The sequence below is a fragment of the Pseudomonas sp. HR96 genome (genome assembly GCF_034059295.1).
Taxonomy (GTDB): domain Bacteria; phylum Pseudomonadota; class Gammaproteobacteria; order Pseudomonadales; family Pseudomonadaceae; genus Aquipseudomonas.
On the sequence record NZ_CP139141.1, the window covers coordinates 3,571,878 to 3,627,957 of the forward strand.

At 64.9% G+C, this 56,080-nt stretch carries 53 protein-coding genes and 2 tRNA genes (2 of these 55 only partly in view); 29 read left to right on the forward strand and 26 right to left on the reverse strand.

What is annotated here, in order from left to right; genetic code table 11:
* The 4 genes from SFA35_RS15965 to SFA35_RS15980 all read right to left on the reverse strand — a co-directional run.
* Positions 1–435 carry the 5' end (the start) of a hypothetical protein gene (locus tag SFA35_RS15965; RefSeq protein WP_320571514.1) on the reverse strand. The gene continues 756 nt to the left of window position 1, outside the view, so the window shows 435 of its 1,191 coding nt (coding positions 1–435); the start codon lies at positions 433–435; the stop codon falls past the left edge of the window.
* Between the two features lie 11 nt (positions 436–446).
* Positions 447–1,631: a hypothetical protein gene (locus SFA35_RS15970; protein ID WP_320571515.1), complete on the reverse strand. Its 1,185-nt coding sequence runs from the start codon at positions 1,629–1,631 to the stop codon at positions 447–449.
* A complete protein-coding gene (locus SFA35_RS15975) occupies positions 1,628–4,186 on the reverse strand; it encodes a TcfC E-set like domain-containing protein (protein WP_320571516.1) in 2,559 nt (852 codons plus the stop codon). The genes SFA35_RS15970 and SFA35_RS15975 overlap by 4 nt, the downstream gene beginning before the upstream one ends.
* Before the next feature lie 136 nt (positions 4,187–4,322).
* Entirely contained in the window at positions 4,323–4,805 is a 483-nt protein-coding gene (locus SFA35_RS15980) for a CS1 type fimbrial major subunit (RefSeq protein WP_320571517.1), read from the reverse strand.
* 237 nt (positions 4,806–5,042) lie between these two features.
* Here SFA35_RS15980 and SFA35_RS15985 point away from each other — a divergent pair, with 237 nt between their 5' ends.
* On the forward strand, positions 5,043–6,101 hold the full coding sequence (locus SFA35_RS15985; protein ID WP_320571518.1) for a DNA topoisomerase IB: 1,059 nt from the start codon (positions 5,043–5,045) through the stop codon (positions 6,099–6,101).
* Positions 6,102–6,126: 25 nt separating this feature from the next.
* Here SFA35_RS15985 and SFA35_RS15990 read toward each other — a convergent pair whose 3' ends face one another.
* Positions 6,127–6,771, reverse strand: a complete 645-nt coding sequence (locus tag SFA35_RS15990) for a nucleoside/nucleotide kinase family protein (protein WP_320571519.1) — start codon at positions 6,769–6,771, stop codon at positions 6,127–6,129.
* Between the two features lie 136 nt (positions 6,772–6,907).
* Here SFA35_RS15990 and SFA35_RS15995 point away from each other — a divergent pair, with 136 nt between their 5' ends.
* Both SFA35_RS15995 and SFA35_RS16000 read left to right on the forward strand, forming a co-directional pair.
* On the forward strand, positions 6,908–8,329 hold the full coding sequence (locus SFA35_RS15995) for a sugar porter family MFS transporter (protein WP_320571520.1): 1,422 nt from the start codon (positions 6,908–6,910) through the stop codon (positions 8,327–8,329).
* Between the two features lie 105 nt (positions 8,330–8,434).
* A complete protein-coding gene (locus SFA35_RS16000; RefSeq protein WP_320571521.1) occupies positions 8,435–9,664 on the forward strand; it encodes an MFS transporter in 1,230 nt (409 codons plus the stop codon).
* A gap of 30 nt (positions 9,665–9,694) precedes the next feature.
* Here the strand turns inward: SFA35_RS16000 and SFA35_RS16005 are convergent, their stop codons facing one another.
* On the reverse strand, positions 9,695–9,817 hold the full coding sequence (locus SFA35_RS16005; RefSeq protein WP_320571522.1) for a hypothetical protein: 123 nt from the start codon (positions 9,815–9,817) through the stop codon (positions 9,695–9,697).
* A gap of 179 nt (positions 9,818–9,996) precedes the next feature.
* On the opposite strand from SFA35_RS16005, the gene SFA35_RS16010 reads away from it, so the two are divergent.
* Entirely contained in the window at positions 9,997–10,479 is a 483-nt protein-coding gene (locus SFA35_RS16010; protein ID WP_320571523.1) for a GNAT family N-acetyltransferase, read from the forward strand.
* Here the strand turns inward: SFA35_RS16010 and SFA35_RS16015 are convergent.
* The 7 genes from SFA35_RS16015 to SFA35_RS16045 form a co-directional block, all read right to left on the reverse strand.
* Positions 10,476–11,381 carry a DMT family transporter gene (locus SFA35_RS16015; protein ID WP_320571524.1) on the reverse strand — a complete coding sequence of 302 codons (906 nt, stop codon included), beginning with the start codon at positions 11,379–11,381 and terminating at the stop codon, positions 10,476–10,478. The two genes, SFA35_RS16010 and SFA35_RS16015, sit on opposite strands and share 4 nt — an antisense overlap.
* Positions 11,382–11,569: 188 nt before the next feature.
* Positions 11,570–11,643: transfer RNA gene (locus SFA35_RS16020), tRNA-Cys, on the reverse strand.
* A gap of 42 nt (positions 11,644–11,685) precedes the next feature.
* Positions 11,686–11,761 (reverse strand) — tRNA-Gly (locus SFA35_RS16025).
* 67 nt (positions 11,762–11,828) lie between these two features.
* On the reverse strand, positions 11,829–12,389 hold the full coding sequence (gene pgsA / locus SFA35_RS16030) for a CDP-diacylglycerol--glycerol-3-phosphate 3-phosphatidyltransferase (protein ID WP_320571525.1): 561 nt from the start codon (positions 12,387–12,389) through the stop codon (positions 11,829–11,831).
* A 32-nt stretch (positions 12,390–12,421) separates the two neighbouring features.
* Positions 12,422–14,245: an excinuclease ABC subunit UvrC gene (uvrC, locus tag SFA35_RS16035; protein WP_320571526.1), complete on the reverse strand. Its 1,824-nt coding sequence runs from the start codon at positions 14,243–14,245 to the stop codon at positions 12,422–12,424.
* 1 nt (position 14,246) lies between these two features.
* Positions 14,247–14,891, reverse strand: coding sequence for a UvrY/SirA/GacA family response regulator transcription factor (gene uvrY / locus SFA35_RS16040; protein WP_320571527.1), 645 nt, complete (start codon positions 14,889–14,891; stop codon positions 14,247–14,249).
* Positions 14,892–15,012: 121 nt separating this feature from the next.
* The gene (locus SFA35_RS16045) at positions 15,013–15,390 is read right to left on the reverse strand and encodes a helix-turn-helix domain-containing protein (RefSeq protein WP_320571528.1); all 378 of its coding nucleotides are present in this window, start codon (positions 15,388–15,390) and stop codon (positions 15,013–15,015) included.
* An 81-nt stretch (positions 15,391–15,471) separates the two neighbouring features.
* On the opposite strand from SFA35_RS16045, the gene SFA35_RS16050 reads away from it, so the two are divergent.
* Entirely contained in the window at positions 15,472–15,690 is a 219-nt protein-coding gene (locus SFA35_RS16050) for a DNA-binding protein (protein ID WP_320571529.1), read from the forward strand.
* Between the two features lie 10 nt (positions 15,691–15,700).
* On the opposite strand, the gene SFA35_RS16055 is transcribed toward SFA35_RS16050, so the two are convergent.
* Both SFA35_RS16055 and SFA35_RS16060 read right to left on the reverse strand, forming a co-directional pair.
* Positions 15,701–16,135: a GNAT family N-acetyltransferase gene (locus SFA35_RS16055; RefSeq protein ID WP_320571530.1), complete on the reverse strand. Its 435-nt coding sequence runs from the start codon at positions 16,133–16,135 to the stop codon at positions 15,701–15,703.
* Positions 16,136–16,147: 12 nt separating this feature from the next.
* Positions 16,148–16,915, reverse strand: a complete 768-nt coding sequence (locus SFA35_RS16060; protein ID WP_320571531.1) for a carbon-nitrogen hydrolase family protein — start codon at positions 16,913–16,915, stop codon at positions 16,148–16,150.
* A 582-nt stretch (positions 16,916–17,497) separates the two neighbouring features.
* Here SFA35_RS16060 and SFA35_RS16065 point away from each other — a divergent pair.
* The 7 genes from SFA35_RS16065 to SFA35_RS16095 all read left to right on the forward strand — a co-directional run bounded on the left by SFA35_RS16065 (position 17,498) and on the right by SFA35_RS16095 (position 25,511).
* Positions 17,498–18,583 (forward strand): 3-deoxy-7-phosphoheptulonate synthase, encoded by a 1,086-nt coding sequence (locus SFA35_RS16065; protein ID WP_320571532.1) that lies wholly within the window; start codon positions 17,498–17,500, stop codon positions 18,581–18,583.
* A 120-nt stretch (positions 18,584–18,703) separates the two neighbouring features.
* Positions 18,704–18,985 carry a peptidylprolyl isomerase gene (locus SFA35_RS16070; RefSeq protein ID WP_320571533.1) on the forward strand — a complete coding sequence of 94 codons (282 nt, stop codon included), beginning with the start codon at positions 18,704–18,706 and terminating at the stop codon, positions 18,983–18,985.
* 140 nt (positions 18,986–19,125) lie between these two features.
* Entirely contained in the window at positions 19,126–21,009 is a 1,884-nt protein-coding gene (locus SFA35_RS16075) for an extracellular solute-binding protein (RefSeq protein ID WP_320571534.1), read from the forward strand.
* The gene (locus SFA35_RS16080) at positions 21,009–22,076 is read left to right on the forward strand and encodes a microcin C ABC transporter permease YejB (RefSeq protein WP_320571535.1); all 1,068 of its coding nucleotides are present in this window, start codon (positions 21,009–21,011) and stop codon (positions 22,074–22,076) included. The genes SFA35_RS16075 and SFA35_RS16080 overlap by 1 nt, the downstream gene beginning before the upstream one ends.
* A complete protein-coding gene (locus tag SFA35_RS16085; protein WP_320571536.1) occupies positions 22,076–23,110 on the forward strand; it encodes an ABC transporter permease in 1,035 nt (344 codons plus the stop codon). The genes SFA35_RS16080 and SFA35_RS16085 overlap by 1 nt, the downstream gene beginning before the upstream one ends.
* A gap of 13 nt (positions 23,111–23,123) precedes the next feature.
* Positions 23,124–24,710, forward strand: a complete 1,587-nt coding sequence (locus SFA35_RS16090) for an ABC transporter ATP-binding protein (RefSeq protein ID WP_320571537.1) — start codon at positions 23,124–23,126, stop codon at positions 24,708–24,710.
* A gap of 30 nt (positions 24,711–24,740) precedes the next feature.
* Complete coding sequence (locus tag SFA35_RS16095; protein WP_320571538.1) at positions 24,741–25,511, forward strand: 3-hydroxybutyrate dehydrogenase; 771 nt, start codon at positions 24,741–24,743, stop codon at positions 25,509–25,511.
* Positions 25,512–25,524: 13 nt separating this feature from the next.
* Here SFA35_RS16095 and SFA35_RS16100 read toward each other — a convergent pair whose 3' ends face one another.
* Positions 25,525–26,688, reverse strand: a complete 1,164-nt coding sequence (locus tag SFA35_RS16100; RefSeq protein WP_320571539.1) for a PilT/PilU family type 4a pilus ATPase — start codon at positions 26,686–26,688, stop codon at positions 25,525–25,527.
* Positions 26,689–26,787: 99 nt separating this feature from the next.
* Here SFA35_RS16100 and SFA35_RS16105 point away from each other — a divergent pair, with 99 nt between their 5' ends.
* The 3 genes from SFA35_RS16105 to SFA35_RS16115 all read left to right on the forward strand — a co-directional run bounded on the left by SFA35_RS16105 (position 26,788) and on the right by SFA35_RS16115 (position 29,877).
* The gene (locus SFA35_RS16105) at positions 26,788–29,340 is read left to right on the forward strand and encodes a PAS domain-containing protein (RefSeq protein ID WP_320571540.1); all 2,553 of its coding nucleotides are present in this window, start codon (positions 26,788–26,790) and stop codon (positions 29,338–29,340) included.
* On the forward strand, positions 29,337–29,612 hold the full coding sequence (locus tag SFA35_RS16110) for a peptidylprolyl isomerase (RefSeq protein ID WP_320571541.1): 276 nt from the start codon (positions 29,337–29,339) through the stop codon (positions 29,610–29,612). The genes SFA35_RS16105 and SFA35_RS16110 overlap by 4 nt, the downstream gene beginning before the upstream one ends.
* A gap of 70 nt (positions 29,613–29,682) precedes the next feature.
* On the forward strand, positions 29,683–29,877 hold the full coding sequence (locus SFA35_RS16115) for a hypothetical protein (RefSeq protein ID WP_320571542.1): 195 nt from the start codon (positions 29,683–29,685) through the stop codon (positions 29,875–29,877).
* 22 nt (positions 29,878–29,899) lie between these two features.
* Here the strand turns inward: SFA35_RS16115 and SFA35_RS16120 are convergent, their stop codons facing one another.
* The 5 genes from SFA35_RS16120 to SFA35_RS16140 all read right to left on the reverse strand — a co-directional run bounded on the left by SFA35_RS16120 (position 29,900) and on the right by SFA35_RS16140 (position 33,889).
* Positions 29,900–30,181: a DUF1652 domain-containing protein gene (locus tag SFA35_RS16120; protein ID WP_320571543.1), complete on the reverse strand. Its 282-nt coding sequence runs from the start codon at positions 30,179–30,181 to the stop codon at positions 29,900–29,902.
* Between the two features lie 157 nt (positions 30,182–30,338).
* A complete protein-coding gene (locus SFA35_RS16125) occupies positions 30,339–31,322 on the reverse strand; it encodes a methyltransferase (RefSeq protein WP_414058407.1) in 984 nt (327 codons plus the stop codon).
* A complete protein-coding gene (locus SFA35_RS16130) occupies positions 31,319–32,656 on the reverse strand; it encodes an iron-containing redox enzyme family protein (protein WP_320571544.1) in 1,338 nt (445 codons plus the stop codon). Before SFA35_RS16130 ends, SFA35_RS16125 begins: the two co-directional genes overlap by 4 nt.
* A 166-nt stretch (positions 32,657–32,822) precedes the next feature.
* Positions 32,823–32,981, reverse strand: a complete 159-nt coding sequence (locus SFA35_RS16135) for a hypothetical protein (protein WP_320571545.1) — start codon at positions 32,979–32,981, stop codon at positions 32,823–32,825.
* 23 nt (positions 32,982–33,004) lie between these two features.
* Complete coding sequence (locus SFA35_RS16140) at positions 33,005–33,889, reverse strand: manganese catalase family protein (RefSeq protein WP_320571546.1); 885 nt, start codon at positions 33,887–33,889, stop codon at positions 33,005–33,007.
* A gap of 414 nt (positions 33,890–34,303) precedes the next feature.
* Here SFA35_RS16140 and SFA35_RS16145 point away from each other — a divergent pair, with 414 nt between their 5' ends.
* The 8 genes from SFA35_RS16145 to SFA35_RS16180 all read left to right on the forward strand — a co-directional run bounded on the left by SFA35_RS16145 (position 34,304) and on the right by SFA35_RS16180 (position 42,022).
* Positions 34,304–35,569, forward strand: coding sequence for a 3-phosphoshikimate 1-carboxyvinyltransferase (locus SFA35_RS16145; RefSeq protein ID WP_320571547.1), 1,266 nt, complete (start codon positions 34,304–34,306; stop codon positions 35,567–35,569).
* A 399-nt stretch (positions 35,570–35,968) separates the two neighbouring features.
* A complete protein-coding gene (locus tag SFA35_RS16150; RefSeq protein WP_320571548.1) occupies positions 35,969–36,985 on the forward strand; it encodes an iron ABC transporter permease in 1,017 nt (338 codons plus the stop codon).
* The gene (locus SFA35_RS16155) at positions 36,982–37,749 is read left to right on the forward strand and encodes an ABC transporter ATP-binding protein (protein ID WP_320571549.1); all 768 of its coding nucleotides are present in this window, start codon (positions 36,982–36,984) and stop codon (positions 37,747–37,749) included. The genes SFA35_RS16150 and SFA35_RS16155 overlap by 4 nt, the downstream gene beginning before the upstream one ends.
* A gap of 11 nt (positions 37,750–37,760) precedes the next feature.
* Positions 37,761–39,887 carry a TonB-dependent siderophore receptor gene (locus SFA35_RS16160; protein WP_320571550.1) on the forward strand — a complete coding sequence of 709 codons (2,127 nt, stop codon included), beginning with the start codon at positions 37,761–37,763 and terminating at the stop codon, positions 39,885–39,887.
* Entirely contained in the window at positions 39,884–40,903 is a 1,020-nt protein-coding gene (locus SFA35_RS16165) for an ABC transporter substrate-binding protein (protein ID WP_320571551.1), read from the forward strand. The genes SFA35_RS16160 and SFA35_RS16165 overlap by 4 nt, the downstream gene beginning before the upstream one ends.
* 90 nt (positions 40,904–40,993) lie before the next feature.
* Complete coding sequence (locus tag SFA35_RS16170) at positions 40,994–41,266, forward strand: hypothetical protein (protein ID WP_320571552.1); 273 nt, start codon at positions 40,994–40,996, stop codon at positions 41,264–41,266.
* Complete coding sequence (locus SFA35_RS16175) at positions 41,263–41,661, forward strand: type II toxin-antitoxin system PemK/MazF family toxin (protein WP_320571553.1); 399 nt, start codon at positions 41,263–41,265, stop codon at positions 41,659–41,661. The genes SFA35_RS16170 and SFA35_RS16175 overlap by 4 nt, the downstream gene beginning before the upstream one ends.
* A 19-nt stretch (positions 41,662–41,680) precedes the next feature.
* Complete coding sequence (locus tag SFA35_RS16180) at positions 41,681–42,022, forward strand: FKBP-type peptidyl-prolyl cis-trans isomerase (RefSeq protein ID WP_320571554.1); 342 nt, start codon at positions 41,681–41,683, stop codon at positions 42,020–42,022.
* 36 nt (positions 42,023–42,058) lie between these two features.
* On the opposite strand, the gene SFA35_RS16185 is transcribed toward SFA35_RS16180, so the two are convergent.
* A complete protein-coding gene (locus SFA35_RS16185) occupies positions 42,059–42,763 on the reverse strand; it encodes a DUF72 domain-containing protein (protein WP_320571555.1) in 705 nt (234 codons plus the stop codon).
* Positions 42,764–42,824: 61 nt separating this feature from the next.
* Positions 42,825–43,844, reverse strand: coding sequence for a phosphate ABC transporter substrate-binding protein PstS (pstS, locus tag SFA35_RS16190; protein WP_320571556.1), 1,020 nt, complete (start codon positions 43,842–43,844; stop codon positions 42,825–42,827).
* Between the two features lie 310 nt (positions 43,845–44,154).
* Between pstS and SFA35_RS16195 the strand changes: the two genes are divergently transcribed.
* The gene (locus SFA35_RS16195; RefSeq protein WP_320579067.1) at positions 44,155–45,750 is read left to right on the forward strand and encodes a methyl-accepting chemotaxis protein; all 1,596 of its coding nucleotides are present in this window, start codon (positions 44,155–44,157) and stop codon (positions 45,748–45,750) included.
* Between the two features lie 135 nt (positions 45,751–45,885).
* Here SFA35_RS16195 and SFA35_RS16200 read toward each other — a convergent pair whose 3' ends face one another.
* Together SFA35_RS16200 and SFA35_RS16205 are read right to left on the reverse strand one after the other, a co-directional pair.
* Entirely contained in the window at positions 45,886–47,133 is a 1,248-nt protein-coding gene (locus SFA35_RS16200; protein WP_320571557.1) for a Gfo/Idh/MocA family oxidoreductase, read from the reverse strand.
* 48 nt (positions 47,134–47,181) lie between these two features.
* Positions 47,182–47,829 (reverse strand): YoaK family protein, encoded by a 648-nt coding sequence (locus SFA35_RS16205; protein WP_320571558.1) that lies wholly within the window; start codon positions 47,827–47,829, stop codon positions 47,182–47,184.
* A 176-nt stretch (positions 47,830–48,005) separates the two neighbouring features.
* On the opposite strand from SFA35_RS16205, the gene SFA35_RS16210 reads away from it, so the two are divergent.
* Entirely contained in the window at positions 48,006–49,232 is a 1,227-nt protein-coding gene (locus SFA35_RS16210; protein ID WP_320571559.1) for an N-acetylmuramoyl-L-alanine amidase, read from the forward strand.
* Between the two features lie 12 nt (positions 49,233–49,244).
* Here the strand turns inward: SFA35_RS16210 and SFA35_RS16215 are convergent, their stop codons facing one another.
* Entirely contained in the window at positions 49,245–50,615 is a 1,371-nt protein-coding gene (locus SFA35_RS16215) for a gluconate:H+ symporter (protein ID WP_320571560.1), read from the reverse strand.
* 193 nt (positions 50,616–50,808) lie between these two features.
* Here SFA35_RS16215 and SFA35_RS16220 point away from each other — a divergent pair, with 193 nt between their 5' ends.
* The 4 genes from SFA35_RS16220 to SFA35_RS16235 form a co-directional block, all read left to right on the forward strand.
* On the forward strand, positions 50,809–51,915 hold the full coding sequence (locus SFA35_RS16220) for a Gfo/Idh/MocA family oxidoreductase (RefSeq protein WP_320571561.1): 1,107 nt from the start codon (positions 50,809–50,811) through the stop codon (positions 51,913–51,915).
* 419 nt (positions 51,916–52,334) lie between these two features.
* Entirely contained in the window at positions 52,335–53,918 is a 1,584-nt protein-coding gene (locus SFA35_RS16225; protein WP_320571562.1) for an aldehyde dehydrogenase (NADP(+)), read from the forward strand.
* Positions 53,919–54,116: 198 nt separating this feature from the next.
* Positions 54,117–55,337 carry an HD-GYP domain-containing protein gene (locus SFA35_RS16230; RefSeq protein ID WP_320571563.1) on the forward strand — a complete coding sequence of 407 codons (1,221 nt, stop codon included), beginning with the start codon at positions 54,117–54,119 and terminating at the stop codon, positions 55,335–55,337.
* 135 nt (positions 55,338–55,472) lie between these two features.
* Positions 55,473–56,080, forward strand: the 5' portion of a protein-coding gene (locus tag SFA35_RS16235; protein WP_320571564.1) for an aldo/keto reductase. 376 nt of this gene lie beyond the right edge of the window; only the first 608 of its 984 coding nucleotides appear in the window; the start codon lies at positions 55,473–55,475; its stop codon lies beyond the right edge, outside the window.

Genomic DNA, 56,080 nt, shown 5'->3' on the forward strand with positions numbered 1-56,080 from the left:
TGTCCCGCAATGGCCGCCTTCAGGGTGCGAACCGTTGACCGGGTGGCGGTTGGGATCCGCCGAGTAGACGCCCATCTCCCAGGCGACGAATTCCAGGGTCACCTCTTCGCGCTCCCCGGTACGGTCATGAGTGATGAAAGCCTGCGTCGGACCCGGCACGTTGATGTAATACATGTCGCGCGGCGCCGGCTGCGTCATCACCTGGCCCAGCACGGGCTTGCTGAACTCGATCGGCAGATCCACCGAGAAGGAGCGCCAGACGTTCTTGCAGTGGCTCGGCCACTGCAGACACAGGCGTCCTGGCGGGTTGATGTCGATAAAGTCGGCTTGATCCGGTTGGTACCGCGCCTGAATAGTGACGGTTTCGGCCTGGGCTGCACCTGCCAGCAATGCGATCAGCAGCGCAACAAGCCCTGTCTTGTACAAGTTTTTCACTGCATGTCCTCTTACAACTCGGCGTCGAAGATGATCCACACCAGGCCTGAGTAAGTGGCCCCATCGTTTTCGAGCATGTCGTGGATGACGTCACTGCCGGTGACTTCGTATTTCAAGGTGCCGCGCCGGTCCCAGGTGGTGGCATTGCTGTCGAACTCCAGGGCGTTGGCCTGCCCTACCGGCAAGACCTGGCCGAGCACCGGGGCACCGAGATGGGTATGTTCGGGAGGCAAGGTCAAGGCCACCGAGAACGGCACCTGGTGCGCCGTGGGCCGGTGCATCAGCCCGCACATCGTGCCCATGTTGCGCTGGCACTCGATGTACACCTTGAACGGCCCGGACGACCACAACCGAAACGGCACCTCGTTGAACAGCCGCCGCGGCACCGGGCCGCCGCGCCAATAGCGCTCCCAGCCGCCGTCAGGCTGGAGCACGGCCTTGTCGGAGTTGGGCGGGAAGTCGAGGACGAAGGCGTGGACAACTTCCAGTTCCACTTCGATCTTCAGGGTATTACCGCGATTGACCACGGCGCCGTTGCCCAGATCGATCTGCCCGCCCTCGCCGACAGTCCATTCGATGCTGCCTCGCCACATGCCATGTTTCATACGGTGTGGGTTCGGCGTGTCGAGGCGTATGATGGCGCTGACGTTGTTCGTTTGCGTAGTCACCCACATGCCGTTGTAGACCCCGCCCGAGGTATGACAGGGAGTGAAGCTATCGATGCGCCAACCACTGATTTTGTACGCGCCATCCCCAGGACGGCCCATCGCTCTGCAGCCCGCCGCGTACGGCGTGCCATTCATAGGGTGCTTATTGGGGTCTGGCGAATAGACACCCATCTCCCACGCAACGAACTGCAGGTTTGCCTGTTGACGCTCCCCGGTGCGATCGTGGGTGATCGTGACCTGGGCAGGCTTTGGAAAATCGATGTAGTACTGGTCTCGTGGTGGCGCGGTATCGTCCGAACCCAAAACCGGTTTGCTGAACTCGATGGGCAGGTCCACTGAAAACGCCCTCCAGGCATTTTGGCAAAAGTACACGTACTGAATGCATAGCTTGCCGGGAGGGTTGATATCCAGAAAGTCGGCCTGACTGGGTTGATAACGTGCCTGAACCGTTACCGTCTCAGCCCGGACACCGGCAATCAACAGGAGACCCAGCAGGCCCGCGACGATCTTGTTACGCAAATGGCTCACACGCCCTCCTTCCCAGCTGTCAACGGCGCGGCTGCCAGATCCCCAGACGTACAACTGCGGTCACCCACCAACAAGGTGTCCTGCTCGCGCCGGGCCCTGCCGTCGTTCAGGCTCAGGTAACACAGGCGCTGGCCCTTGTGCCTGACCTCCAGCAGCGGCGTGCTCTCGCTCATCTCCACGGTAAAGAACCCATCCGGCTCGCTCACCCCGCGCCCGGCATGGTTGATCACCAGGGCGCCTTTGAGCGGCTGGCCCTGCTCATCGAGCAGGCGACCGAGCACGGTCACCGTGCGCATCACCCGCACCGTACGGTGCTCCACGCCGCCGCGGTTCATGTGATAGCCGAGCAGCGCCGGCTGGATCACTGCTGCGGTGTCATGCTGACCGGCGAAATCCAGCTGGACGCTGGCCGCCTTCCACGCCGTCGCGGGCAGCAGGTTGCGCCCCACGTGCAGCTCGCTGGCCAGGCCCTCGCTGTCATCGGCACGCAGGCGCAGGCCCTGGATGTCTGACTCGACGTCGACGATCAGCCCGGCCTCGCGGCCGTAGTACTGGCCGCTGACTGCTATTTCACCGCCACCGACCGCCACGGTGCTGTCCAGGTTGAGTCCGCCCGACAGGCTGCCGTCCCAGGAAGAGCGCTGGGCATACAGGTCGCCCTGGGCCAGGGCGTGCTCGAATTGCCCGGAGCCGCTCAAGCCTGCGCCATAACGGTCGACGCTGAGGCTGCCGGCAACGGTGCGCAAGGCACCGAGGTCGACGTCCTGCTGGTAGCCGAGCGAGGCATTGCGGTCCTGGCTGCCGTCGCGCGAAGTGCGCGTACCCAGGCTCGCCGACAGGCGCTTGCCCGGCTTGCCAAGGTTCAGGCTCAGGCTCAGGTTGACCCCGCGGTTGCGCTTGTCGCCGGTGCCGTAGTTGCCCGGCCGGTCGAACAGCGCCAACCGCCAGTCGGCGTCGGAGCCGAGCAACTGGGTGCGGCTCGACCAGCCCAGGTCCACACTCAGGCCCGAGTTGTAGCCGGTGGTGTGGGTCAGCCGCGCCAGCACACTGCTTTTATGGGTGACCCGGTGATTGATGGCCAGGCCGGTCTGCTGGGTTTCCTGGCCGCTGCGCGACCGGTAGCGTTGGCGCGCTAGCGGATCGAGCTCGTTCCAGTACTGCGTGGCGTCACGGTTGATGTCGTACTGCCAGGAGCGCGATTGGCTGAGCACCACGTCGCCATTGCCATAGCCCAGCAGCGCCTGCAGATCGTAGCCCTCGCCGCGGCGCTCGGTGTGATAGAGATTGCCATACAGCTTGAAGCGGTCCAGCGGGGTCCAGTCCAGCGAAGTGCCGTACTGCATCTGCTCGTCGACGCGCTGGGCAGACAGCCCGAGTACCGCCCGCGGGTGCAACAGGTAATTGCCGAGCACACCGGCACTGAGCGAACCGTCGCGCTGGTCGTCCCAGTTGCTCAGCAGTTCGCTCTGCCGGCCCACATACAGGTTGTAGCGCCAGGGCTCGTCGGTGTTGGTCCAGTTGACCGGCTTGTAGATCATTTCCTGGGTGCTGCTGCTGGTGCGGCCATCCTCGACCAGGCGCACCTCCACCGCGTAGATACCCCCGGGCAGCACGCGGGTGTCGAGGGTCTGCAGGCCCGGTTGCACCGGCTGGCTGTTGATCAACTGGCCATCCCGGTAGATCTCCACCACACCCTGGCGGCTTGGCGTCACGTACAGCGGCGTGCTGCTGGCGGTGGCGCTGTTGATCAGCAGGCTGTCGGTGCTGCCGAACATCACCCCCAGGGTGGTATCCGGGGTATCGCCCAGCAGGCGCGGGGCGCGGACCAGGCCGGTGGCGGCGGGCGCGAAATAGCCCAGGCGCCAGAAGTGCGCCTGATGCAGACGCTCGCCATACAGCTGGCTGACCCGATGGCGGGTCTGCTGGAAGCTGTCGGAGCTGCGGTCGGCTTGGGCCTCGGCCAGAGTGGTCCAGTGGCCGAAGCTGCCCTGGCCTTGCACGGCATAGCGGCCGGCCTGCTGGTCGCGATCGCCGGAGAGGTTGACCTGGTTGCGCAGGATGATCCCCTGGCTACCCTTGTCGGGCTGCACGTGATAACGGCGCTCTTCGGCGCTGCGCTCCACCTCTTTGGTGAGAATCGATACCTGAGAGTTTTCCAGGCTGTAATGCAGGGCCAGCAGGCCCGCCGGGCAATTGCGCGCGCAGGTGCCCAGGGGCCGCGAATCGCTCAGGTAATCGGCCCAGAACTGGCGGTCGGCGGAGCTTTCCTGGCTGTCGGCCAGCTCCGTGAATTCGAGAAATTGCAGGTGTTCATCGCGGGTCAGAATGACCATCGCCTCACCCATGAAGCGACCGTTGAGGTCCAGGCGCACGGCCAGCGGCACCTCGAAGAAGTGCTCGCTGAATTCGGCCGGCAGGCCCGCTGCCTGCTGCAGCACGCTGGCGGAGGTGTCCGCTGGCGGCGTGTCGGCATTGGCAGAGGCCTCGCCCGCCGCCAGCAGCAGACAACCGGTGGCCAGGCGCAGGGCGAGCGTCAGTTCGTTGAGGGGAGACATCGGTCTGGTTCACCGTCACATTGACATTGAGATGATCGCGGAGGCAGACCCTGCCTGCGCTACGGCACGAGACGGTCGCGAGGCAGGGTGTTCAGGGGAGAGCCCGCAAGTTGCGAGCTCGGGCTTCAGGAGACGATCAAGGCGCGGTCTCGAACATCATGTTGACCACACCCTGGTAGTTGCCAGGGATGTACTTGCTGTCGGACGTGTTGGGCGCCTGGGCGGCGATCATGAACTCCACGACCGAATCGCTGACCGCCTGGGCAGCCGGTACCACCACCGCGCTGGCGGTGGTCAGCTTGGCGCCATTGACCTTCACGTCCAGACCGATGCTGCCGGCGCCGGCGGTGATCGCCGGCTGGTGCAAGAGGTAGGCGGAGATCGGGCCGATCGTGCTCTTGACGCGCATCTGCTTGCGGATCGGTTGCAGGGTTTCCTGAATGGAGCTCCAGGCCATGTCTTGCGGATCACTCATCCAGTTGCCGCCGATGGGCTCTACATAGAAGTTCTCGGTTGGGATGGTCGCAGTCACGGTGACCTGCTTCTCGATCGGGTCAACCGCAAAGGCCTGCCCTGCAAATGCCACGGCCAGAGGGAGTGCGAACAGTACGTTTTTCATGGGTGAGTTTCCTTTGTCACCAGGTGATTCATAGCGTCTAGCGCTGCGATGCAATCGCAAGACCCGAGGGGGCTTGCGACTGGCGACACCAATTATTCGCGCTTCTTTCATGAAAAGAAGTAGGAAAATTCCGGCCGTGAGTACGGAAAATTCCTACAAATGACCACCGACTGATCCAACAGCACCTGTGGATTTGTCTGTGGTCCATTGATCATGCCCCCCACAAGGACACCTTCGATGGCTGTTACTGCCGCTCTCGCGCTCACCCCGGACCAGGTCGCAGACCTCGATAACGCAGGCTTGCCGGCCGACCTGCATTACGTTGACGACAGCCAGCCAGGCATCAGCCGACGTACGGTACGCGGGCACTTCGCCTACTTCACCCCTGACGGCGAGCGCATCCGCGACGAACAGGAGATCAAGCGCATCAATGCCCTGGTCATTCCGCCAGCCTACCGGGATGTGTGGATCTGCGCCGACCCGCGCGGCCACCTGCAGGCCACCGGCCGCGACGCGCGTGGGCGCAAGCAGTACCGCTACCATCCGCGCTGGCGGGAGATTCGAGACCAGGATAAATACTCGCGCATGCTCGCCTTCGGCAAGGCGCTGCCCAAGGTGCGGCGCCAGCTGGAGGCGCACCTGGCCCTGCCCGGCCTGCCGCGGGAGAAGGTCATGGCGACGGTGATCTCGCTGCTCGACAGCACTCTCATACGGGTCGGCAACAGCCAGTACGCCCGGGACAACAAGTCCTACGGGCTGACCACCCTGCGCAATCGCCATGTGCAAGTGCACGGCAGCGCCATCGCCTTTCACTTTCGTGGCAAGAGCGGCGTGGAGCATGAGGTGTCGGTCAAGGACAAGCGCCTGGCACGCATCGTCAAACGCTGCATGGAGCTGCCAGGGCAGAACCTGTTCCAGTACCTGGATGAAGATGGTGCGCGGCACAGTGTCAGCTCACATGACGTCAATGCTTATCTGCACGAACTGACCGGAGCCGATTTCACGGCCAAGGACTACCGCACCTGGGCCGGCAGTGCCCTGGCCCTGGCGATGCTGCGCGAGCTGCACTGGGAGCCGGAGCCTGATGCCAAGAAGCACATCGTCGACATGGTCAAGCAGGTTGCCCGGCAACTGGGCAACACCCCGGCGGTGTGCCGCAAGTGCTATATCCACCCCAAGGTGCTGGAGCATTTCGTGGTAGGCGAACTGGCACGCTTGCCCAAGGCGCGCCAGCGCAAGGGGCTGCGGATGGAGGAAGTGGCGCTGGCAAGCTTTCTGGAAAATCTCGCGGCTTGACCCGGCTCTTGCGCCAGGTCGTGCATCAGCCCCAGGGAATGATCAGGTCGGCACGCTGGCGGTCCTGCTCGACGCGCCGCGCGTTCGGCTCGTCGGTGCTGTCGACCCAGGCGTGGGCCGCAGCCTCGCTGCGGCCAAAGCGCATGTGCCGTTGCACCAACTGGCGACGGCGGGTGGCCGCGCTGACATCGACGTACCAGCAGGCATCGAACAGCGCCGCCGTGGCTTGCCAGGGTCCCTCGCTCATCAGCAGGTAGTTACCTTCGCTGATGATCAGCGGTACGTCGGCGGGCACTGCAATGGCGCCGGCGATGCCCTCTTCGATCTCGCGCTCGAAATACGGCGCGTACACCGTCTCGTCCGCCCCCTGGTCGCGCAGCCGGCGCAACAATGCCTGGTAGCCGGCCACGTCGAAGGTGTCCGGGGCGCCCTTGCGCGCCTGCCGGCCGAGGCGCGCCAGTTCGCGGTTGGCCAGATGAAAACCGTCCATCGGTACCACCACGGCCTGCGCCCCCAATGCATGGGCCAGCAGGCCGGCCACGGTCGATTTGCCGGAACCCGGCGTACCGGCGATGCCCAGCAGGCGGCGCTGGCCACCAACGAGCAGAGTGCGGGCGCGTTCGAGCAGTTCCTGGGGCAGTTGCACAGCGGATCCTTCAGCGGTACTCATGGAAATCCTCGTAGGTGAAATGATTCAGCTCCCAGGGCACCAACGCCGGCAATCGGCGTCTGTATCTGGGGCGCCACACATAATAACCCCGCAGGGTGCGCCCGACATCAACCCTGCCGACGGATCGGGAGCAAACATGGAATCCATCAATACGCTTGGCAAAGAGGTCCAGCGGCGGCCCGGGCTGGTCATCTGGATCGCCGTCATCGCCGCCCTCGGCGGTCTGCTGTTCGGCTATGACACCGGCATCATCGGCGTGGCCCTGCTGGGCCTGGGCCGACAATTCGCCCTGGATGACAGCCTCAAGCAACTGGTCACCGGCGGCATTATCTTCGGCGCGCTGTTCGGTTGCCTCGGCAGTGGGCCGATCTCCGATCATTTCGGCCGCCGCCGCGCGATCATCATGGTTGGCCTGGTGTTTGCGGTCGGCTCGCTGCTCTCGGCGCTGTCGCCGAGCGTGCCGGTGCTGATCCTTTCGCGCTTCCTGCTGGGCTTGAGCGCCGGCAGCGCGACGCAGATCATCCCGGTGTACATCGCCGAGGTGGCGCCGCCGGCGCACCGCGGCAAGCTGGTGGTGCTGTTCCAGTTCATGGTGGTATTCGGCATCACTGTCGCCTACTTCACCGGTTTCGGCCTGGGCGACCATTGGCGCATCATGTTCGGCCTGGGCATCGTGCCGGCGCTGATCCTTCTCGCAGGAATGTTCGTGCTGCCCGAGAGCCCACGCTGGCTGCTGGTGAAGAACCGCGAGCAAGACGCCTACAACGTGCTGCGCCAGGTCCGTCAGACCGACGAGCAGGCCCGCGCCGAGATCGAAGAAATCAAGACCATCAGCCTCAAGCAGCCCGAGGGCGAGTGGCGCGACCTGGCCAAGCCCTGGATTCGTCCGGCCCTGATCGTTGGCGCGAGCATCTCGATGTTCTCGCAGATCACCGGCAACAACGCGCTCATCTATTACGCGCCGACCATTCTCACCCAGGCCGGGTTTTCCGATCAGATGGCGGTGCTGGCCACCGGTTGCAGCACCTTGCTGATCGTGATCATGACCATGGTCGGCAGTGTGCTGGTGGACCGCTATGGACGTCGCCGCTACCTGCTGTGGATGATCCCCGGCTCGATCATTGCGCTGGCTTTGATGGGCTACCTGTTCATGGGCGGCGGCCCCACCACCGACGGCGGTCGCTGGCTGGTGGTGGCGTGCCTGGCGGCCTACCTGATGCTCAACTGTGGCGGCTTCGGTGTGTGTATCTGGCTGATCAACGCCGAGGTCTACCCCTTGTTCGTGCGCGGCAAAGGCGCCAGCGTCGGCGCGTTCAGCCACTGGTTCTTCGACCTGATCGTGACCCTCACCACACTGAGCCTGGTGACCTGGCTCGGGATTGCCTATACCTTGTGGCTATACACGGGTATCTCGCTGATCTCGTTGATCTTTATCTACCGCTGCGTGCCGGAAACCAAGGGCCGTTCGCTGGAAGACATCGAGCACGCCCTGCGCAACGACCAGTTCTATCCGTACAAGGCCAAGAAGCTGGCCAGCAAGGTGCCGGTCAACGCCTGATCTGCCCCGGAGCATGAAAAAACCCTCGACCGTGGCCGGCGAGGGTTTTTTCCATGGGCGTTTTGCAACATGATGTTCGGCTACGCACCTGCCCAGAGCTTCTCGATGAACGCCACCGCTCCCCCGCTTGCGCCCTTTTCCCGCTATCAGAAATTCGTCGTCGGCCTGCTGGCCACTTTGCAATTCGCCGTCATCATCGACTTCATGCTCATGGCCCCACTGGGCGCGATGATCATGCCGGCGCTCAGCATGTCGGCCCGCCAGTTCGGCCTGGTGGTCAGCGCCTATGCCTTCAGCGCCGGTCTTGCCGGCCTGCTTACTGCCGGCTTCGCCGATCGCTTCGATCGCAAGAAGCTGCTGCTGTTCTTCTATATGGGCTTTGTCGTTGGCACGCTCTGGTGCGGCCTGGCCAACAGCTTCGAGCTGTTGCTGCTGGCACGCATCGTGACCGGCATCTTTGCCGGGGTGATCGGCTCCATCGTCCTGGCGATCGCCGCCGACCTGTTCGCCCCGCAGTCCCGTGGCCGGGTCATGGGCGTGATCCAGACCGCTTTCGCCGCGAGCCAAGTGCTTGGCCTGCCGGTCGGTTTGTACCTGGCCAACCATTGGTCATGGCACGCGCCGTTCCTGCTGCTGGCAGCCCTCGGTCTGGCCGGCGGCCTGGTCATCCTGCTGGCCATGCGCCCGGTGGCCGATCATCTCACGGCACCGCAAGAGCACAGCGCCATGCGCCATCTGCTCAACACCCTCAGCACCCGGCGCCACTGGGCCGCGTTCGCGACCACTGCGCTGCTCACCACCGGCGGCTTCATGCTGATGCCGTTCAGCAGCGCCTACACCGTCAACAACCTGGGCATCGACATCACCAGCCTGCCCACCGTGTACCTGCTCACGGGCCTGTGCACCATCGTCACCGGCCCACTGATCGGCCGCGCCAGCGATGCCTTCGGCAAGCTGCCGGTGTTCTATGTCGGCAGCGCGCTGACCATTGTCATGGTGATCATCTATACCCACCTGCCGGTGGTCGCGCTGCCGGTGGTGATCCTGGTCAACGTCATTCTGTTCGTCGGCATCTTTTCCCGGCTGATCCCGTTCCAGGCCATGGTCGCAGGCGTGCCCGACCCGACCCACCGCGGCGCTTTCAATGCGGTCAGCTCGGCGATTCAGCAGTTGTCAGGGGGCTTTGCGTCGCTGATCGCCGGGCACATCGTGCTGATCGGCAGCGACGGCAAGCTGCAACATTTCGATGCGGTGGGCTACATTCTGGTGGCCACCACGCTGGTCGCGGGATTTCTGGCGTGGCAGGTCAAGCGGGGGCTGGATGCCCGCGCTTGAGGTCTGTATCGGCGAATGGGCGATTGGCTATCAGCGCTGTTCGTAGCCATAGCGCCAGCAGCAATGATCACGGTGACCCGGCAGGATGATGCAGCCGCTCAAGCTCGACAGCAGAACAGCGGAGATAATCAGCAGCGAGACGCGACGTAGCATGGTGTTTCCTCTTGGTTTGTATCGGGTATGTATTGAACGAGAGAGAAAGAGGAAATCCGTCGCGGGCTTGGGAAGTTTTTTCTACCGGGTGTGCCCACAGTCGTGCAGACACTGAATCGACACCTGGCGCGCCGATAACTCATACAATGGCCGCACCCCATCAAAGAGAGTACTGCCCCTTGTCCCTGCACATCCGCCCTGCCCAGCCCAGCGACGCTGAGCAAATCCTCGCCTTCATTACCGAACTGGCCGACTACGAACGTGCTCGCCACGAAGTGATCGCCAGCGTCGAAGACATCCAGCGCACGCTGTTCGGTGCCGATGCGACGGCACATGGCCTGATGTGCCTGAAAGACAACCAGCCGATTGGTTTCGCGGTGTATTTCTTCAACTACTCCACTCGGCAAGGACGTAACGGGCTCTATCTGGAAGACCTGTACGTCAGCCCGTCGCAGCGCGGCAGCGGCGCTGGCAAGGCCTTGCTCAAGCAGCTGGCGCGGGAAGCCTGCGCCAAGGGTTGCGGGCGTTTCGAATGGAGCGTACTCGACTGGAACGAACCGGCCATCCAGTTCTACAAGTCCATCGGCGCGCTGCCGCAGGACGAGTGGGTCCGCTACCGTATGGAAGGTGACGGCCTGCGTCGGTTCGCCGAAGCGGATTAAGCCTGCGGTTGCACGGTCTCGGCGGCTACGGCGGGCTTGACTGCCGTTTTGCGGCCGATGACGACGGTAGCGACAACAGCGGCGGCGAAGGCCCAGGTAAAGCTGTCGATGTGCTCGCCAAAGAACAGCGCCGACAGCGCCATGGTGAAGAATATCTGCAGCAACTGCACTTGACCGACCCGGGCAATGCCACCCATGGCCAACCCGGCGTACCAGGCGAAAAAGCCAATGAACTGCGAAAACAGCGACACGTAGCCAAATGCCCACCACGACTTCGTCGCGATCTCGCCCTGATGATGCCAGGCCAACCACGCCACCGGTGCAACCAGTACCGGGCTGGCCAGCACCAGCGCCCAGCAGATCACCTGCCAACCGCCCATGTCGCGTGCCAGTCGACCGCCTTCGGCATAGCCCAGGCCACCCAGGATGATAGCCAGCAGCATCAACAGATCACCGGCACTGACCGTCCCTGCCCCCTGAATCACGGCATAAGCCAGCACCAGAGCGCTACCCAGCGCAGCGCACACCCAGAACGCCCGCGACGGCCGTTCGTGGGACAGCCAGGCGGCGAACAACGCAACCATCAGCGGCTGCAAGCCGTTGACCAGCGCGCCGTGGGAGGCCGGCAACGTCTGCATGGCCCAGGACGATAGCATCGGAAACCCGAGGATCACCCCCAGCACCACCAGGCACAGGCCTTTGAACTGCGCGCGCGTCGGCAGCCTTTGCTTGCGCCACAGCAGCAACACGGCCGCGGGTACTGCCGCCACCAGTGCGCGGCCGAGGGCGGCCAGCACCGGGTTGACGTCATGCACCACCAGCCGCGTCATGGGCAAGGTCAGGCTGAAGATGATCACTGCAAGCAGGCCGAGGGCCATGCCCTGGTTTTCGCGCTGGGTCATGGCTGGGCCGCGGGGCGAGTTGAAGGGCGGCCATGGTGCCATGGGGGCAGGAACGTTTGGAATCACAGCTGGGGGATGGTTGGGCCGTACAGTTTGCTGCTTCGGATAAGGCCTTAGGGTAGGAGCAAGTATCTTTGCAGCCCACAAAGAAAAACCCCGCAGGCGTTAACCTGCGGGGCTTTCAAAGGTGGAGGCCGAGGTCGGAATCGAACCGGCATAGACGGATTTGCAATCCGCTGCATAACCATTTTGCTACTCGGCCCCAAACGTCACGCACCTCGAAAGCTGCATGACGCGTACAAACTGGAGCGGGAAACGAGACTCGAACTCGCGACCCCGACCTTGGCAAGGTCGTGCTCTACCAACTGAGCTATTCCCGCGTCGTGTTGACGGGCGCCATTCTATCTAAACGGCATGGCCAGTCAAGCCCTTGATTCAAAAATAGTTTTATTTCTTTTGCGCGTCCACGCGCAGGTGCGGCCAGGCAGCGCGCAGGTATTGCACCATGGACCACAGGGTCAGGCCCGCAGCGACCATCAACAGTGCGTATCCGGTGATCACCCAGAAAGTGGCGGTGGACGGGTTGGCGAGCAGGATGACCAGGGCCAACATCTGCGCGGCGGTTTTCCATTTACCCAGGTTGGACACGGCCACCTGGGCCCGGGCACCGAGCTCCGCCATCCATTCGCGCAGCGCGGAGATGACGATTTCACGGCCGATGATGACGGCCGCCGGCAGGGTCAGCCAGACGTTGGCGTGTTCCTGCACCAGCAATACCAAGGCGACCGCGACCATCAACTTGTCGGCGACAGGGTCGAGAAAGGCGCCGAACGGGGTGCTCTGCTCCAGTCGGCGGGCCAGGTAGCCGTCGAGCCAGTCAGTGGCTGCCGCGAACGCGAACACCGAGCTGGCCGCCGTATAACTCCAGGTGTACGGCAGATAGAACAGCAGGATGAAGATCGGAATCAGCACGACGCGAAGCACGGTAATCAGGTTCGGGATGTTCATCGGCACAACTGGCGGCAAGGTGAGTGGGCATTCTACTCGCTGTGCAGGTTCGCATAAATCGACTCGGCAAGCTTTTTACTGATTCCTGGTGCCTTGGCGATTTCTTCCACGCTGGCCCTGCCCAACTCCTGCAAGCCTCCGAAATGCTTGAGCAGATCGCGCCGGCGGGTCGGTCCGACACCGGCCACCCCTTCGAGGGTGGAAGTGCGCCGGGCCTTGCCGCGGCGAGCGCGGTGACCGGTGATGGCAAACCGGTGGGCCTCGTCGCGGATCTGCTGGATCAGGTGAAGCGCCGGAGAGTCGCCGCGCAAGGTGAACTCGTGGGCGACATCGTTGAGGTAGAGGGTTTCAAAGCCAGCCTTGCGGGTGGTGCCCTTGGCCACGCCGAGCAGGATCAGGTCCGGCACGGCCAGCTCGTTCAGGACGTCACGCGCCATGTTCAGCTGACCTTTGCCGCCGTCCACCAGCAGCACGTCGGGCAGCTTGCCCTCGCCATCCTTGATCTTGCCGAAACGCCGGGTCAGGGCCTGGTGCATGGCAGCATAGTCGTCGCCGGCGGTCACGCCCTCGATGTTGTAGCGGCGGTAATCGGATTTGATCGGACCTTCGGGGCCGAACACCACACACGATGCCACAGTGGCCTCGCCGCTGGAGTGGCTGATGTCGTAGCACTCAAGACGCTGCGGGGCTTCGTCGAGCTTGAGCACTTCAGCCAGGGCTTCGAACCGTGCGGCTACATGCTGGCGGTTGGCTAGACGCGCACCCAGCGCCTGTTCGGCGTTGGTCACCGCCAGCTGTTGCCAGCGTGCGCGGGTGCCGCGCACGCGATGGCTGATGGTCAGCTCGCGGCCACGCAAGGTGTCGACCGCCGAGACCAGTGCGTCGAAATCCTCGTGAACCACGTTGACGATAAGCTCGCTGGGCAGCTCGCGCTCGGCGTTGCCCAGATAGTACTGGGCGAGGAATGCCGACATCACTTCGGCGACCTCCTCTTCGATACCCACCTGCGGGAAGAAATTCTTGCTGCCGAGCACGCGGCCGGCGCGCACGCTGATCAGGTGCACACAGGCGCCGCCCGGGTTGATGAAGGCGGCGACCACGTCGACGTCGCCACTGCCGCCCTCCATGCTCTGCTGGTCCTGGACGCGGCGCAGCAGGCCGATCTGGTCGCGCAACTGCGCGGCCGTCTCGAACTCAAGGTTCATCGCAGCTTTTTCCATGCTTGCCGAGAGTTCGTCGGTGAGCTGGTTGCTGCGCCCTTCCAGGAACATCACCGAGTGACGCACGTCCTCGGCGTATTCCGCCGGCTCGACCAGGCCCACGCACGGCCCCTTGCAGCGCTTGATCTGGTACTGCAGGCACGGGCGGGTGCGGTTCTTGAAGAAACTGTCTTCGCACTGACGCACCAGAAAAGTCTTCTGCAGCAGGCTGAGGCTCTCGCGAATCGCCCCGGCGCTGGGGTACGGCCCGAAATATCGGCCTTTGCCCTTCTTCGCCCCGCGGTGAATGCTCAGGCGCGGGTAGGCATTATCCGAGAGATAGACGTAGGGGTAGGATTTGTCATCACGCAACAGGATGTTGTAGGGCGGCCGATGCTCCTTGATCAGGGTCTGTTCGAGCAGCAGCGCCTCGGTTTCGTTGGCGGTGATGGTGGTCTCGACCTGGGCGATGCGCCCCACCAGCGCGGCGGTCTTGGGCGCCAGGCCAGTCTTGCGAAAATAGCTGGCCAGACGCTTTTTGAGGTTTTTGGCCTTGCCGACGTAGAGCAGGCGCGCGTCGGCATCGAACATGCGGTAGACGCCGGGACGGCCGCTGCAGGTAGAAAGAAAGGCACTTGGGTCGAAGATTACGGTCATGTCAGGCGCTGGCGTCCACCATGCCATGTCGCACCGCCAACAGGGTCAATTCCACGTCGCTGGTGACACCCAACTTTTCAAAGATGCGGTAGCGGTAGGTATTCACGGTCTTGGGGGACAGGCACAGCTTGTCGGAGATGGTCTGGACTTTCTGGCAGCCGACGATCATCAGGGCGATCTGGATTTCGCGCTCGGAGAGCAGATCGAACGGCGATTGGGTAGTTTGCGGCTGGAACGACTTGAGCGCCAGCTGCTGAGCGATCTGCGGGCTGATATAGCGCTGCCCGGCGAACACCAGGCGGATCGCCTGAACCATTTCCTCGAGGCCGGCGCCCTTGGTCAGGTAACCCGCCGCGCCGGCTTGCAGCAGGCGCGTGGGAAACGGATCTTCCTCGCACACGGTAACCGCGACCACCTTGATGTCCGGATAGCTGAGCTGCAGCTTGCGAGTGGCTTCAAGCCCGCCGATGCCAGGCATCTTGACGTCCATGAGGATCACGTCGGGTTTGAGTTCGCGGGCGAAATGCAGAGCCTGTTCGCCGGATTCGGCCTGCCCTATCACCTGCAGGCCGTCGATGTCGGCCAACATACGCGTGATGCCCGTGCGAACCAGATCATGATCGTCGACTACCAGTACCCTGATCAAGGAGACACCTCACGTTACTATTTCTTCAATAGCGCCCACCTTAGCAAATTTGCCAGCGTGAACCTAACGCAAAGCGCCAAGGTGGTGCAGGATCTGCGATCGGTCACCCGATCGGGTGGGGTCAAACGTCCTTGATCTGGTTTTTCAGCTTGCGCGGGGTCTTTACCGAATAGTTAGCAGACATTTCCGCGAGGCTAATGGCCATGTGCTGCAAAGCCTCCTGACCCTCCCTCGGCAGCACCCTGTAACTGTCCAATACGCGCTCCTCGCCGTTGTCCAGATGCTCGAGGAGCATCGGTGAACGCTGCCCGGTTAGCACATAGAGCACGTCTACGCCGTGGCGTGCAACCTTGGCCAGATAATCGGCCTTGGGCGCGCGCTCGCCACTTTCATACCTGCCTTGGGCATTCGGCTCGACACCGCCGATCAGCCCGAAGACCTTCTGGGTCATGCCCAGCCGTTCACGCTCTTGCCGCAGGCGCGGACCAATTCCAGTCATTTGAATGTATAATCCCTTATCAGACACCCGTATGGGTGAGTCGCACTAACGCGTTTACACCAAATTAAACGGATTTGAACTATGCACGGTATACGGACTGCCGCACAAGCCAAGGCCTGGCTCGATCAACAGGGGAAATCGGTTCAAGAGTTTGCCAGGGAGCACGGGGTTGACCCCTCGACGACCTATCAAGTGCTGGCCGGTCGAAAAAAGGGGCGTCGCGGCGAGGCCCACCGGGTGGCGGTGCTGCTAGGCATGAAAGCAGGGCTGGAGACGGAACTGGAACCTGGCCAACGATAGCAGGCTGGCATCAACCTGGCGCTGGACGCTCCATGCGGTAGAAGCAATCGTCCTCACCGACCTGGACGAAGCCATGCCGCGCGTACAGGCGTTGCGCTCGATTGCTCTTGAACACGGTCAGGCGCACCAGCGCCAGCTTGCGCTCGCGGGCCATCGCCAGCACCAGGTCCAGCACCTGGGCCCCGACGCCCTGCCCGCGTACGGCTTCGAGCAGGTGCAGCTCGCGGATATACAGGGCACGGCGGTCGGCGCTGAGGCTGAGAAACCCCAGCCAGCGCGGGCCGTCGCGCACCACGCGCTGTTCGCGCCAGTGCCAGGTGTCGTCGAAAGCCTGGTCCTGCCAGAGCAGGTCGTAGGCAATGTAATAGGGCAGCATGCCGCGGCGTGCCAACGCTCGGGCCGGGGGCAAGTCCGCCGCGCCCGCGGGGTCCAGCCAGATCTGCATGAAGGCCTCCTGTCAGCCGAGGTTCAACCTGGGCAGATCGACCACCTGCCCTTGCCAGCCTGCCTGGGAGGCCCGGACGAGTACCAGGCAGTTGCCGACGCCGGGCGCGGCCACCACCTTCTCGCCGTCCGGGCCCCAGAAAGCGCTGCGCCCGGCGCAGGTCCAGCCGCCCGACGGCCCGCCGTGATTGGCCATGAGCAAGCCCAGGTGGTGGCGCCGGGCGTAGCCCTGCAGCAGCGCACTGTCATGAGCGTAGCCAGTTTCGCTGACCAACACGCTGGCGGCATACACCTGGGCGCCGGCCTCAGCGGCGGCGGCGACATGGCGCTCTTGGGCAAAGTCGGCACACACGGCCAGGGCAATGCGTCGCTCGCCGTAGCGCAGCGCGGCGCCTCCTGTCCCAGGGCTGAAGACCTTCTCCTCGCCGGGGTGCAGGTGCTGTTTGCAGTACAGCGACTGGCGGCCATCGCCGTGCAAGGTCAAGGCCGCGATCAACACCTTTGTGCTGCCGGGCAGGCGGATCGGCAGGCCCACCGTGGTATCCATGCGCAGCTGCCGGGCGCGCTCGCGCAGCGGCTGCAACAGCGCCGCGTCGGGCGCCAGGGCAAGCCCGGCAGCGAGCTGCGGCTCATAGCCGGTCAGTGACAGTTCGGGGAACAGCAGCAGGTCGATACCCTGCCTGCCGGCCTCGTCCATGAGGATGAGGTGGCGGGCCAGGTTGGCCGCAAGATCACCCGCAATGCAGCTGTATTGAGCGGCGGCAAGGGTCAGGTCGGGCATGGGTGGACTCGATGGCAGTAGTGCCTGCATCTTTCCATACATCCCTGCCAAACGCAGCCACTGCAAATTATCGTTGAAACCGCAAGCGCCCCTGCAGTAAGCTCGCGCTCACAGCTTTCAAACAGCCACTTTCGAGCACGCCATGCCCATTTTTGCGTCACTCACCGCCATGCACCGCGCCAGCGCCCGTCGCTCGGCGGCGGCGGCTGCCGTGCGTGTCGCCGGTGCGCGTGCGTATTATTTTGGGTATTGGTTCAGCCACTAGCGCGCCCGATACCTTTGCGGCGCCCAGGTCACACGGGTCGCCCACCAGAGAATTCTCAAACCCCCGGTCGGCCTCCCGACCGGGGGTTTTGTTTTTTCAGGCCCACACTTTCCAATCGAGGATCCGCTCCATGAACTACGCCACCTATTACCGTTATCCGACTTGCAGCGCCTGGCGATTTAGCAGCTTCCGTTCGGGACAATCTGGCGCCTCCGTTCGGTCACTTTGTGGTGGCGCCTGCAACAGCACGCTTTGTCGAACACCTCGATAGGCTGCGCCGCGGGATGCCCCCGCCGCCGGCCCCAGGACACTTTTATATGAACACCGTCAACACCGCCCTGCCGCACAACCTCACCCTCGCCGCCAACACCTCGGTCAGCCGCCGCCTGCCCAGCGCGCTTGCGCTGAAGTTGCAACTGCCGCTGTCCGCCGCCCTGAGCGCCCAGGTCCACCGCCATCGCCAGGCGATACGGGATATTCTCGACGCCAAAGACCCGCGCCTGCTGGTGATCGTCGGCCCCTGCTCGCTGCACGATCCGCAATCGGCCATGGAGTACGCTGCCCGCCTGGCACGCCTGGCCAATGAAGTGAGCGGTGAAATGCTGCTGGTGATGCGCGCCTATGTGGAAAAACCACGCACCACGGTCGGCTGGAAAGGCCTGGCCTACGACCCGCGCCTGGATGGCAGCGACGACATGGTTGGCGGCCTGACCCTGTGCCGTGAATTGATGCTGGCCATGCTCGCGTTGGGCTTGCCGATTGCCAGTGAGTTGCTGCAACCGATGGCCGCAGGCTATTTCGACGACCTGCTCGGCTGGGTGGCCATCGGCGCGCGCACCACCGAATCGCAGATCCACCGGGAAATGGCCAGCGGCCTGGGCCTGCCGGTCGGTTTCAAGAACGGCACGGACGGCAGTGTCGGCATCGCCTGCGACGCCATGCGCAGCGCTGCCCATGGCCACCGCCACTTCGGCGTCGACCCTCAGGGTCACCCGGCGATCATCGAAACCGCCGGCAATCCCGACACCCATCTGGTGCTGCGCGGCGGCCATGGCGGGCCGAACTACGACCGCGCCAGTATCGCCCAGGTCCATCAAGCCCTGGGGCGCGCAGCGATTGCCGCGCGGATTCTGGTCGACTGCAGCCATGCCAACAGCGGCAAGGATCCGGCGCGCCAGCCGCAGGTGTTCAACGCGGTGCTCGAACAGCGGCTGGAAGGGGATCGTTCACTGGTCGGCATGATGCTTGAGGGCCATCTGTTCGACGGCTGCCAGGCACTGGGGGGCGAACTGCGCTACGGCGTGTCGGTGACGGACGGCTGCCTGGGCTGGGACAGCACCGAGCGGTTGCTGCGCGATGCCGCCCGGCGGTTGCGCATGGGCGCGCAAAGCCTGGCAGGTTAGTGCTGCGGCATTGTGTGGGCATGACACTCATCATGGCCACACACATCCAATTGAATTACTGGAAGAAACCGCCCTCTCAATCCGGTACGCTACGTTTTTTTGACCCAAGGAGTCTCCCCCATGCCTAAAGCAACCGCCCGCCACATCCTGGTTTCCAGCGAAGAAAAATGTAACGAACTCAAGGCCCAGATCGAAGGCGGCGCCGATTTCGGCGAAGTGGCCAAGGCCAACTCCAGCTGCCCTTCGAGCCGTCAAGGCGGCGACCTGGGCTCGTTCGGCCCTGGCCAGATGGTCAAGGAATTCGACACCGTGGTCTTCAGCGCCCCGGTCAATACCGTGCAAGGCCCGGTCAAGACCCAGTTTGGCTACCACCTGCTGGAAGTGACCAGCCGCCAGGACTGATCCCGGCGAGCGCAAGAAAAAACGGCCCACCTATGCGTGGGCCGTTTTGTTTACAGAACGAATCGCGCATGATGGTGAAATAAGCTGTTTCAATTCAAGGTTGGCAACGGCTCTTCACTCCAGGGAAAACAAGAGTAAACATGCGCACGGTTTTTGCCTCCCTACTGCTGACTGCCCTCGTTTCGATCGCGCCGGCCGCGCTGAGCCTCCCCCTGCATGCCTTGACCGTCTACGGTGAAGCCCCTCGCTACCCCGACACCTTCCAGCACTTCGACTACGTCAACCCCGATGCGCCCAAGGGCGGCAGCCTGCGCCGCTCGGCGCTGGAGATCGGCCAGTTCGACCACATGCTGCCCTACATCGACAAGGGCACCGGCGTGTCGCAGATCGACGGGCTGCTCTACTCGCCACTGGCGGTGCGCTCGCTCGACGAACCTTACACCGTCTACGGCCTGGTGGCCCAGCGCATGGAACGCAGCGACGACGGCCTGTCGCTGCGCTTCTATTTGAATCCCAAGGCGCGCTTCGCCGACGGCACGCCGATCACCGCCGCAGACGTCGCCTACACCTACAATCTGCTGATGACCCAGGCCAGCCTCAAGTACCGCACTCAGTTCGCCGACGTGGCCAAGGTCGAGGTCGAGGCGCCGGACCGAGTCCGCTACGACTTCAGGAACGCCGATAACCGTACCCTGGCGCTGGACCTGGCGACCCTGCCGGTGTTCCCCGAGCACTGGTGGAAGACCCGTGATTTTGCCGACGGTGGCGGCTTCGAGGCGCCGCTGGGCAGCGGCCCGTACAAGGTCGGCAAGGTCGACAATGGCCGCAGCATCACCTTCGATCGCGACCCCGACTGGTGGGGCAAGGACCTGCCGGTCAGCCGCGGCATGTACAACTTCGACCACTTCAGCATCGAGTACTTCGGCGACACCGAAGTCGCCCGCCAGGTGCTGCGCGGCGGCGGCTACGACTACAATCGCGAGTTCTCCGCGACCGGCTACACCATCGGCTACAGCGGACCGGCCCTGGACGATGGCCGCCTGCAACGCGCGCACCTGGCGCGCCAGGGCCTGCAGCCGGCGCAGGGCTTTGTCTTCAACCTGCAACGGCCGATGTTCCAGGACCGCCGCGTGCGCGAAGCGCTGGCCATGCTCTGGGATTTCGAGTGGAGCAACCGGCAGATGATGCGCGATATGTATCTGCGCCAGCAGAGCTACTTCTCCAACAGCCCCCTGGCGGCCACCCAACTGCCCGACGCCGACGAGCTGAAGATCCTCGAGCCCCTGCGCGGCAAGGTTCCGGACGAGGTCTTTACCCAGGTGTTCAAGGCCCCGCACACCGATGGCAGCGGCTTTATTCGCGACAAGCAGCTGCAGGCCCTGGCCCTGCTTGAACAGGCTGGCTGGCGCCCGGACGGCGACCGCCTGGTCAACGCCCGAGGCGAGCCGCTGAGCTTTACCTTCCTCAACGCCCAGGGCGGCTTCGAGCGACTCCTGCTGCCGTGGAAGCGCAATCTGGCGCAGATCGGCATCGACCTGCAGATCCGCCGCATCGACTCGGCGCAATACCTCAACCGCCTGATGGCCCGGGACTACGACATGATCGTCACCGGCTATCCGGTGTCGCCAGCGCCGGGCAACGAGCTGTACAACTACTTCGGCTCCAAGGCCGCCAACGATCCAGGCTCGAGCAATTACATGGCCTTGCAGGACCCCGCCGTCGACAGCCTGATCGACGGCCTGGTGCGCGCTCGCACGCAACCGCAGATGGCCCTTTACGCCCACGCCCTGGACCGCGTGCTGCAGTGGAACCACTACTGGGTACCGAACTACTACCCGCCGGGTACCTCCACGGTGTGGTGGAACCGCTTTGGCATGCCGGCGGTGCCGGCGAGCAACGACGAGGCACCGGAGACCTGGTGGGAAGTCAGCCCCGAGCCGTTGACCCGCGCGCAGATGAGCGCACGCCAGGCGGGCGCCGCGAACGCCACCCCGACCCCGCCCGCCAAGGAGCCGCAGCCCTGATGCCCGCCTATATCGCTCGTCGCCTGCTGCTGATCCTGCCAACGCTGGTGATCATCCTGCTGGTCAACTTCGTGATCATCCAGGCCGCACCTGGCGGCCCGGTGGAACAGGCCATCGCCCACCTGCAGGGCGTGGGGGGCGCCAGTGTCGGCGCCAGCAGCAACGACAGCGCCGGGGCCGGTGGCGGCTCGCGTGCCAGCCGCGGCCTGGACCCCAAGCTGATCGCCGACATCGAGCGCCAGTACGGCTTCGACAAGGCCGCCCCCGAGCGGCTGTGGCTGATGCTCAAGCACTACGCCGTGCTGGATTTCGGCAACAGCTTCTTTCGCGGGGCCAAGGTCACCGACCTGATCTGGCAGAAGATGCCGGTGACCCTCTCGCTGGGCTTCTGGGCGACCTTGATCACCTACCTGGTGTCGATTCCGCTGGGCATCCGCAAAGCGGTGCGCCATGGCAGCCTGTTCGACATCTGGAGCAGCACCGCCATCGTGGTCGGCTACGCGATGCCGGCGTTTCTGTTCGCCATGCTGCTGATCGTGCTGTTCGCCGGCGGCACCTCGCTGAACTGGTTTCCGGTGCGCGGGCTGGTCTCGGACAACTTCGACCAGCTGAGCCTGGTCGGCAAGCTGGCCGATTATTTCTGGCACCTGGTGCTGCCGGTGGCCGCGCTGGTGATCGGCGGCTTCGCCACCCTGACCATCCTCACCAAGAACTCCTTCCTCAACGAAATCACCCGCCAGTATGTCGTCACCGCCCGCGCCAAAGGCCTCAGCGAGCGCCGCGTGCTCTACGGCCATGTGTTTCGCAACGCCATGCTGCTGGTGGTGGCCGGCCTGCCCCAGGCGTTCATCAGTGTGTTCTTCGCCGGGTCGCTGCTGATCGAGGTGATCTTCTCGCTCGACGGCCTCGGCCGCCTGAGCTACGAGGCCGCGGTGGCCCGCGACTACCCCGTGGTGTTCGGCACCCTGTTCATCTTCACCCTGGCCGGGCTGCTGATCAAACTGCTGGGCGACCTGTGCTACACCCTGGTCGACCCGCGAATCGACTTCTCGGCGAGGAACGCCTGATGCGCGCCTTCTCCCTGCCGCTGTCGCAGACCGCCCGGCGCCGCCTGCAGCGCTTTCGCAGCAACCGCCGCGGCTGGTGGTCATTGTGGCTGTTCATCGGCCTGTTCGCGGTGTCGCTGGGCGGCGAGCTGATCGCCAACGACAAGCCGCTGCTGCTCAAATACCAGGACAGCTACTACTTCCCGGTCTTCAAGCGCTACACCGAGCAAGAGTTCGGCGGCCAATTGCCGTTCCAGCCCGATTACCGCAGTGAATACGTGCGCCAACTGGTGGCCAGCACCGGCGGCTGGATGCTCTTCCCGCCGATCCCTTTCAGCGCCGACACGCCCAACTACGAACTGCTCAAGCCGGCACCCAGCCCGCCCAGCAGCAGCAACTGGCTGGGCACCGACGACCAGGCCCGCGATGTTCTGGCGCGGGTGATCTTCGGCGCGCGGGTGTCGATACTGTTTGCCCTGGCGCTGACCGTCATCAGCTCGCTGATCGGCATCGCCGCCGGCGCCCTGCAGGGTTATTACGGCGGCTGGATCGACCTGTTCGGCCAGCGCATTCTCGAAGTCTGGTCGGGGCTGCCGGTGCTCTACCTGCTGATCATCCTCTCGGGCTTCGTGCTGCCCAATTTCTGGTGGCTGCTGGGCATCATGGTGCTGTTCTCCTGGCTGACCCTGGTCGACGTGGTGCGCGCCGAGTTCCTGCGCGGACGTAGCCTGGAATACGTCAAGGCGGCCCGCGCGCTGGGCCTGAGCGACCGCAAGATCATCCTGCGGCACATCCTGCCCAATGCCATGAATGCCACCTTGAGCTACCTGCCGTTCATCCTGACCGGGGCCATTTCCACCCTAACCGCCCTGGACTTCCTCGGCTTCGGCATGCCCGCCGGCAGTGCTTCGCTGGGCGAGCTGATCGCCCAGGGCAAGGCCAACCTGCAGGCGCCCTGGCTGGCCCTGACAGCCTTCTTCACCCTGGCGGTGGTGTTGTCGCTGCTGGTGTTCATCGGCGAGGCGCTGCGCGATGCCTTCGACCCTCGCGCCTGATACTGGAGCCGTCATGCCCGCCAACGTGCAGAACCTCATCGAAATTCGCGACTTGAGCGTGACCTTCAGCGGCCAGACCGTGGTGCGCAACGTCTCCCTGGACATCCCCGAAGGCCAGTGCGTGGCGCTGGTCGGGGAGTCGGGCTCGGGCAAGTCGGTCACCGCCCACTCGATTCTGCAGCTGCTGCCGGGCGTCGGCCTGCACACCGAGGGCAGCGTGCGCTTTCGCGGCCAGGAGATGCTCGGGGCCAGCGGCAAGATCCTGCGGCAGATCCGCGGCAACCGCATCGCGATGATCTTCCAGGAGCCCATGACTTCGCTCAACCCGCTGCACACGGTGCACAAGCAAATCGGCGAAACGCTGCTGGTGCACAAGGGGCTGGGCGGCAAGGCGGCGCTGCAGCGCACCCTGGAGCTGCTCGAACTGGTCGGCATCAAGAACCCGGCGCAGCGCCTCAAGGCCTACCCGCACCAACTCTCCGGCGGCCAGCGCCAGCGGGTGATGATCGCCATGGCGCTGGCCTGCGAGCCCGACCTGCTGATCGCCGACGAACCCACCACGGCGCTGGACGTCACCGTGCAGCGGCGCATCCTCAAGCTGCTCAAATCGTTGCAGCAGCGCCTGGGCATGTCGCTGCTGCTGATCAGCCATGACCTCAACCTGGTGCGCAGCATCGCCCAGCACGTGTGCGTGATGAAGGCCGGCGAAATCGTCGAGCAGGCGCCCAGCGAGTGCCTCTTCTGCAGCCCGCAGCACCCCTACAGCCGCCTGCTGCTGGACGCCGAGCCCGCCGGCGAGGCGCTGCCTCGGGAAGACCGCGAGGCGGTGCTGGAAGTCGATCAGCTCAAGGTCTGGTACCCGATCGGCGGCGGACTGTTGCGCGGGCCGCGCGAGTACGTCAAGGCGGTGGACGGTATCAGCCTGTCGCTGCAGCGCGGCAAGACCCTGGGCATCGTCGGCGAGTCGGGCTCGGGCAAGTCGACCCTCGGCCAGGCGATCCTGCGCCTGCTCGACTCCCAGGGCGGCATCCGCTTCCAGGGCCAGGCGCTGGAGGGCTTGAGCGAAAAGCAGATGCGCCCGTGGCGCAAGCATCTGCAGGTAGTGTTCCAGGACCCCTACGGCAGCCTCAGCCCACGCATGTGTGTGTCGCAGATCATCAGCGAGGGCCTGGAGGTGCACGCCCAGCTAAGCGCCGAGCAGCGCGACGCCGAAGTGGTGCGGGCGTTGCAGGAGGTCGGCCTGGACCCGGCCACGCGCTTTCGCTACCCCCACGAGTTTTCCGGTGGCCAGCGTCAGCGCATCGCCATTGCCCGGGCGCTGGTACTCAAGCCGGCGCTGATGCTGCTGGACGAACCGACCTCGGCGCTGGACCGTACCGTGCAGAAACAGGTGGTCGCCCTGTTGCGTACCCTGCAGGAACGCCATGGCCTGACGTACCTGTTCATCAGCCACGACCTGGCGGTGATCAGGGCGCTGGCCCATGATGTGATCGTGGTACGCGACGGCCAGGTGGTGGAGCGCGGCGCCAGCCACGAACTGTTCGCGGCGCCGCAGCACCCTTACACCCAGGAGCTGTTGCGCGCAGCGCACGTCGATTAGCCCTTTCCAGTCGCCATGAGGCACCTGAGCATGACCCTCAAGCACAAGACCGCCCTTATCACCGGCTCCACCAGCGGCATCGGCCTGGGCATCGCCCGGGTGCTGGCCCAGGCCGGTGCCAATGTCCTGCTCAACGGCTTCGGCGATGCCAGCGCAGCGCTCGCCGAACTGCAGCAGTACGCAACCCAGGTACGCCATCACGGCGCCGATGTCAGCGACCCGGCGCAGATCGAAGCGATGTTCGCCTACGCCGAAGCCGAGTTCGGCGCCGTCGACATCCTGGTCAACAACGCCGGCATCCAGCATGTAGCGGCGCTCGAGGATTTCCCGGTGCAGCGCTGGGACGCGATCATCGCCATCAACCTGTCCTCGGTGTTCCACGGCACCCGCCTGGCGCTGCCGGGCATGCGCGCGCGCAACTGGGGGCGCATCGTCAACATCGCCTCGGTACACGGCCTGGTGGGTTCCACCGGCAAGGCCGCGTATGTCGCGGCCAAGCACGGGGTGATCGGCCTGACCAAGGTGGTCGGCCTGGAGACCGCCACTACCCAGGTCACCTGCAACGCCATCTGCCCCGGCTGGGTGCTGACCCCGCTGGTGCAGCAGCAGATCGACCAGCGCATCGCGGCCGGCGCCGAGGCCGACCAGGCCCGTGATGACCTGCTGGCCGAAAAACAGCCGTCACGCCAGTTCGTCACGCCCGAGCAACTGGGCGAGCTGGTGCTGTTTCTGTGCAGTGAAGCGGCCAGCCAGGTGCGAGGCGCCGCCTGGAATATGGACGGCGGCTGGCTGGCCCAGTAGCGGGTTGGGCACTTTACTGGTGCGGCTCGTCCCGATCCGAGACCAGCCCCCAATCGGCGCTGGCGATCTCGGCCGCCGGCACGGGCGCCGCCGGTGCCGTGGTCTGCTCCACGCCGCCTTCGCGGTGCAGCTTGAGGCGCAGGCGCAGGTTGTTCACCGAGTCGGCATTTTTCAGCGCCTCTTCCTCGTCGATCGCACCCTCCACCACCAGGCCGTAGAGCGCCTGGTCGAAGGTCTGCATGCCCAGGTTGACGGATTTCTCCATCAGCCCCTTCAGCTCGCTGAACTCGCTGCGGTGGATGAAATCGCGCACAGTCGGCGAGCCCAGCATCACCTCCACCGCTGCGCGGCGCTTGCCGTCGACGGTGCGTACCAGGCGCTGCGAGACGAAGGCCTGCAGGTTGTTGCCCAAGTCATTGAGCAGCTGCGTGCGGCGATCTTCGGGGAAGAAATTGATGATGCGGTCCAGCGCCTGGTTGGCATTGTTGGCGTGCAACGTGGAGATCGCCAGGTGCCCGGTGTCGGCGAAGGCCAGCGCATGCTCCATGGTTTCGCGGTCGCGGATCTCGCCGATCAGGATCACGTCCGGCGCCTGGCGCAGGGTATTCTTCAGCGCGGCCTGGAAGCTGCGGGTGTCGACGCCGACCTCACGCTGGTTGATGATCGACTTCTTGTGCCGATGGATATACTCCACCGGGTCCTCGATGGTGATGATGTGGCCACTGCTGCTGCGGTTGCGGTAGTCGATCAGCGCCGCCAGCGAGGTCGACTTGCCCGACCCGGTGGCTCCGACGAACAGCACCAGGCCGCGTTTCTGCATGATCACATCGAGCAGCACCGGCGGCAGCTTGAGGTCTTCGAAGCGCGGGATGTCCAGCTTGATGTTGCGCGCGACGATTGACACTTCGTTGCGCTGCTTGAAAATGTTCACGCGAAACCGGCCGACGCCGGACACCGACAAGGCCAGGTTCATCTCCAGGTCACGTTCGAAATCGACCTTCTGCTCGGCGTCCATGATCCCGGCGGCCACTGCGGCCACCTCGCCTGGCTTGAGCGCTTCGGCACTCAACGGCTTGAGCACGCCATTGAATTTGGCGCACGGCGGCGCCCCGGTGGACAGGTAGAGGTCCGAACCATCCTGGGTGGCCAAAATCTTGAGCAGGGCTTGGAGTTCCATAACGGTGTCCACAGTACAATCGCAAAGGGTTTGAAGTCGGTTGGAAGCGGGTAAGCTGACAGCTTGGCAACAAGCGGCTGGAAAAACAAAGGAAACCTTATGGATGGCTCAACCGCGGCAGGCGATGCTCGCGCACTTCTCGCCCGCCTCGATGCCGGCAACAGCCCGTTGCCGCCCCAGGCGCAATGGCCACAGAGCCTGCGCACGGCGACCGACATCGTGCTCAACACGCCCATGGCCACGCTGCTGCTCTGGGGCCCGCAGTTGTGCCAGCTGTACAACGACGCCTTCGCCGCGCTGATCGGCCAGCGCCACCCGGTCGCGTTCGGCCAGCCGGTGCACCAGAGCTGGCCGGAGCACCGCGCCTTCGCCGAACCGGTCTACCAGGCCGTGTTGGCCGGGGAGTCGCGGGCCTTCGTCGAACAGCCATTCGCCATGGCCCCCGGCAACCCGGAGGCGACCCTGTGGGTCGACATCACCTACAGCCCCGTGCATGACGAACAGGGCCAGGTGCAGGGCATCCTGCTCAGCGTGATCGACACCCGGCAGCGCCGTCAGACCCAGGCCGAGCTGCAACGCCGCTCCGAGGCCAGCATCCTTGCCCAGCGCGACTCCGAGGAGCGCCTGCAGTTGGCGCTGGAGGCCAGCAGCGCCATCGGCACCTGGGACTGGGACATCGAGCAGGACCACTTTCGCGCCGATGGCCACTTCGCTCAGATGCACGGCGTCGACCCGCAGCAGGCCGGGCACGTACCGATCGGCATCTACCTGGACGGCGTGCACCCGGACGACCGCGCCAAGGTCACCCACGGCATCGGCCATTGCCTGCGCCACAGCAGCGAGTACAACGAGGAATATCGCCTGCTGATGGCCAGCGGCGAGCAGCGCTGGGTGTTCGTCCGTGGCCGCTGCTACCGCAATGCCAAGGGCTGGCCGCAGCGCTTCATCGGCGCATCCATCGACATCACCGAGCGCAAGGAGGCCGAAGCCGCCCTGCGCGACAGCGAAGCGCATTTTCGCATGGCCATCGAGCTGTCGCCGGCCATGCACTGGACTGCCGATGGCCGCGGCCGCGCCAACGAACGCCCCGAGCGTTGGAAACGCCTGACCGGGCGCCACACCATGGACAAGAACTGGCTGGGCCTGTGGCACGACCTGGTGCACCCGGAAGACCGCCAGGCGGCCATGGACGCCTGGCACTACTCGGTGGCCAACGGCACTCAGTACGATGCCGAATATCGCCTGCGCACCGCCGACGGCAGCTACCGCTGGATGCACGCCCGTGCCCTGCCCCGGCTGGACGACACCGGCCAGGTTCAGCAGTGGTACGGCATGACCGAAGACGTTGACAACCGGCGGCGCATCGAACTGGCCCTGCGTGACCTCAATGAGACCCTCGAAGAGCGGGTGGCCGAACGCACCCGCGCCCTGGCCGAGGTCAACCGCCGCCTGCAGAGCGAGATGCACGAGCGCGAGCGCGCCGAAGAGGCCCTGCGCCATGCGCAGAAGATGGAAGCGCTGGGCCAGCTGACCGGCGGCATCGCCCACGACTTCAACAACATGCTCACCGGCATCATCGGCAGCCTGGACCTCATGCAGCGCTACATCACCGCCGGGCGCAGCGCCGAGATCGGCCGCTTCGCCGAGGCGGCGGTGACCTCGGCCAACCGCGCCGCCGCGTTGACCCACCGGCTGCTGGCCTTCTCACGGCGCCAGTCACTGGACCGCCAGCGCCTGGACCCCAACCAGTTGGTCAATTCACTGGAAGAACTGCTCAGCCGCACCAAGGGCGAGCATATCGAGCTGAGTCTGTCGCTGACGCCCGACGTGTGGCCGGTCAATACCGATGCCAGCCAGTTGGAAAGCGCCCTGCTCAACCTGGTCATCAACGCCCGCGACGCCATGCCAGGCGGTGGCCTGCTGAGCATCGAAACGGCCAATTGCAGCCTGGCCGACAGCCCCGCCGGCTCGACCCTGGAGCAGTTCCAGCCAGGCGACTACGTGATGTTCAGCGTCAGCGACAACGGCGCCGGGATGACCGCCGCGGTACTGGCCAAGGCCTTCGAGCCGTTCTTCACCACCAAGCCGATCGGCCAGGGCACGGGCCTGGGGCTGTCGATGATCTACGGCTTCGCCCAGCAGTCCGGCGGCCAGGTCACCCTGCACAGCCGCGCCGGCGCGGGCACCTGCGTGCGCCTGTACCTGCCGCGCTTCACTGCCGTGCTGGCCGAACCCAGCCAGGCGCCGGCATTCGGCGAAGCGCCGCTGGCGGTGGCCGGCGAAAGCGTGCTGGTGGTCGAGGATGACCCGCAAGTGCGCATGCTGGTGCTCAATGTGCTCGACGAATTGGGCTACGTCGCGCATCCTGCCGCCGATGCCAACAGCGCCCTGGCGCTGATCGAATCACCGCTGCGCATCGACCTGCTGGTCACCGACGTCGGCCTGCCTGGCCTCAACGGTCGGCAACTGGCGGAGATCGCCCGCCAGCACCGCCCCCAGCTCAAGGTGCTGTTCATGACCGGTTATGCGCAGATGGCGGCCGAACGCAGCGGTTTTCTCGCCGAGGGCATGGACATGGTCGCCAAGCCGTTCTCCATCGACCTGTTGGCCAACAAGATACGCGACATGATCAATCAAGAGACTTTGCCATGAAAGCCCAGGCCCGCCACATCCTCCTGAAAACCGCCGAACAGGCCGAAGCGCTCAAGCAACGTCTCGCCCAGGGCGAGGCCTTCGATGTGCTGGCCAAAAAATACTCCACCTGCCCGTCGGGCAAGCGCGGCGGTGATCTGGGCGAGGTGCGCCCGGGGCAGATGGTTGCGGTGATCGACCAGGTGATCTTCAAGAAGCCGCTGCGGGTGGTGCATGGGCCCATCAAGAGCAAGTTCGGCTATCACCTGGTGCAGGTGTTCTTCAGAGACTAGATGAGGCAGCCGACCAGGAGCCGCTGTATACTCGCGCGCCGCAAACCCTCTCTTCACCGAGCGCCTAGACATGTCCGCCGACGAAAACACCCCAGACACCACCGAAACGCCCGCTGTGGCGCCCTTCAGCTTCCCGTTCAACCCGGCGAAATTTGCCAATGCCGCGAAAAAGGCCCCGACCTACCCCGGCGCCGGCAAATCCAACCACGACAAGACCCCCGGCCGCGCGCCGAATGGCACGCGCCGGTCGATGGGCAAACGTTAGAAGAGGAAGGGTGAAAGACGGATCAGTGATGGCGACGCTGCAGCAGGTTGCGACCATGGAAGTCGGCGGCGAACCATTCCTGATTGGCCTTGAGCTCTTCGCGCAGCTGCGCGATCAAGTCGTTGATGTCCCGGCTGGTATTCAATGATTCGGTGGGTATGCCCATCACCAGCAGGTCGACCTGGCCAGTTTGTGGGTCGGTGACTTCGACGGTCAGATTGCCGCCCGGATTGATGGTGCAATGGCAGGTCATGGGGGTAAAGCTCGCCTCGATGATGCGGCGCAGCTCGACTGTGGGAATCATTGGCAGAACCTCCGTAAATACATCTCGCAACTTTGAAAAGGGCTGCCGCGTCAAAGCCCGTACCTCTCGTGGCGGCGGTTTTCTGGCGAATGGCAACTAACCAGTCGGTTAAAAGTGCCACGCAGCGATAATTTTGCAAGTTCCTTGCCAGCCCATCTCAGCCGGTTCGGGTGACTGTCAACACCACTGCCGCAATTCGCTCGGCCTGCGCGTACTCGGGCGTTTCCAGCTCCTCGCCGAACACATCCGGGTCCACTTCCCGATAGCTCCAGGCCCAGCCGGGCACACCGTCAAACAATTTGCGCGCCTGCTCGAGAAACACGTCGACACCGGCGATCATCGGCGCGCCGGTATAGAGTAGCAAACTGCCACCAATGCGCAGGCGTTGCAAGGCCTCCCCGACGATCCGTACCGACAAGGCTGAACCCAGCCCCTCGCCGCCATGCCGATAGGCACGCTGCAAGGGATCCTGCATGTAAGGCGGATTGGCCACGATCAGGTCGAAATCGTCACTGGTGCCTTGCAGGATATCGCTGTGCCAGGCCGAAACATTGCTCACCTCGGCCAAGGCGGCATTCACCGCAGTGTAGCGCAGCGCCGTGGGGTTGATGTCCACCGCCAGGACTTGCGCCTCGCGCCGGGCACGGGCGATGAGTATGGCACCCGCGCCACTGCCGCAGCCGATATCCACGGCGCGAGTGATCGGTGCGAGGCTGCTGCGCAGGTGCTCTTCGATGGCCTGGGCGAAGCGGTAGGTGTCCGGGCCGAAGAACACCGCATCATGGGCTTGGGTGGGATAGGAAGAGTGCACCAGCAGCAACTCGCCCAGACTGGACCAGCGCACCTGGCTAGCCCACAGCCCGTCATGGGCACGCAGCACCCCGTGCTCGAGCAGGCTGGTCAGTTCCGCCGCGGGCAACAGGCCATCCTCGAACGGCCGGTTCCAGCCGAACACATCGCGTACATCCCGGGCCAGGCGGCTGCTGTCGCGGGCATTGTTGCGCTGCTGGGTCAGCGGCGTCACGCTGACGAACCGGTAGCGGTCGGCCTGCAGGCGGCGGCCGAGCTGCACCAAGGCCTGGTCGCGGGCACCGACGTCGAGGTCTGGCGCCGAAGGCGCAGCGTTTCTGATCATGTTCATCGGGCCATCCCCGCGCCATGCAAGTGTCTGGAGAACGCCTGGGTCGCCAGCAGGCCCGGTGGCGTCGCATGGCAGGCCGGGGCTAGCTGTTCCAGGTTCGGCGGCGTAGTCGCGGATGCCGCCTTGGGCAGCGCCGGGCCGCGCGCACGCCGGCGGAACTGCGCACGGAACGGCGCCGCCTCGGCGGCTTGCCAGTCGCCGGCGATCCAGTCGTGCAGCAGCTGCATCTCGTAGCCGCTGAACACGCCGAACATCGCCGCCCCGGGCCCATCGATCAGTTGCCAGAATCGGCTTTGCGCCGGGTCGGCATTGCGCTTGATCCAGCCCTTCTCTTCCAGTGCCGCGAGAAAAGCCAGGCTCTGCCCCGGCTCGGCCAGCCATTGATTGACCGTGCGGCCCTGCAGGCGGCAGTAATCGGAGTGCATGTGCTGGCCGAAGCTGCGCTTGCGCTCGAGCATGGCCACCACCTCACGCTCCAGGTCGAAGCCCTCGATGACTGCCATGCTGCCCACACCCAACTCGTTGAGCAGGTAACCGGCGCGCAGGCGCTCGATGAAGGCCGCGCGCTCCGGGCCATTGGGCAGCAGGTCGTGCACTGCTGCCAAGGCTTTGTGGGCGTGCCCGCTGCTGGCGTTGTCGACGGTGACGTGCAAGGTGAAGTAATAGGGGTCGATGCCCAGTTCGTTGAGTTCAAAGGCGCTGATCAGCAAGTGCAGGGGCAGTTGCTCGTAACCCAGGTTGTAACCCAGCACTTCGGGCAGAAAGCGCTCTACCGCCTGGCCCAGCGCCAACTGCAGCGCGCCCTGCAGGTACAGCTCGTCGGCCAGCGGTTCGGTCGCAGCGCAGTCATGCTCGGCGAGCAGCTTGCGATACAGCGACACATGGTTGAGGGCCGGGTCGCCGTCGCCAAGCTCCTCCAGATAGGTACGGATCAAGCCGTGAAAGCGCCAGTCGTCGGCGTGCCGCAGGGTGCCATACAGCCAGGCACCATCCACCAGCTTGCTCGGCGCCACATGGCGCAGAAAGTACAAGGCATGGGCCTTGCTGCTGAAAAAGCCTCGCGGGGCGCCTGCATGACGCTGCTCCAGGTACTCGGCATAGCGCTCGGCGACCTGTTCGGCATTGCCGTTGACCCAGGCCAGCAGGTCCTCGGGCTCCGGCATGTCGCAGGGCAATTGCCGGGCCTGCTGCAAGTGATGGCCGAGAAAAGCGTCGAGCTGCGCCGGCGGGAGGGCTTCGGGCGTGTGCAACACCGCTTCGTAGAAGGGCTGCGCGGCAGGCAGTGCCAGCGCGGGTTGGGCAGTAGCGTCTTGCAGGCTTTGAAAGTGGGTCATGACGGTCGCCAATAGCTGTTCTTGTCTTATTCTTCAGACGCTGGCGGCACGATATTGATCCATTTAGATTGCCGCAGTGTGTGGCGCGGCAAAAAAAAACCCGCCAGCAGGCGGGTCAAGGGAGAGAGCAACGCACACAATTCAAGGCAACTTTCAAAGCAGATGATCAGCTGCGTCGGCGATAGTTTTTCAGTAGCTGGGTAACCCGCAACGCTCGACCGAATAATTGCGCACGCATATCAAAGCTTTTGAGCGTGGCATTGAAATCCAGGCCCGGAACATTGACCGCTGCGGTCAAGGGTTGCTCCAATTGCATATCGGCCATTATAGGAACTCCTTGATATCCAATTATTCAGCCGGCCCTTGCACCAGGCCACTGCCCAGATCAGCACCGGTCACCGGGTTGGCAGTCGGGTCGGACTGAGTGCGCAACTTGAGCGCCGTCAGCACCTCCTCGTCGTCCGCCGACAGCGTCACCGATGCGGTACCGTCGCCACCGTCGACAGCGGGCTCGGGGCTCTCGACGTATTCCCACTCCTCACCCTCGTTCCACGGCCCCCGCAGGTTCGGCTCGCCTTGCGACATGTTGAAGTAGACGTTGGTGAACTGTGGCATGCCAGGCAGCTTGCCCTGGGGAAAGTTCGGCTGGATCGAGTGCAAGGCCTTCTCGAAGGACATCTGGTGAGCGATCTCGCGAGTCATCAGGAAGCCCAGTGCCTCTTTCACACCGGGGTCGTCGGTGACATTCATCAAGCGCTCATAGACAATCTTGGCGCGGGATTCAGCGGCGATGTTGGAACGGAAGTCCGCCGTCGGCTCACCAATGGTGTCCACGTACGCAGCGGTCCATGGCACCCCCGCCGAATTGACCAAAGGGGCGCCACCGCCATACAGCAGCTGGGTGATATGCGAGTCGTTGCCTGCGCCGTTCAGGCGACGGTACAGCTCACCTTCCTCTTCGACCGCTTCGGCCAGCTGACCCTTGGCACCCTTGTTGAGCATGACGATGATCGAGCCGATGATTTCCAGGTGGCTCAATTCCTCGGTGGCGATATCCATCAGCAGGTCCTTGCGACCTGCGTCTTCTTCGGCCAGGCCCTGGGTGAAATAACGTGTGGCGGCAGCGAGCTCGCCTTGTGCTCCGCCGAACTGTTCCAGCAGCAAGTTGGCCAGGCCAGGGTTGGGCTGGGCGACGCGCACGGTATATTGCAGACGCTTGTTATGAAGAAACATGATGAACTCCGCGAATCAGGCTTGTGCCGCTTTCGTAAAAGACGGCTATCGATTAGGTCTGGCTGACATCCTGGAATACAAAAATCCCGTTGTTCGCGCTGACTGACTCGCGACCACCACCTCAAGTATGCATAGGGTCTGATAAAGCCCCACGCGAAACGGCTGCAGTTATTTCTGTTCGGCACGACCGGCGGCACTAATGAACTAACGCGCAATGTTTAGTGCTTGAATGTTTAACGTTTCCTGGCCATGGTTCAGCCAGGCGTCGAGGCACGGGCTCAGGGTCCGCCGCAGGGTTGCCAGCGCCGGACTGACGCAGCGCTGGCCCCCTGCCCCCGGAAACTGGCACCATTGCACCTTTCCGACAGCCTCGCCTGCCGGCTGGACCTTCTGCCGTTTGAAGAGAATGAATCGATGAGCGTAAACGACACCGTCACCGTGATCCCGCCGGGCCGCCCCCTGCACGGCCAGGTCAGCCCACCGGGCTCCAAGTCGATCACCAACCGCGCGCTGCTGCTCGCGGCCCTGGCCAAGGGCACCAGCCGCCTGGGTGGCGTGCTCAAGAGCGATGACACTCGGCACATGTCCAATGCCCTGCGCCAGATGGGCGTGACGGTCGAGGAGCCGGACGACACCACCTTCGTGGTCACCAGCAGCGGCCGCTTGCAGGCCCCCGAGGGGCCGCTGTTTCTCGGCAACGCCGGCACCGCCGTGCGCTTTCTCACGGCGGCGGTGACCACGGTAGACGGCAGCGTGACCCTGGACGGCGACGAGTACATGCGCAAGCGCCCGATCGGCCCGCTGGTCGACGCGCTGCGCGCCGCTGGCCTTGAGGTCAGCAGTGCCACCGGCTGCCCACCGGTGCAGGTCAAGGGCAGCGGCACCCTCGCCGCCACCCGCCTGGAGATCGACGGCGGGCTGTCCAGCCAGTACGTCTCTGCGCTGTTGATGCTCGCCCCCTGCGCCGCGCAGCCGGTGGAAGTGGCCTTGATCGGCCAGGACATTGGCGCCCGCGGCTACGTCGACCTGACCCTGGCCTGCATGCGCGCCTTTGGCGCCCAGGTCACCGAGCTGGACGCCAACACTTGGCGAGTCGCCCCGACCGGCTATGTGGCCAGCGATTACCAGGTCGAGCCGGACGCCTCCGCCGCCACCTACCTGTGGGCTGCCGAGGCGCTGAGCCAGGGCCGCATCGACCTGGGCGTGGCCGCCGACGCCTTCACCCAGCCCGACGCCCGCGCGCAAGGCTTCATTGCCCAGTTCCCGCAGATGCCGGCGGTGATCAATGGCTCGCAGATGCAGGACGCCATTCCCACCCTGGCCGTGCTGGCGGCGTTCAACCGCACCCCGGTGCGCTTCGTCGACCTGGCCAACCTGCGGGTCAAGGAATGCGACCGCGTGGCGGCCTTGCACGATGGCCTCAATGCCATCCGCCCAGGCCTGGCCACGGTCGAAGGCGACGATCTGCTGGTCGCCGCAGACCCGGCGCTGGCCGGCAGCCACAGCGACTGCTCGATCAACACCCACGCCGACCACCGCATCGCCATGTGCTTTGCACTGGCCGGCCTGAAGGTCAGCGGCGTGCGCATCCAGGACCCGCTGTGCGTCGGCAAGACCTACCCGGGCTACTGGAAAGCGCTGGAATCGCTGGGCGTCGAATTGCAGTGGGTCTCGGCCTGAAGCCCTGCCGACAGGCTGGTTTGATCTTCGGCCTGGCGGAATGTCCGCCGCCTTGAGACCGGCCTGTCGGCCTCTCGGGGTCTGCGACCCCTCCCACATGAGACCACGCCCGACGTGGGAGGGGGCAACGCCCCCGAGAGGCCACAAGGCCGGTTTGATCTTCGGGCGCCTGGCGGAACGTCCGCCGCCTTGAGACCGGCCTGTCGGCCTCTCGGGGTCTGCGACCCCTCCCACATGAGACCACGCCCGACGTGGGAGGGGGCAACGCCCCCATCTCACGGCCGATACGCAACACCAGGCCATTCGATGCCCCGCTGCGACAATTGGTAGCAGACTAAGTATTTCCCCTCTGGCACCGCTATATGTTTTTCTATATAGCGTAAATTCCAGAGCCTCCCAATGCCTGTGCCAGACCCATCGCGCCACTTCACGGCCTGGCTGACCGCCGCCCTGGCCCTGCTCCTGTTCGCCGCCGTCGCATCCCTGACCCTGGGCCGCTACCCCATCGGCCTCGGCGAGCTGTGGCGTTTCCTCGGCCATGACCTCAGCCCGCAACGCCAGCAATTGCTGCACAGCGTCATCCTTGACACACGCCTGCCACGGGTGATCGGCGCGGTGCTGGTGGGCGCCGGGCTGTCGGCGTCCGGCGCCGCCTACCAGGCTGTGTTCCGCAACCCGCTGGTCTCGCCGGGCCTGCTCGGCGTGCTCAGCGGCTGCGCGCTGGGCGCCTCGCTGGCGATCGTGCTGGGCCTGCAGGGGCTATGGATCTCGCTGCTGGCCTGCGTCACCGGGCTGCTGGCAGTGGGCGTCGGGGTCGCGGTGGCGGCGATGTTCACCACGCCCTCGATCCTCATGCTGGTGCTCGGCGGCATCGTCAGCAACGCGCTGTTCACCGCCCTGCTGTCCATTGTGCAATACCTGGCGGACCCGCAGGACCAACTGCCGACCATCGTCTACTGGATGCTGGGCAGCCTCAGCGCGGTCGACCCCCATGCCCTGGGCTGGACCGCTCCGGTGCTGATCGTGGCGATCATCGCCCTGTGCCTGCTGGGCCGGGTGATCGATGCACTGTCGCTGAGTGATGACGAAGCCCGCAGTCTGGGCGTGCCGGTGTCGGTGATCCGCTATGGGGTGATTGCCCTGGCTACGCTGATCAGCGCCCTGACCGTCAGCATCGCCGGCATGGTGGGCTGGGTCGGCCTGCTGGTGCCGCACCTGGCGCGCTTTCTGGTGGGCCCCAGCAGCGCCCGCCTGCTGCCGATCAGCGCCTGCCTGGGCGGCTGCTTCCTGCTGGCGGCCGACGGCCTGGCGCGCAGTTTCAGCGCCGGCGAAATCCCCTTGGGCATCATCACCGAACTGCTCGGTGCCCTGGCCTTCGTGCTGGTGTTGAACCGCGTGCGCCGGGGCTGGCTATGAGCGCTCTGCTGACCGCCGAGCACCTTAGCTACCGCATCGAAGGGCGCTCGGTGCTGGCGGGCATCGACCTGCAGGTCCACTGCGGCGACTGCATCACCCTGCTCGGCGCCAATGGCGCCGGCAAGAGCACCCTGCTGCGCCTGCTGCTTGGCCTGCTCAAGCCCCATGGCGGCCAGGTGCGGCTCAACGGCCAGGCGCTGGCGACGGTCAAGCGGCGCGGCATCGCCCGGCAGGTCGCCTATGTGCCCCAGAGCCATGTGCCGAGTTTTCCCTACCGAGTCCGCGAGGTGGTCAGCCAAGGGCGCTTGCCCAGCACCGGCCTGGGCCGCGCACCGAATGCCCGGGATCACGTCGTCGTCGATCAGGCGCTGGCCGAATTGGGCATCGAGCACCTGGCGCAGCGCTTGTACACCGAATTGTCCGGCGGTGAGCGGCAGTTGGCGCTGATCGCCCGCGCCCTGGTGCAGCAGGCGCGGCTGATCATTCTCGACGAACCGGTGGCGGGCCTGGACTACGGCCACCAGCAGCGTCTGCTCGAACACCTGCAGCGCCTGGCGCGCGCCGGGTTGAGCATCCTCAGCAGCAGCCACCACCCCGAGCACGCCCTGGCCTGGGCCAACCGCGCCTGGGTGCTGGAGCACGGCCGGCTGATCGCCGACGGCACCCCCCACGCGGTGATCGACGCCCAGTTGATCGCCCGGCTGTACCAGCGCCAGGTGCGTCAGGTCGACGTGCCGCCCCATCGTTTTTTCGTCCCCTTGTGAGCCTGACCACCATGCCCTCCACCGCTTTGCGTTTTGCCTTGTCACCGCTGTGCCTCGCCGTGTCACTAGGCGTCGCCCACGCCGCCGACAGCGACTCGATCCAGCTGGCGCCCGTCGACGTCACCGCCAGCGCAACCCCTGACGACGACACCCAGCTGGCGAAAAACAAGGCCGCGAGCCTCGGCCCGCTGGGCGAGCGCAAGGTGCAGGACACGCCCTACTCGATCAACGTGGTCAATGCCCAGCTGATCGACAACCAGCAGTACAAAAGCTTCAAGGACATCCTGCGCCTGATGCCGTCGGTACAAGGCGACGGCGCCCGGCCGCAGAGCCGTGGCATGCAGGGCAGCGTGGTGCAGAATTCACGGCTGGACGGCCTCAACGTGGTCTCGACCACCGACTACCCTGCCGAGCAGTTCTCTGCCATCGAAGTACTCAATGGCCTGGCCGGTGCGCTGTACGGCCCTGCGAACCCGGCCGGCACCTTCAATTTCATCTCCAAGCGGCCCACCGACGAGACCCGCAACCGGGTGACGGTGGGCGTCGGCACCGGCCTGACCTGGCTCAAGGAAGCCGACCTGTCCGGCCCCTTCGACCCGGACGGGCGCATCAAGTACCGCCTCGACCTGCTCGACGAACAGGGCCAGGGCTACAACCCGGGCAGCCAGCTGCGTCGCCAGCTGGTCAGCCTGGCGCTGGACTTCCAGCTCAGCGACCAGGACCTGCTGCAGACCAACTTCAGCTACTACAACTTCCTCGACAAGGGCCTGCCCGGCAAATTCGCCCTGGCCAGCAACGCCAGTTTCCCCCACGCGCTGGACCCCACCCGCAGCAACCTGGGGCAGAACTACGCTGGCGACAACAACACCACCGAGACCGCCAGCGCGCACTGGAAACATGATTTCAACGGCAACTGGAAGCTGGACGTCGGCGGCCTGCGGCAGATTGCCGACCGCCAAAGCACCGGCGTCACCAATACCCTGAGCACCACCCCCGGCCAGTACACCAGCTCGGTGTCGTCGGCCACCGCCAGCCGTTTCACCATCAACAGCTACCTGGTCAGCCTCAACGGCAGCGAATGGACCGGCCCGGTGCGCCACGACCTGACCCTGGGCCTGAGCGGCTTCAACTGGCAGAACTACAACCCGGTCGCTGGCGCCACCACCACCCTGGGCACTGCCAACCTCAGCGATCCGCAGGACTTCGCCGAACCGAACTATCCGGACTTCACCGACCGCTACCAGTCGGCGGTGGCTACCCAGCGCGCGCTGATCTTCGGCGACACCCTGACCTTCACCCCGCAGTGGAGCCTGATGCTCACCGGCAGCCAGAGCCGGCTGACCAGTCGCAACTACGCCAAGACCCTGAACGTCACCTCCAGCTCCGAGGACAGTGGCCTGAGCAGCGCCACCAGCCTGCTGTACAAGCCGGTGGAGGACCTGACCCTCTACGTCACCTACGCCGACAGCCTGCAACAGGGCGACACAGCGCCGACCGGTACCAGCAACGCCAACGACATCCTGGCCCCCTACCGCAGCAAGGAGTGGGAGACCGGGGCGAAGTGGGCACTGGACCGTGTCAACCTGTCGCTGGCCGCGTTCCAGATCAAACGCCCCTATGCCTATACCCAGGGCACCGTCTACGCCAACGGCGGCGAGCAACGCAACCGTGGCGTCGAGTTCATGGCCGACGGCAAGGCCAGCGACACCGTGCAGCTGTTCGGCGGCCTGACCTGGCTGGACCCCAAACTGCTCCACACCGGCACCCCGAGCACCGAGGACACGCGCATCGTCGGCCTGGCCAAATACACCGCCAACCTGCTCACCGTGGTGCAGATACCCCAGGTGCAGGGCCTGTCGCTCAACCTCAACAGCCGCTATGTGGGCCGCCGCCCCACCGACAACACCGACAGCAGCTGGGTCTCGGGCTACAGCACCTTCGACGCCGGCGCCGCCTTGACCACCACCTTGTGGCACCGCAACACCACCTACCGGCTGGAGGTCGAGAACCTGACCGATCGGCGCTACTGGACCAACGTCGTGCCCGGCGGCCTCAACGGCTACTCCGGGGCCGGCAATGCCAGTGCCTCGCTGGGCACCCCGCGCGAAGTCCAGGCCTCGATCCAGGTGGACCTGTGAGCGCCCGCGCCTGGCTGAGCGCTGCCGCGCTGGCCTTGTGCAGCGCCGGTGCCCTGGCCGACGCCGGCCACCTTGTGCGCGATGACGCCGGCCAGCAGGTCAGCGTGCCGGCCAGCCCCCAGCACATCGCCGACGCCTGGTACGCGCACCATGCGTTGCTGATGACCCTGGGCGCCGGCGACCGTATCGCCGCCACCGTCAACCACGAGGCTGGCCAGCCCTGGATGTTCCTCGTGCAGCCGTCGCTGCGCCAGGCACTCAGTGTGCCGGGCAACGCCTTCGGCGCCGAAAGCCTGCTGGCGGCAAAGGTCGACCTGGCCTTCGTCAGCACCGGCGACCGCAACGCCCAGGCCTACCAGCAGGCGGGCATCGCCGTGGTGCATGTCGGCTTCAAGGACATCCCCGGGCTGCAGCACACCCTGCTGCTGACCGCCCAGGCTCTGGGCAGCGACAGCGCCCGGCAGCGCGCCCAGGCCTACAACGCCTACCTCGACAAAGCACTGGCCGAGGTTTCCACGCGCACAGCCAGCCTCACCGCGCAGCAACGCCCGCGCGTGCTGCACATCGCCTCGCTCAATCCTCTGAAGGTCGACGGCGATGGCACCCTGATCGATGACTGGATCAAACTGGTCGGCGGGCGCAACGCCGCCGACGGCCTGCACGGCAACCTGCAGACGGTGTCCGCCGAACAACTGCTGGGCTGGCAACCCGATGTGCTGATCCTCGCCGCCAACGCTGGCAACCTCGCCGATTCGCCCGCCAGCGCGCTGCTCGGGGAACTGGACGCGGTGCAGCACGGCCGGGTACTGCGCAACCCCGCCGGGGTGTTCCCCTGGGACCGCTACGGCACCGAAATCGCCCTGCAACTGCCGTGGGCCGCACAGCAATTGCACCCGGAGTTGTTCAAGGACGTCGACCTGAATGCCCTGACCATCGATTTCTACCGACGCTTTTTCGACTACCCGCTGTCGACGGCGCAGGCGGCGCGTATTATCGGAGGTTTGCTTCCCCAGTAGCATCAAGTGACAACTGGGCCTTGCTCACGCCAAGGGTTGCTATAAAATCTATAGCAATATTGACTGTCGATCTGCGCTGCGGAGGATCCCATGGCCCATGTTGAAAAGCTGGACACGGTCTTGTTTCGGCTTCGCCCCCAAGACACCCCTACAGGCATCAGTACCGAAACCTTCGGTTTGCTGATGGCCCAAACCGGAATGAACAAGACCGAGGTGATCCACTATGCCTTGCGCCAGCTAGCAGACCGTTATCTGCCGAAGTATGAGCTCGACGACGGCCCTCTGACCCCGGAACAGATGGACGCAATAAAAGCTGCAAGTCCAGCCCTGCCAGACAGCCGACTGACGCGATCGCTGTTTTGATCTCGCCACGCCCATTCACTCCCCTGCCTGCACCGGGCGACATCGTCTGGTGCAAGTTTCCCGAGAGGCTTGGCACCCCTGGCCCGAAGAGTCGGCCGGGGCTGGTCATCGGCGTGTTCGATGAGGAGCGCAAGGTTCGGGTATGTTATGGGACCAGCCAGAAAACCGACCGGATCTACCCCGGCGAGTTTGTGCTCGATCCCGATGATGATGGATTCCCCTTGAGCGGACTGGGCGCACGCACTAAATTCGATCTGAACCACACCTTCGATCTGGCGTTCGATACGGACTGGTTTGCGATGCATTCAAGCCTGGTTCCCGCGATACCGTTGCCGAAGATGGGTTCATTGCATTCCAGCTACATGCAAGCCATCAAAAAAGCGCAAAGCCGTTAATCCCTGAGCCGATTCAAGCATGAATGAACAACTGCACATAGAAGACCTGCACCCTGGCACCGGGAAGGCCGTGGTCAAGGGCGCGCTGATCACCACGCACTACACCGGCTGGCTGGAAGACGGCCAGGAGTTCGATTCGTCGCACTCGCGCGGCAAGCCGTTCCAGTGCGTGATCGGCACCGGGCGCGTGATCAAGGGGTGGGACATCGGCCTGATGGGCATGCAGGTCGGCGGCAAGCGGCGTCTGTGGGTGCCGGCGCACCTCGCCTATGGCGAGCGGCAGATGGGCAAGCTGATCACGCCGCACTCGAACCTGCGCTTCGAGATCGAGCTGCTGGAAGTGCTGACCCGGGAGGATTGATCACCCCGGAGGAGGTCAGCGCCGCCGCCCCAGTTTTCAGCTTGCCAGCTGCTTGAGCAGCAAGGCATCGCCCACCGCCTCGCCCCCTGCAGTATTGTCGAAGATCACCCATACCGGCCGATCCGTCGGCAAATGCTCCACCAGACGCTGCAGATACGCCTGCCCATACGCCGAATAATAAATCCTTGGCGATCCATGCAGCCGCCAATACTCGAAGCCATTCCAGCCGCCCGGGATGTCACCACCGGCTATCGGCGCGGGGTCGGCCGCTACCCGGGCGATGCGCTGTTCGATCAGCAACGGCTGCGCCTGCAGCCAGCTGGGATGCCGCGGTTCGAGGGCGACCGCGCCGCTGTAGCGCTCGCGCAGCGCCGTGAAAAACTCCTCGGCGGCCTCTGCCTGGTAGTGCAACGACGGCGGCAACTGCACCAGCAGACAACCGAGTTTGTCGCCCAGTGCCGCGCATTGGCCAAGGAACTCGTCGAGCAAGGTGCTGCAATCGTTCAAGCGGGCGACGTGGGTGATCTGCTTGGGCATCTTGACCGAGAAACGGAAACCGGCGGGAACGCTTTGCGCCCAACGGGCGTAGGTGGCGGGACGGTGTGGGCGGTAGAACGAGCTGTTGATTTCCACGGCGCCGAGCACCTGGCTGTAGCGCTGCAGATGCGAACCTTGGACGGGGAACAGATTCTGGCAGCCGCGCGGCAGGCTCCAGCCAGCGCAACCGAGCAATAACGACATGGGCAGCTACCTCGGGCGGGGTTACAGGCTGTGACCCCGCCCGAGTCCAACGGTGCCGCAATCAGCGCGTGAAGTCAGTCTTCCAGTAGTCTTCGATCTTGCCTACCAGCGACTTGGGCAGTGCCACGTAGTCCAGCGAAGCGGCCTGTTGCTGGCCGTTTTCCAGCGACCACTTGAAGAAGTCGAAGGCCGCAGCGCTTTGCTCGGCGTTCTTGGGCTGCTTGTACATGATGATCCAGGTGGTCGCGGTGATCGGCCAGGCGCCATCGCCCGGGGCGTTGGTCATGATCACGTTGAAGTCCTTGGCGCTGTTCCAGTCGGCGGTGTCGGCAGCCGCCTGGAAGGCCTTGGCGCCCGGCTCGACGAACTTGCCGGCGGCGTTCTTGAGCTCGGTGTGGGACATCTTGTTCTGCATCGCATAGGCATATTCGACGTAGCCGATCGAACCCTTGATCTGCTTGACGTAGGCCGAGATGCCTTCGTTGCCCTTGCCACCGACGCCCACCGGCCATGGCACGGTAGTGCCGAAGCCGATCTTGTCCTTCCACTCGCCGCTGGCCTTGGCCAGGTAGTTGGTGAAGTTGAACGAAGTCCCCGAGCCGTCCGAGCGGTGCACCACGGTGATGGCGGTTTCCGGCAGTTTCAGGTCCGGGTTGAGCTTGACGATAGCCGGGTCGTTCCAGGTCTTGATGGTGCCCATGAAGATCTTCGCCAGGGTCTCGCCGTCGAGCTTCAGCTTGCCCGGTTCCACGCCTTCGACGTTGACCACCGGCACGATGCCGCCCACGACGCTGGGGAACTGGCCCAGGCCACCGGCCTTGAGGTCATCGGCCGACAAGGGCGCGTCGGAGGCGCCGAAGTCCACGGTGGCCGCCTTGATCTGGGCGATACCGCCACCCGAACCGATCGACTGATAGTTGATCTTGTGCGGGGCAGTCTTGCTGTAGTCCTGGGACCATTTCGACAGAACCGGGAACACGAAGCTCGAACCGGCACCGGTGACATCGGTAGCGTGGGCCATGCCGCTCAGAGCGAGCGACGCGAGCAGGATCGACAACCGGGTTTTAGTCAGCATTTTCAAGGTCTTGTCTCATCGATTCGAAATTAGTGTGGCATGCCACAGCGGTGACCGGGCCAATCTAACGGGGCAATGATGTCAGTTTGATAACAGTCGATGAATTTTTCTTCAGCCGGGGTGTACGACCTGGCTGTCAAAAAAACCGGCGTCAATTAAGCGATGTCATAAAGACATCACACAATTGCCTTATAAACACCGCATCTCCGTTTCGTCGCCCGGTGTCCCCGTGAAATTGCCCAAGCCCTTGTCTTTCCTGCGGCGCCAACGCCGCCCCGCCCGCCTGTGGCTGCGCCGCCTGGGTATTCCCGCGCGCATGGTGCTGTGCTTTTCCATCGCCGCACTGCTGCTGGGCGGCCTGGGCGGTTTCTGCCTGTGGCAGATGCAGGTCATCCGCCAGCAGGGCAGCGTCATCGAGAGCGGCGCGCTGCCGAGCATCGCCACCGCCGACGCCATCGCCATCGCCCTGGGCAAACTGCGCGGTGAAGGCCTGCGCCTGATCGTCGGCGCCGACGACCCCAGTGGCGTGGTCACCAGCAAGATCAACATCGGCCAGCTCAAGGACGAAGTCGACGCCCACTTCAAGACCTACCTGGCGCGGGTCAGCGACGGCACCGAGCAGGATTCCATCCGCGCCTTGCAGGCCGCCTATGAAACTTTCATGAGCGGCCTGCACGACGAAGTCGGCTTGATCGAACAGCAGCAACTGCCCGCAGCGCGCGCACTGTCGGACAGCACCCTGTCGATGCAGGGCGACCTGATGGACATGCAGGTGCAACTGCTGCGCGAGCTGAACAAGCAGACCGCCAGCGGCGCCGTGGACAGCGCCGGGGCGCGCTATCAGCAGGCCCGCAGCATCGCCCTGGGCGCCATTGCCGCCGCCTTGCTGCTGATCGTACTGCTGGCCTGGCGCCTGAGCGTCAGCATCATTCGCCCGCTGCGCGAGGCCTTGCAGATTGCCGGCACCATCGCCGACGGCGACCTCAGCCAGGCCGTGGTCGCCAGCGGCCGCGACGAAACCACCGACCTGTTGAACATGCTCGGGCGCATGCGCGGCAACCTGCATGGCACGGTCGGCCAGATCAACGCGGCGGCCGACCAGTTGAGCCATTCGGTGCAACAAATGGGCTCGATCGCCGAAGCCAGTGCGCAGAACCTGCAATACCAGAACGACGAGATCGAGCAGGCCGCCCTGGCCGTCACCCAGATGACTCAGGCTGCGGGTGACGTGGCCTTCAATGCCAATGACACCTCGGCGCAGTCGCAGGCCTCCAACGATGCCGCCAGCCTTGGCCAGGGCAAGCTTGGCGAGACCATCGTCTCGATCCGCAAGCTGGCCGACCGGGTGCTGGGCTGCTCGCAGCAGGCCGAAGGCCTGGCCGAGCGCACCCAAAGCATCAGCAAGATCCTCGACGTGATCCGCAGCATCGCCAACCAGACCAACCTGCTGGCGCTCAATGCCGCCATCGAGGCCGCACGCGCCGGTGAGGCCGGCCGCGGCTTCGCCGTGGTGGCCGACGAAGTGCGCTCGCTGGCGCAGCGCACCAGTGCCTCCACCGCCGAGATCGAGACCTTGATCGGTGACGTGCAGACCCGCGCCGAAGGCACTGCCCACGCCTTGCGCAGCACCGCCGAACAGTCCGGCCAGACCCTGGAACAGGCAGCGGGCACCCAGCAGGCGCTGGCGTTGATCATCGACGCCACGGCCAGCATCAACGACCGCAACCTGCTGATCGCCAGCGCCGCCGAGCAGCAGGCGCAGGTGGCCCAGGAGGTCGACCAGAACCTGGGCAGCATCCGCCAGCTGTCGGTGCAGACCGCCGCCACGGCGCAGCAGACCAGCGTGGCGAGCAGCCAACTGGCGCAACTGGCACAGGACCTCAACCTGACCGTGCGCCGGTTCGTGCTCTAGAACTGAATCTCGCAGGTCTGGAGCACGCGGGCGAACGGGCCACCCAGCGTCAGCTTGTGATGGGCGATGATCGCCTGCGCCGTGAGCACCGGCGTGTCCGGGCAGCTGTGGACACCGCCATAGGCACGCTACTGGTCATTGCCTGACCGGGCTGTGCTCACTGGCCCAGTCGATGGCCACCGGCCGGTTTTCCCGCGCCGAGCAATAGATCGCTTCCATCAGCAGGTGGTCCTGCAAGCCCTCCTCGCCCGGCGTGCGTGGCGACTTGCCGTTGAGTATGCAGTCGGCGAAGTGGTCGATCTCAAGGGCGAACTGATTCTTCGCGCCCAGGCGCAGCTCGTCCACAGCTTCGGCCGAGCCGTGCCGGTGCGCGATCCGCAAGCGCTGGCCGCGGTAGGCGAAGGCGTTCTCCAGGTCGAGCTTGCCCAGTTCCAGGTGGATGCGCAGGTCCTTGGACTCATGCGCGCCGTAGCTGGTCGAACAATTGGCTATGGCGCCGCTGGGAAAGCGCAGCATGAAGCTGATGGTTTCCTCGACCTGGGTGTAGCGCGGATCGCCTTGCGGGTTGACCACTTGCGCGTACAACTCTATCGGGTCCTCCCCCAACATGGCCCGCACGCCGTTGAGGCAGTACAGGCCGATGTCCGGCAGCGCACCACCGCCGGCCAGCGCGGCGTTCAGCCGCCACTGGCCGGCCGGCCCCTGGACCTGGGTGTTGCTCGCTTCGATCACCCGCGCCCGACCCAGCTCGCCGGACTGCACCAGGCGCGCCGCCTCCCGATTGAACACTTCATACTGGCAGCGGTAGGCGACCATCAGCTTGACCGCCGCCTGCTCGCAGTCGGCAATCATCTGCCGCGCCTGCTCGGCGTTGTTGGCCATGGGTTTTTCCGACAGCACATGCTTGCCGGCCTTGGCTGCAGCGCGCAGTTGCTCGGCATGCAGGCCGTTGGGGGTCACCAGGTATACCGCCTGCACCTGCGCATTCTCCGCCAGCCGGTTCATTTCGTCATACCCGTAGACCGCCTCGATACCGTACTGCGCAGCTACGGTGCGCGCCTTCTCGGGGCTACCAGAGACCAGCGCCACGGGGCGCGCGAGCTTGCACTCGTTGAAGGCCGGGAGGATCTCGCCCAACGCCAGGCGGCCGAGCCCGACAATCGCGAAGCCGACCCGCTGGGCCGGCGGCAGTGGCGCGGGCAGTGCTGGGTCGGGCTTGTCGGCCATGCCTTTCCAGTTGTCGAACAACACTTGGCCGTTTTCGACACGGCCACGGTCCAGCTCGCTGGGCGGGCGAATGGCGCCGCTGGCGGGCAGGGTCGGGCCCTGGGCAGTGCCCGGGCCTTGCTGGGTAAAAACGGGGTGCGACGTGTCGGCAGCCATGGTCCGCTCCTCTTTTATAGGCAATGACGCTCGATAAGAAATGACAGGTCAAACGACCACGGCGACCTGCTGCGGCCACGCGCACAGGGCATTGACGATGATCAGGCTGGCGATGACCAGCAGCGTCGCTGTGCCGAAGATCGACGTCAGCACGCAGCCGGCCACCGCGCCCAGCAATAGCGCCAGCCAGCGCAGCAGATCGCCTGCGGCTTCGGCCCAGCGCGCGGCAGCCAGGGCGCGGCCAGTCTTGACCAGCACGCCGGTGATGAAGCTGACCCCGGGCTCGCCAGCCAGGGCCTGGTTGAGACAGCCGATAGCGGCGGCGATCAGCGCAACGGTCGCCAGGCTGAAGGATTCGGGCTGCAAGGCTGCGAGCGGCGCAGCGCAGGCCATCAGCACCGCGCTCAGGGTCATCACCAGGGTCGCGCGCCAGTCGCCCACCCGCTGACCCAGCCAGGCAGCGCCGGTAGTGGCCAGCAGAAAAACGCCAAGCACCGCCAGCAAGGGTGCTGTCGACTGCCAACGTCCCTGCAACGCGAACTCGCCGACCCTGGTGGTATTGCCGGTCATGTACACCGCGAGCAATTGCTTGCTGTGCTGGAACACCAGCGCATCGGTGGCACCGGCCAGTGCGATCAATGGCAGTGCCCGGCGCAGGCCGCCCCTGGGGCTCGGCGAAGGCTTTGGATCGGGCATCGGCGCGTGCTCTTCAGTCAGGTCGTGAAAAGTCGACCCGCTGCCGGCGCCAAACGTTCAGGGCGATAGGGGTTGCCCGGCCCAGGCACAGATGAAATTTCGCTCAGGGACTTCCAGACGCCTTGTTATACAGTAACCTTCTGCTCTACCAAACAACGACTTACGGCGGGTTCTTCATGTACAGACGTCGCCTTCTCACCTATCTGCTAGCGGGCGTGGCCTTGCCTGCGCCGCTGCTCGCTCACGCCCAGCAGCAAGTGTTGGCCGCGCGCGGCGCGCGGGTCGGTGACAAATTGCGCGTGGTGCTGGAGCTCAGCGGCCCGGTGCAGTACCAGTCTTTCGAGCTGGGCTCGCCGCCGCGGCTGATCCTCGACCTGCATGGCACCCGGCTGTTGACCGCCCTGCGCGACCCGTCACTGGCCAGCGCGCCGATCAAGGCGATCCGCAGCAGTGCCAGGGGTCCCGGCGACACCCGGGTGGTGCTGGAATTCGACCAGCCGGTGCAGAGCAAGACCTTTCTGCTGCCGCCCGAGGGCGGCAAGGGCCACCGCCTGGTGGTCGATCTGCAGACACAGGCCAGCCCGGCCATCGTCAAGACTGCGCCGCCGGCCGCAGCGGCGGCGACGGCAGTGGCCGAAGAGAAAGCGAGTTCGGTCAAACGCCAGCGCGACATCATCGTGGTGATCGACGCCGGCCACGGCGGCAAGGACCCGGGCGCCATCGGCGGCGGTGGCGAGCAGGAGAAGCACGTGGCGCTGTCCATCGCCCGCCTGCTGGCCCAGCGTATCGATCGGCAGAAGGGTTACAAGGCGCGCCTGGTGCGCAACGACGACATCTTCATTCCGCTGCGCAAGCGGGTCGACGTGGCGCACAAGTACAACGCCGACATGTTCGTCTCGGTCCACGCCGATGCCGCGCCGCGCCTCACCGCATCGGGCGCTTCGGTGTTCGCCCTCTCCGAACACGGCGCGACTTCGGCCATGGCCAGCTACATGGCGCAGCAGGAGAACAGCGCCGACATGCTCGGCAGCCGCCAGCTGCTGACGCTCAAGGACAAGGACCCGATGCTCGCCGACGTCATCCTCGACATGTCGATGAATTCGACCATCAGCGCCAGCCTGGACCTGGGCAACATCGTCCTCGGCCATGTCGGCAAGGTCGCCGGGGTGCATGGCATGCGCGTGGAACAGGCCGGTTTCGCCGTGCTCAAGTCGCCGGACATTCCCTCGATCCTGGTCGAGACCGGCTTCATCTCCAACGCCGGCGACTGCCGCCGGCTGATCGACGGGCGCCACCAGCAGAAGCTGGCCGGGGCGATCTTCGACGGCGTCACCCAGTACTTCAGCCGCAACCCGCCGGAAGGCACCTACCTGGCCGAGGTCAAGGGCAGCTCGCTGGCGTGACGCCGGCCGATATCACCCCAACGCATGCCAAAGCAGCAGGGTGCCCACCAGCCCCACCACCGAGACGATGGTCTGCAGCACCGACCAGACCATGATGGTCTGCTTGAGCTGCAGGCCGAAGTACTCGCGCACCATCCAGAAGCCGGCGTCGTTGACGTGACAGAAGAACACCGAGCCAGCGCCGATGGCCAGCGCCACCAGCGAACTCTGGGTGGCAGCCAGCCCGGCCATCAAGGGCGCGAGGATGCCCGCCGTGGTGGTGGTCGCCACCGTCGCCGATCCGGTGGCCTGGCGCAGCGCCACGGCGATCAGCCAGGCCAGCAGGATGTAAGGCATGTGCGCGCCCTCGGCGACCTTGCTGATGGTCTGGCTGACGCCGGCATCCAGCAGGGTCTGCTTGAGGCCGCCGCCGGCACCTATGGTCAGCAGCAGCACGGCGATCGGCGCCAGGCTTTTACGCAGGGTGTTGCCGACATGCTCGCGGGCCATGCCGTTGGCCCAGCCCAGGCAGATCACCGCAGCGATCACTGCCAGGCCCAGTGCCACCAGCGGTTCGCCGAGGAACTTCAAGGTTTGCGCCACGCCGCTGGCCACTGGCATCGCCACCTTGGCCAGGGTACTGCCGAGCATCAACAGCACGGGCAGCAGGATGATCAGCAGCGACACGGCAAAACTCGGCTGGCGCGGCTGGGTCACCGGCTTGCTGAACAGCTCGCCCAGCTCCGCAGGCGCTTCAATGTGCAGGCGCCGCGAAAGCCAGTTGCCATACAGCGGGCCGGCCAGGATGACCGCTGGAATGGCCAGGCACAGGCCCAGTAACATGGTCAGGCCGAGGTCGGCATGCAGCGCACTCACCGCAATCAACGGGCCCGGGTGCGGTGGCATCAGGGCATGCAGCGTGGTCATGCCGGCCAGCGCCGGAATGGCGATTTTCAACAACGGCTGGCCCGAGCGCCGGGCCATGACAAAGATGATCGGCACCATCATCACCAGGCCGACCTCGAAGAACAGCGGCAGGCCGATGACCATCGCCACCAGGGCCATGACCCACGGCAGGCTGGCGCCCTTGCCCATCTTCAGCAAGGTGGTGGCGATACGGTCGGCCGCCCCCGATTCGGCCATCACTGCGCCCAGCATCGCACCCAGGGCGATGATCATGCCGGCCTCGCCGAGAATGCCGCCGGCACCCTTGCTGAACGCCTTGGCCACTTCTTCGGCGGGCAGCCCGGCGCCAATGCCGGCAATGAAGGTGCCGATCAGAATCGACAGAAACGGCGGCAGGCGAGTGGCGCTGATCAGCACGATAATGGTGGCGATGGCGGCCAGGCAGCAAAGGATCAAGCGGCTGTCATGGGCCATCCAGGCAACGGTTGATGGGTCCACTGGGCACTCCTGTTTGTAGGCGACAAGGCTGCAACATTCAGTTGCAAATCCGCCAGAGCATACCCGATAAACCTGGCACTTTGCCGCATCGCTGCGGCATTCAGTTTGAACTTGCCAGCCGTTTTCCTGCCGACTCTAGAGAGCGACGGTGCGCAACCGTTGATATTCAGAGCACACTCGAGGAGGCTTCGACATGCCGGATGCACAAGGCAAAATTCGTTACGCAGTGGTCGGTGGCGGCTGGATTTCCCAGGGCGCGTTCATGCCCGGCGTGGCCCAGACCCGCAATTCGGTGATGACCGCGCTGGTCACCGGCGACCCGATCAAGGCCGACCGCCTGGCCCAGAAATACGGCCTGAAGAGTTACGCCTATGAAGAGTTCGACACCTTGCTCAAGAGTGGCGAAATCGACGCCGTGTACGTCGCCACCCCGAACTTCCGCCACCGTGAGTTCGCCGAGCCTGCGTTGCTGGCCGGCATCCACGTGTTGCTGGAAAAGCCCATGGCAGCCAGCGAAGAGGACTGCCTGGCAATCAATGCTGCGGCGCGGCAGTCGGGCGCCAAGCTGATGATCGCCTACCGCCTGCATTGCGAGCCGGGCACGGTGGAAATGGTCGACCGCGTGCGCCGCGGCGATATTGGCGACGTGCGTCTGTTCAGCTCGGTGTTCAGCCAGGTCACCAAGCCCTCCAACCACCGCATGCAGAGCGGCTTCTGGGCCGGCCCCGCGACCGACATGGGCCCCTACCCGCTCAATGCGGTGCGCAACCTGTTCGCCAGCGAGCCGGTGCAAGTGCACGCCGTGGCCACTCAGACGCCGGGCCGACCGGTCAACACGCCAGACACGGTCAACGTGACCTTGCGTTTCCCCGAAGAGCGCCTGGCGACCTTTACCGTCAGCTACAGCCTGCCGGCCACCGAGCGCTTCCAGGTGATCGGCGACAAGGGTGAGTTCGAAGCCTCGCCGTGCTTCGGCTTTGGCGAGGGCGTGGGGATCGCCTACCGGGCGACCCTCGACGGCAAGACCCAGGAACACAAGCACCCGGTGGTCGACCATTTTGGTGGCGAAACCGAGTATTTCTCCGATTGCATCCTCAATGACCGCGCCCCCGAGCCGGACGGTGAGGAAGGCTGGCGCGATGTACGCGTGCTGGCGGCCATAGAACGCGCCTTGAGCACCGGCCAGGCCCAGCGCCTCGAGCCACTGCCATCGCGCCGCGGCATCCAGCGCGACCAGGCTCGCAGCCTGCCCCTGGCCAAGGTGCCGGATTATGTGAATACTTCGCAGCCCAATGGGTGAGGTGATCAGCGGCCGCCTTGAGATTCAAGCGCGGCCGCTATCGGCCGCCCGCGGCCTATCGCCAGCTTCGCCGGCTCCTACATTTATTTCGATTTATGTCCATGCAGTGGCATCGCCTATGACCGCTCTTGATGTTCGACGATAGACCGCCAAGCGCCAGGGCGGTCATAGGTGATCTGTCTGGAACGGCACGGTCGAAGCAAATGTGGGAGCCGGCGAAGCTGCCGATAGGCCGCGCGGGCGGCCGGTGGTGGCGATATTGAACCTCTCGCCTTGCACCACCCCAACCCACCCCGGTTGCGCATAACCCTCAAGAGTCGTACGATAACTGACAATAACGGTGCCCAGCACCCGACAACAACAGCCACCCGCTCCATGCCGCCAAGGCACCCGCCCGCATCCCTCACAGGAGATACCTCATGCCCAATGTTCTCGGCCAGAACTTCATCGCCGGCGCTCGCAGCGCGCAAGGCAAGCCCCAGCACAAGAGCCTCGACGCCAGCACCGGCGAAGCGTTGCCGTATGAGTTCTATCAAGCCACCGATGCCGAAATCGATGCCGCCGCCCTGGCCGCCAAGGGCGCCTTTGCCGAGTACCGCCAGCTGAGCCCGGCCCGTCGCGCTGAATTCCTCGACGCCATCGCCAACGAACTGGACGCCCTGGACGATGAGTTCGTCGCCATCGTCTGCCGTGAAACTGCCCTGCCCGCCGGCCGTATCCAGGGCGAGCGTGCGCGCACCAGCGGGCAGATGCGTCTGTTCGCCAAGGTCCTGCGCCGCGGCGATTTCCTCGGCGCGCGCATCGACCTGGCCCTGCCGGACCGCAAGCCGCTGCCGCGTGTCGACCTGCGCCAATACCGCATCGGCGTCGGCCCGATCGCCGTGTTCGGTGCCAGCAACTTTCCACTGGCCTTCTCCACCGCTGGCGGTGACACCGCGTCGGCCCTGGCGGCTGGCTGCCCGGTCGTTTTCAAGGCCCATAGCGGCCACATGGCCACCGCCGACCTGGTGGGCTGCGCGATCATCCGCGCCGCTGAAAGCACCGGCATGCCCAAGGGCGTGTTCAACATGATCTTCGGCAGCGGCGTGGGTGAAGGCCTGGTCAAGCACCCGGCCATCCAGGGTGTCGGCTTCACCGGTTCGCTGCACGGCGGCAACGCCCTGTGCAAATTGGCTGCCGAGCGTCCACAACCGATTCCGGTGTTCGCCGAGATGTCCAGCATCAACCCGGTGATCCTGCTGCCCGACGCCCTCGCCGCCCGCGGCGACACCGTGGCCAAGGACCTGGCAGCTTCCGTGGCCCTGGGTGGCGGCCAGTTCTGCACCAACCCAGGCCTCGTGGTCGGTGTACGGTCGCCAGCCTTCAGCGCCTTCCTCGGCCAGCTGCAGGAACACCTCGGCGCCCAGGCACCGCAGACGCTGCTCAACGCCGGCGGCCTGAAAAGCTATGAAAAAGGCGTCGCCCACCTGCTGGCGCACCCGGGTATCACCCACCTGGCCGGCAATCCGCAGGAAGGCAAGCAAGCGCAATCGCAGCTGTTCAAGGCTGACGTCAGCCTGCTGCTCGAAGGCGACGAGCTGCTGCAGGAAGAAGTCTTCGGCCCGGCGACCATTGTCGTCGAAGTCGCCGACGACGCCGAACTGGAACGTGCCCTGCTGGGCCTGCGCGGCCAGCTGACGGCCACGCTGATCGGCGAGCCGGCGGATCTGCAGAAATATCAGTGGCTGGTGCCGCTGCTGGAGCAGAAGGTCGGGCGAATCCTGGTCAACGGCTACCCAACCGGTGTGGAAGTGTCCGACGCCATGGTTCACGGCGGCCCGTACCCGGCGACGTCCGACGCCCGCGGCACTTCGGTGGGTACCTTCGCCATCGACCGCTTCCTGCGCCCAGTGTGCTATCAGAACTACCCGGATGCGCTGCTCCCCGAGGCGCTGCGCAACGCCAACCCGCTGGGCCTGCAACGCCTGGTCAACGGTGAGTGGAGCAGCCAGCCGATCAACTGACGGCAGCTTGCTGCGCCGCTCGGCGCAAACCTGAAAAAAACGGCGCAGACACCTGTCTGCGCCGTTTTTTTTTCAGCCATACTGCATGGACTGTCCGTCTAGAAATGACCCTAGGGTTCTGTTACCACTAATATTTTTTGGAGTGGCAGGCAAAGCAGTGGCACACTGGCATCAAAGCGTTGCGTCCGAGCGTTCCAGATGATCAAAAAGATAGCCGTCAGTGATCTGCAAGTCGGGATGTTCGTCCACGAATTCGGCGGGGCGTGGCTGGATCACCCCTTCTGGAAGTCGCGCTTCAAGGTTCAGCACAGCGCCGACCTGAACAAGATCCGCGAGTCGGGCATCGGTGAAGTCTTCATCGACACCGAACGCGGCAGCGATGTGCCGAGCAGGCCTGCCGAACGCCCGCCGCTGGCGGCCCAGGTCTGCGCGGCCGTGGACAGGCCGCCGCGGGTGGCGCTGGACGTCGAGGTGTCGCGCGCCTTGAAGATCTGCGGCCGGGCCAAGGACGCCGTGATCAGCATGTTCAACGATGCGCGGATGGGCCAGGCGATCAACGCCCAGGACACCGCCCTCCTGATCGGCGAGATCTCAGCCTCCGTAGAGCGCCATCCGCAGGCCCTGATCAGCCTGTCGCGGCTCAAGACCTCGGACGAATACACCTACATGCATTCGGTGGCGGTGTGCGCGCTGATGGTCGCCCTCGCCCGCCAGCTCGACATGCCCGATGAATGGGTGCGCGAGGCCGGCGTGGCCGGGCTGCTGCACGATATCGGCAAGATGACCATCGACATCGACATCCTGAACAAGCCGGGGCGCCTGACCGACGACGAGTATGGCATCGTCAAGGGCCACCCCGAAGGCGGCCTGCGTATCCTCCAGCAGAGCAAGCTCAACAGCGCCACGGCCATCGACGTGTGCCTGCACCACCACGAGAAATACGACGGCAGCGGCTACCCCTTCGGCCTGGCCGGCGAGCAGATCAGCGTGTTTGCGCGCATGGCGGCGATCTGTGACGTGTACGACGCCATCACCTCCGAGCGCCCGTACAAGAAAGCCTGGGGCCCGGCGCACTCGATCCGCGAGATGGCCACCTGGGCCGGGCACTTCGACGAAAAGATCTTCCAGGCCTTCGTCCGCGCCGTGGGCATCTACCCGATCGGCGCGCTGGTGCGCCTGCACAGCGAACGCATCGGCCTGGTGGTGGAGCAGAACGACAGGCACCTGCTCAAGCCCAAGGTCATGCTGCTGGTGTCGGCACGCACGCGCATGCCGCTGGAGCGCAAGGTGCTGGACCTGGCCAGCTTCACCGCCGAGGACCGCATCATCCGCATCGAGTCGGTCAAGGACTGGGACCTGCACAACCTGGATGAAATCTGGAGCGGCCTGCCCGCGCCGGTACAAGGCTCGCGTTTCTGAGCTGTGCCCTGACGCAAGGCCCGGTGCGCAACGCCGGTCATCGCCGCTGAACCTTCATGTATGCGGCGTTGCCAGTGGTATGTCGATCAACGACTATTCTGCTCCGGCAATGCATGCACGCGAAGGAGGCATTTCATGAAATACGTCAACCTGGGCCGCACCGGCCTGAAGATCTCGCCCATCGCCCTGGGCTGCATGACCTACGGCATTCCCGACCGCGGCAAGCACCCCTGGACGCTCGACGAAGACAGCAGCCGGCCGCTGATTCGTCAGGCGGTGGAGCTGGGCATCAACTTTTTCGACACGGCCAACAGCTACTCGGACGGCACCTCCGAGGAAATCGTTGGCCGCGCGCTGCGGGATTTCGCCCGCCGCGACGAGATCGTCATCGCCACCAAGGTCTACTTCAAGTTCCGCGACGCGCCGAACAACGGCGGCCTGTCGCGCAAGGCGATCTTCCACGAGATCGACAACAGCCTGCGGCGCCTTGGCACCGACTACGTCGACCTGTATCAGATTCACCGGTGGGACTACGAAACGCCTATCGAGGAAACCCTCGAGGCGCTCCACGACGTGGTCAAGGCCGGCAAGGCCCTGCACATCGGCGCTTCATCGATGCACGCCTGGCAGTTCGCCAAGGCCCTGCACACCGCCGAGCGCAACGGCTGGACACGCTTCGTCAGCATGCAGAACCACCTCAACCTGCTCAACCGCGAAGAGGAACGCGACATGCTGCCGCTGTG

What these genes read in the sequence shown, in the direction of transcription:
- SFA35_RS15995 (WP_320571520.1), top strand. Translation starts at nt 6,908, where the DNA reads ATGGAATCCATCAATACGCTTGGCAAAGAGGTCCAGCGGCGGCCCGGG.
- SFA35_RS16000 (WP_320571521.1), top strand. Translation starts at nt 8,435, where the DNA reads ATGAACGCCACCGCTCCCCCGCTTGCGCCCTTTTCCCGCTATCAGAAA.
- SFA35_RS16180 (WP_320571554.1), top strand. Translation starts at nt 41,681, where the DNA reads ATGAATGAACAACTGCACATAGAAGACCTGCACCCTGGCACCGGGAAG.
- SFA35_RS16125 (WP_414058407.1), bottom strand. Translation starts at nt 31,322, where the DNA reads ATGAACATGATCAGAAACGCTGCGCCTTCGGCGCCAGACCTCGACGTC.
- SFA35_RS16075 (WP_320571534.1), top strand. Translation starts at nt 19,126, where the DNA reads ATGCGCACGGTTTTTGCCTCCCTACTGCTGACTGCCCTCGTTTCGATC.
- SFA35_RS16155 (WP_320571549.1), top strand. Translation starts at nt 36,982, where the DNA reads ATGAGCGCTCTGCTGACCGCCGAGCACCTTAGCTACCGCATCGAAGGG.
- SFA35_RS16095 (WP_320571538.1), top strand. Translation starts at nt 24,741, where the DNA reads ATGACCCTCAAGCACAAGACCGCCCTTATCACCGGCTCCACCAGCGGC.
- SFA35_RS16060 (WP_320571531.1), bottom strand. Translation starts at nt 16,915, where the DNA reads ATGCCCGACCTGACCCTTGCCGCCGCTCAATACAGCTGCATTGCGGGT.
- SFA35_RS16200 (WP_320571557.1), bottom strand. Translation starts at nt 47,133, where the DNA reads ATGGCTGCCGACACGTCGCACCCCGTTTTTACCCAGCAAGGCCCGGGC.
- SFA35_RS16130 (WP_320571544.1), bottom strand. Translation starts at nt 32,656, where the DNA reads ATGACCCACTTTCAAAGCCTGCAAGACGCTACTGCCCAACCCGCGCTG.
- SFA35_RS16105 (WP_320571540.1), top strand. Translation starts at nt 26,788, where the DNA reads ATGGATGGCTCAACCGCGGCAGGCGATGCTCGCGCACTTCTCGCCCGC.
- SFA35_RS16055 (WP_320571530.1), bottom strand. Translation starts at nt 16,135, where the DNA reads ATGCAGATCTGGCTGGACCCCGCGGGCGCGGCGGACTTGCCCCCGGCC.
- uvrC (WP_320571526.1), bottom strand. Translation starts at nt 14,245, where the DNA reads ATGACCGTAATCTTCGACCCAAGTGCCTTTCTTTCTACCTGCAGCGGC.
- SFA35_RS16050 (WP_320571529.1), top strand. Translation starts at nt 15,472, where the DNA reads ATGCACGGTATACGGACTGCCGCACAAGCCAAGGCCTGGCTCGATCAA.
- SFA35_RS16195 (WP_320579067.1), top strand. Translation starts at nt 44,155, where the DNA reads ATGGTGCTGTGCTTTTCCATCGCCGCACTGCTGCTGGGCGGCCTGGGC.
- SFA35_RS16145 (WP_320571547.1), top strand. Translation starts at nt 34,304, where the DNA reads ATGAGCGTAAACGACACCGTCACCGTGATCCCGCCGGGCCGCCCCCTG.
- SFA35_RS16085 (WP_320571536.1), top strand. Translation starts at nt 22,076, where the DNA reads ATGCGCGCCTTCTCCCTGCCGCTGTCGCAGACCGCCCGGCGCCGCCTG.
- SFA35_RS16045 (WP_320571528.1), bottom strand. Translation starts at nt 15,390, where the DNA reads ATGACTGGAATTGGTCCGCGCCTGCGGCAAGAGCGTGAACGGCTGGGC.
- SFA35_RS16135 (WP_320571545.1), bottom strand. Translation starts at nt 32,981, where the DNA reads ATGGCCGATATGCAATTGGAGCAACCCTTGACCGCAGCGGTCAATGTT.
- SFA35_RS15975 (WP_320571516.1), bottom strand. Translation starts at nt 4,186, where the DNA reads ATGTCTCCCCTCAACGAACTGACGCTCGCCCTGCGCCTGGCCACCGGT.
- SFA35_RS16015 (WP_320571524.1), bottom strand. Translation starts at nt 11,381, where the DNA reads ATGACCCAGCGCGAAAACCAGGGCATGGCCCTCGGCCTGCTTGCAGTG.
- SFA35_RS16100 (WP_320571539.1), bottom strand. Translation starts at nt 26,688, where the DNA reads ATGGAACTCCAAGCCCTGCTCAAGATTTTGGCCACCCAGGATGGTTCG.
- SFA35_RS16230 (WP_320571563.1), top strand. Translation starts at nt 54,117, where the DNA reads ATGATCAAAAAGATAGCCGTCAGTGATCTGCAAGTCGGGATGTTCGTC.
- SFA35_RS16150 (WP_320571548.1), top strand. Translation starts at nt 35,969, where the DNA reads ATGCCTGTGCCAGACCCATCGCGCCACTTCACGGCCTGGCTGACCGCC.
- SFA35_RS16065 (WP_320571532.1), top strand. Translation starts at nt 17,498, where the DNA reads ATGAACACCGTCAACACCGCCCTGCCGCACAACCTCACCCTCGCCGCC.
- SFA35_RS16115 (WP_320571542.1), top strand. Translation starts at nt 29,683, where the DNA reads ATGTCCGCCGACGAAAACACCCCAGACACCACCGAAACGCCCGCTGTG.
- SFA35_RS16185 (WP_320571555.1), bottom strand. Translation starts at nt 42,763, where the DNA reads ATGTCGTTATTGCTCGGTTGCGCTGGCTGGAGCCTGCCGCGCGGCTGC.
- SFA35_RS16080 (WP_320571535.1), top strand. Translation starts at nt 21,009, where the DNA reads ATGCCCGCCTATATCGCTCGTCGCCTGCTGCTGATCCTGCCAACGCTG.
- SFA35_RS16170 (WP_320571552.1), top strand. Translation starts at nt 40,994, where the DNA reads ATGGCCCATGTTGAAAAGCTGGACACGGTCTTGTTTCGGCTTCGCCCC.
- SFA35_RS15990 (WP_320571519.1), bottom strand. Translation starts at nt 6,771, where the DNA reads ATGAGTACCGCTGAAGGATCCGCTGTGCAACTGCCCCAGGAACTGCTC.
- SFA35_RS16225 (WP_320571562.1), top strand. Translation starts at nt 52,335, where the DNA reads ATGCCCAATGTTCTCGGCCAGAACTTCATCGCCGGCGCTCGCAGCGCG.
- SFA35_RS16005 (WP_320571522.1), bottom strand. Translation starts at nt 9,817, where the DNA reads ATGCTACGTCGCGTCTCGCTGCTGATTATCTCCGCTGTTCTGCTGTCG.
- SFA35_RS16210 (WP_320571559.1), top strand. Translation starts at nt 48,006, where the DNA reads ATGTACAGACGTCGCCTTCTCACCTATCTGCTAGCGGGCGTGGCCTTG.
- SFA35_RS16205 (WP_320571558.1), bottom strand. Translation starts at nt 47,829, where the DNA reads ATGCCCGATCCAAAGCCTTCGCCGAGCCCCAGGGGCGGCCTGCGCCGG.
- SFA35_RS15980 (WP_320571517.1), bottom strand. Translation starts at nt 4,805, where the DNA reads ATGAAAAACGTACTGTTCGCACTCCCTCTGGCCGTGGCATTTGCAGGG.
- SFA35_RS15985 (WP_320571518.1), top strand. Translation starts at nt 5,043, where the DNA reads ATGGCTGTTACTGCCGCTCTCGCGCTCACCCCGGACCAGGTCGCAGAC.
- SFA35_RS16160 (WP_320571550.1), top strand. Translation starts at nt 37,761, where the DNA reads ATGCCCTCCACCGCTTTGCGTTTTGCCTTGTCACCGCTGTGCCTCGCC.
- SFA35_RS16110 (WP_320571541.1), top strand. Translation starts at nt 29,337, where the DNA reads ATGAAAGCCCAGGCCCGCCACATCCTCCTGAAAACCGCCGAACAGGCC.
- SFA35_RS16070 (WP_320571533.1), top strand. Translation starts at nt 18,704, where the DNA reads ATGCCTAAAGCAACCGCCCGCCACATCCTGGTTTCCAGCGAAGAAAAA.
- SFA35_RS16140 (WP_320571546.1), bottom strand. Translation starts at nt 33,889, where the DNA reads ATGTTTCTTCATAACAAGCGTCTGCAATATACCGTGCGCGTCGCCCAG.
- SFA35_RS16090 (WP_320571537.1), top strand. Translation starts at nt 23,124, where the DNA reads ATGCCCGCCAACGTGCAGAACCTCATCGAAATTCGCGACTTGAGCGTG.
- SFA35_RS16220 (WP_320571561.1), top strand. Translation starts at nt 50,809, where the DNA reads ATGCCGGATGCACAAGGCAAAATTCGTTACGCAGTGGTCGGTGGCGGC.
- pgsA (WP_320571525.1), bottom strand. Translation starts at nt 12,389, where the DNA reads ATGAACATCCCGAACCTGATTACCGTGCTTCGCGTCGTGCTGATTCCG.
- SFA35_RS16120 (WP_320571543.1), bottom strand. Translation starts at nt 30,181, where the DNA reads ATGATTCCCACAGTCGAGCTGCGCCGCATCATCGAGGCGAGCTTTACC.